Source organism: Patiriisocius marinus (assembly GCF_008974325.1).
Lineage (GTDB): Bacteria > Bacteroidota > Bacteroidia > Flavobacteriales > Flavobacteriaceae > Patiriisocius > Patiriisocius marinus.
The window spans coordinates 288,357-346,027 of the sequence record NZ_BKCG01000002.1 but is presented as its reverse complement, the minus strand read 5'-3'; the positions used below and the strand labels follow the sequence as shown (position 1 = coordinate 346,027).

At 33.0% G+C, this 57,671-nt stretch carries 60 protein-coding genes (1 of these 60 only partly in view); 24 read left to right on the top strand and 36 right to left on the bottom strand.

Going from position 1 to position 57,671, the window contains the following annotated elements; genetic code table 11:
• Window positions 1-2 precede the first annotated feature (2 nt).
• On the top strand, window positions 3-710 hold the full coding sequence (locus tag GBH57_RS06565; RefSeq protein ID WP_151673286.1) for an RluA family pseudouridine synthase: 708 nt from the start codon (window positions 3-5) through the stop codon (window positions 708-710).
• Between the two features lie 145 nt (window positions 711-855).
• Here the strand turns inward: GBH57_RS06565 and GBH57_RS06560 are convergent, their stop codons facing one another.
• The 6 genes from GBH57_RS06560 to rpsF form a co-directional block, all read right to left on the bottom strand.
• A complete protein-coding gene (locus GBH57_RS06560; protein WP_151673283.1) occupies window positions 856-1,710 on the bottom strand; it encodes a 5-oxoprolinase subunit C family protein in 855 nt (284 codons plus the stop codon).
• Complete coding sequence (gene pxpB, locus GBH57_RS06555; protein ID WP_151673281.1) at window positions 1,707-2,426, bottom strand: 5-oxoprolinase subunit PxpB; 720 nt, start codon at window positions 2,424-2,426, stop codon at window positions 1,707-1,709. The genes GBH57_RS06560 and pxpB overlap by 4 nt, the downstream gene beginning before the upstream one ends.
• Window positions 2,423-3,157: a LamB/YcsF family protein gene (locus tag GBH57_RS06550; protein ID WP_161596073.1), complete on the bottom strand. Its 735-nt coding sequence runs from the start codon at window positions 3,155-3,157 to the stop codon at window positions 2,423-2,425. Before GBH57_RS06550 ends, pxpB begins: the two co-directional genes overlap by 4 nt.
• 111 nt (window positions 3,158-3,268) lie before the next feature.
• Window positions 3,269-3,724, bottom strand: coding sequence for a 50S ribosomal protein L9 (rplI, locus tag GBH57_RS06545; protein ID WP_151673277.1), 456 nt, complete (start codon window positions 3,722-3,724; stop codon window positions 3,269-3,271).
• A gap of 15 nt (window positions 3,725-3,739) precedes the next feature.
• On the bottom strand, window positions 3,740-4,036 hold the full coding sequence (rpsR, locus tag GBH57_RS06540) for a 30S ribosomal protein S18 (protein WP_151673275.1): 297 nt from the start codon (window positions 4,034-4,036) through the stop codon (window positions 3,740-3,742).
• Between the two features lie 3 nt (window positions 4,037-4,039).
• Complete coding sequence (gene rpsF, locus GBH57_RS06535) at window positions 4,040-4,381, bottom strand: 30S ribosomal protein S6 (protein WP_151673273.1); 342 nt, start codon at window positions 4,379-4,381, stop codon at window positions 4,040-4,042.
• Window positions 4,382-4,600: 219 nt separating this feature from the next.
• Between rpsF and GBH57_RS06530 the strand changes: the two genes are divergently transcribed.
• On the top strand, window positions 4,601-5,314 hold the full coding sequence (locus GBH57_RS06530; protein WP_174844030.1) for a LytR/AlgR family response regulator transcription factor: 714 nt from the start codon (window positions 4,601-4,603) through the stop codon (window positions 5,312-5,314).
• 111 nt (window positions 5,315-5,425) lie between these two features.
• Here GBH57_RS06530 and priA read toward each other — a convergent pair whose 3' ends face one another.
• The 5 genes from priA to nadC form a co-directional block, all read right to left on the bottom strand.
• Window positions 5,426-7,876 (bottom strand): replication restart helicase PriA, encoded by a 2,451-nt coding sequence (priA, locus tag GBH57_RS06525; RefSeq protein WP_151673271.1) that lies wholly within the window; start codon window positions 7,874-7,876, stop codon window positions 5,426-5,428.
• An 88-nt stretch (window positions 7,877-7,964) separates the two neighbouring features.
• On the bottom strand, window positions 7,965-8,393 hold the full coding sequence (locus GBH57_RS06520) for a DUF2147 domain-containing protein (protein ID WP_151673270.1): 429 nt from the start codon (window positions 8,391-8,393) through the stop codon (window positions 7,965-7,967).
• Window positions 8,394-8,476: 83 nt separating this feature from the next.
• The gene (locus GBH57_RS06515; protein ID WP_151673269.1) at window positions 8,477-9,040 is read right to left on the bottom strand and encodes a chalcone isomerase family protein; all 564 of its coding nucleotides are present in this window, start codon (window positions 9,038-9,040) and stop codon (window positions 8,477-8,479) included.
• Window positions 9,037-10,014 carry a YihY/virulence factor BrkB family protein gene (locus tag GBH57_RS06510; protein WP_151673268.1) on the bottom strand — a complete coding sequence of 326 codons (978 nt, stop codon included), beginning with the start codon at window positions 10,012-10,014 and terminating at the stop codon, window positions 9,037-9,039. Before GBH57_RS06510 ends, GBH57_RS06515 begins: the two co-directional genes overlap by 4 nt.
• Window positions 10,014-10,871, bottom strand: coding sequence for a carboxylating nicotinate-nucleotide diphosphorylase (gene nadC, locus GBH57_RS06505; RefSeq protein WP_151673267.1), 858 nt, complete (start codon window positions 10,869-10,871; stop codon window positions 10,014-10,016). The genes GBH57_RS06510 and nadC overlap by 1 nt, the downstream gene beginning before the upstream one ends.
• 149 nt (window positions 10,872-11,020) lie before the next feature.
• On the opposite strand from nadC, the gene rlmH reads away from it, so the two are divergent.
• Window positions 11,021-11,494 (top strand): 23S rRNA (pseudouridine(1915)-N(3))-methyltransferase RlmH, encoded by a 474-nt coding sequence (gene rlmH / locus GBH57_RS06500; RefSeq protein ID WP_151673266.1) that lies wholly within the window; start codon window positions 11,021-11,023, stop codon window positions 11,492-11,494.
• A 16-nt stretch (window positions 11,495-11,510) separates the two neighbouring features.
• Here rlmH and GBH57_RS06495 read toward each other — a convergent pair whose 3' ends face one another.
• The 8 genes from GBH57_RS06495 to GBH57_RS06460 all read right to left on the bottom strand — a co-directional run bounded on the left by GBH57_RS06495 (window position 11,511) and on the right by GBH57_RS06460 (window position 21,487).
• Window positions 11,511-11,834: a DUF6122 family protein gene (locus tag GBH57_RS06495; RefSeq protein ID WP_151673265.1), complete on the bottom strand. Its 324-nt coding sequence runs from the start codon at window positions 11,832-11,834 to the stop codon at window positions 11,511-11,513.
• 4 nt (window positions 11,835-11,838) lie between these two features.
• On the bottom strand, window positions 11,839-13,200 hold the full coding sequence (locus tag GBH57_RS06490) for an aldehyde dehydrogenase (protein ID WP_151673264.1): 1,362 nt from the start codon (window positions 13,198-13,200) through the stop codon (window positions 11,839-11,841).
• Between the two features lie 56 nt (window positions 13,201-13,256).
• The gene (locus GBH57_RS06485; protein ID WP_151673263.1) at window positions 13,257-14,021 is read right to left on the bottom strand and encodes a carboxypeptidase-like regulatory domain-containing protein; all 765 of its coding nucleotides are present in this window, start codon (window positions 14,019-14,021) and stop codon (window positions 13,257-13,259) included.
• Between the two features lie 175 nt (window positions 14,022-14,196).
• Window positions 14,197-14,934 (bottom strand): T9SS type A sorting domain-containing protein, encoded by a 738-nt coding sequence (locus GBH57_RS06480; protein ID WP_151673262.1) that lies wholly within the window; start codon window positions 14,932-14,934, stop codon window positions 14,197-14,199.
• An 11-nt stretch (window positions 14,935-14,945) separates the two neighbouring features.
• The gene (locus GBH57_RS16340; RefSeq protein ID WP_161596072.1) at window positions 14,946-17,816 is read right to left on the bottom strand and encodes a S8 family serine peptidase; all 2,871 of its coding nucleotides are present in this window, start codon (window positions 17,814-17,816) and stop codon (window positions 14,946-14,948) included.
• Between the two features lie 241 nt (window positions 17,817-18,057).
• The gene (locus GBH57_RS06470) at window positions 18,058-19,959 is read right to left on the bottom strand and encodes a DEAD/DEAH box helicase (protein ID WP_151673260.1); all 1,902 of its coding nucleotides are present in this window, start codon (window positions 19,957-19,959) and stop codon (window positions 18,058-18,060) included.
• Window positions 19,960-20,157: 198 nt separating this feature from the next.
• A complete protein-coding gene (locus GBH57_RS06465; protein ID WP_151673259.1) occupies window positions 20,158-20,745 on the bottom strand; it encodes a non-canonical purine NTP diphosphatase in 588 nt (195 codons plus the stop codon).
• A gap of 46 nt (window positions 20,746-20,791) precedes the next feature.
• Window positions 20,792-21,487 carry a TrmH family RNA methyltransferase gene (locus GBH57_RS06460; protein WP_151673258.1) on the bottom strand — a complete coding sequence of 232 codons (696 nt, stop codon included), beginning with the start codon at window positions 21,485-21,487 and terminating at the stop codon, window positions 20,792-20,794.
• A 37-nt stretch (window positions 21,488-21,524) separates the two neighbouring features.
• On the opposite strand from GBH57_RS06460, the gene GBH57_RS06455 reads away from it, so the two are divergent.
• From GBH57_RS06455 to purB, 3 genes are all read left to right on the top strand, one after another.
• Window positions 21,525-22,199 (top strand): SIR2 family NAD-dependent protein deacylase, encoded by a 675-nt coding sequence (locus GBH57_RS06455; RefSeq protein ID WP_151673257.1) that lies wholly within the window; start codon window positions 21,525-21,527, stop codon window positions 22,197-22,199.
• Window positions 22,200-22,202: 3 nt separating this feature from the next.
• Window positions 22,203-22,781, top strand: a complete 579-nt coding sequence (locus GBH57_RS06450) for a HEAT-like fold family protein (protein WP_151673256.1) — start codon at window positions 22,203-22,205, stop codon at window positions 22,779-22,781.
• Between the two features lie 89 nt (window positions 22,782-22,870).
• Window positions 22,871-24,214: an adenylosuccinate lyase gene (gene purB / locus GBH57_RS06445; protein ID WP_151673255.1), complete on the top strand. Its 1,344-nt coding sequence runs from the start codon at window positions 22,871-22,873 to the stop codon at window positions 24,212-24,214.
• Here the strand turns inward: purB and GBH57_RS06440 are convergent.
• The 5 genes from GBH57_RS06440 to GBH57_RS06420 all read right to left on the bottom strand — a co-directional run bounded on the left by GBH57_RS06440 (window position 24,211) and on the right by GBH57_RS06420 (window position 28,208).
• Window positions 24,211-26,049, bottom strand: coding sequence for a hypothetical protein (locus tag GBH57_RS06440; protein ID WP_151673254.1), 1,839 nt, complete (start codon window positions 26,047-26,049; stop codon window positions 24,211-24,213). The genes purB and GBH57_RS06440 overlap by 4 nt on opposite strands.
• 87 nt (window positions 26,050-26,136) lie before the next feature.
• Window positions 26,137-26,682: a GFO_1091 family lipoprotein gene (locus tag GBH57_RS06435; protein WP_151673253.1), complete on the bottom strand. Its 546-nt coding sequence runs from the start codon at window positions 26,680-26,682 to the stop codon at window positions 26,137-26,139.
• A 38-nt stretch (window positions 26,683-26,720) separates the two neighbouring features.
• Window positions 26,721-27,254, bottom strand: a complete 534-nt coding sequence (locus GBH57_RS06430; RefSeq protein ID WP_151673252.1) for a GFO_1090 family protein — start codon at window positions 27,252-27,254, stop codon at window positions 26,721-26,723.
• A 23-nt stretch (window positions 27,255-27,277) separates the two neighbouring features.
• Window positions 27,278-27,715, bottom strand: coding sequence for a PG0215 family putative anti-sigma factor (locus GBH57_RS06425; protein WP_151673251.1), 438 nt, complete (start codon window positions 27,713-27,715; stop codon window positions 27,278-27,280).
• Entirely contained in the window at window positions 27,702-28,208 is a 507-nt protein-coding gene (locus GBH57_RS06420) for a GFO_1088 family ECF-type sigma factor (RefSeq protein WP_151673250.1), read from the bottom strand. Before GBH57_RS06420 ends, GBH57_RS06425 begins: the two co-directional genes overlap by 14 nt.
• Window positions 28,209-28,458: 250 nt before the next feature.
• On the opposite strand from GBH57_RS06420, the gene GBH57_RS06415 reads away from it, so the two are divergent.
• Window positions 28,459-29,856 carry a GFO_1087 family putative carboxy terminal peptidase gene (locus GBH57_RS06415; RefSeq protein WP_151673249.1) on the top strand — a complete coding sequence of 466 codons (1,398 nt, stop codon included), beginning with the start codon at window positions 28,459-28,461 and terminating at the stop codon, window positions 29,854-29,856.
• Window positions 29,857-29,861: 5 nt separating this feature from the next.
• A complete protein-coding gene (locus GBH57_RS06410) occupies window positions 29,862-30,320 on the top strand; it encodes a DinB family protein (protein ID WP_151673248.1) in 459 nt (152 codons plus the stop codon).
• Between the two features lie 75 nt (window positions 30,321-30,395).
• Here the strand turns inward: GBH57_RS06410 and GBH57_RS06405 are convergent, their stop codons facing one another.
• Window positions 30,396-30,728, bottom strand: coding sequence for a DUF2853 family protein (locus GBH57_RS06405; RefSeq protein WP_151673247.1), 333 nt, complete (start codon window positions 30,726-30,728; stop codon window positions 30,396-30,398).
• Window positions 30,729-31,106: 378 nt separating this feature from the next.
• On the opposite strand from GBH57_RS06405, the gene GBH57_RS06400 reads away from it, so the two are divergent.
• Genes GBH57_RS06400 through GBH57_RS06370 form a run of 7 tightly spaced genes read left to right on the top strand, consistent with a single transcriptional unit; the run spans window position 31,107 to window position 36,294 of the window.
• Complete coding sequence (locus GBH57_RS06400; protein ID WP_151673246.1) at window positions 31,107-32,240, top strand: ABC transporter substrate-binding protein; 1,134 nt, start codon at window positions 31,107-31,109, stop codon at window positions 32,238-32,240.
• Entirely contained in the window at window positions 32,237-33,268 is a 1,032-nt protein-coding gene (locus GBH57_RS06395) for an iron chelate uptake ABC transporter family permease subunit (protein WP_151673245.1), read from the top strand. Before GBH57_RS06400 ends, GBH57_RS06395 begins: the two co-directional genes overlap by 4 nt.
• On the top strand, window positions 33,269-34,063 hold the full coding sequence (locus GBH57_RS06390; RefSeq protein WP_151673244.1) for an ABC transporter ATP-binding protein: 795 nt from the start codon (window positions 33,269-33,271) through the stop codon (window positions 34,061-34,063).
• Between the two features lie 18 nt (window positions 34,064-34,081).
• Window positions 34,082-35,407, top strand: coding sequence for a DNA recombination protein RmuC (locus GBH57_RS06385; RefSeq protein WP_151673243.1), 1,326 nt, complete (start codon window positions 34,082-34,084; stop codon window positions 35,405-35,407).
• Window positions 35,394-35,624 (top strand): hypothetical protein, encoded by a 231-nt coding sequence (locus GBH57_RS06380; protein ID WP_151673242.1) that lies wholly within the window; start codon window positions 35,394-35,396, stop codon window positions 35,622-35,624. The genes GBH57_RS06385 and GBH57_RS06380 overlap by 14 nt, the downstream gene beginning before the upstream one ends.
• Window positions 35,625-35,646: 22 nt before the next feature.
• Entirely contained in the window at window positions 35,647-35,907 is a 261-nt protein-coding gene (locus GBH57_RS06375) for a hypothetical protein (RefSeq protein ID WP_151673241.1), read from the top strand.
• Window positions 35,908-35,925: 18 nt separating this feature from the next.
• Complete coding sequence (locus GBH57_RS06370) at window positions 35,926-36,294, top strand: 6-phosphogluconate dehydrogenase (protein WP_151673240.1); 369 nt, start codon at window positions 35,926-35,928, stop codon at window positions 36,292-36,294.
• A gap of 82 nt (window positions 36,295-36,376) precedes the next feature.
• Here the strand turns inward: GBH57_RS06370 and GBH57_RS06365 are convergent, their stop codons facing one another.
• From GBH57_RS06365 to rpmH, 4 genes are all read right to left on the bottom strand, one after another.
• Window positions 36,377-37,858 carry a T9SS type A sorting domain-containing protein gene (locus tag GBH57_RS06365; protein ID WP_151673239.1) on the bottom strand — a complete coding sequence of 494 codons (1,482 nt, stop codon included), beginning with the start codon at window positions 37,856-37,858 and terminating at the stop codon, window positions 36,377-36,379.
• Window positions 37,859-38,017: 159 nt separating this feature from the next.
• Window positions 38,018-38,605 (bottom strand): T9SS type A sorting domain-containing protein, encoded by a 588-nt coding sequence (locus tag GBH57_RS06360; RefSeq protein ID WP_151673238.1) that lies wholly within the window; start codon window positions 38,603-38,605, stop codon window positions 38,018-38,020.
• Between the two features lie 88 nt (window positions 38,606-38,693).
• Window positions 38,694-41,546, bottom strand: coding sequence for a carbamoyl-phosphate synthase large subunit (gene carB / locus GBH57_RS06355; RefSeq protein ID WP_151673237.1), 2,853 nt, complete (start codon window positions 41,544-41,546; stop codon window positions 38,694-38,696).
• A gap of 106 nt (window positions 41,547-41,652) precedes the next feature.
• Complete coding sequence (gene rpmH / locus GBH57_RS06350; RefSeq protein ID WP_082830860.1) at window positions 41,653-41,814, bottom strand: 50S ribosomal protein L34; 162 nt, start codon at window positions 41,812-41,814, stop codon at window positions 41,653-41,655.
• A 197-nt stretch (window positions 41,815-42,011) separates the two neighbouring features.
• Between rpmH and GBH57_RS06345 the strand changes: the two genes are divergently transcribed.
• Entirely contained in the window at window positions 42,012-42,581 is a 570-nt protein-coding gene (locus GBH57_RS06345) for a tetratricopeptide repeat protein (RefSeq protein WP_151673236.1), read from the top strand.
• A gap of 172 nt (window positions 42,582-42,753) precedes the next feature.
• Window positions 42,754-43,452 (top strand): TlpA family protein disulfide reductase, encoded by a 699-nt coding sequence (locus GBH57_RS06340; RefSeq protein WP_151673235.1) that lies wholly within the window; start codon window positions 42,754-42,756, stop codon window positions 43,450-43,452.
• Between the two features lie 49 nt (window positions 43,453-43,501).
• Here GBH57_RS06340 and GBH57_RS06335 read toward each other — a convergent pair whose 3' ends face one another.
• Genes GBH57_RS06335 through GBH57_RS06325 form a run of 3 tightly spaced genes read right to left on the bottom strand, consistent with a single transcriptional unit; the run spans window position 43,502 to window position 45,620 of the window.
• Window positions 43,502-43,885 (bottom strand): sulfite exporter TauE/SafE family protein, encoded by a 384-nt coding sequence (locus GBH57_RS06335; RefSeq protein WP_151673234.1) that lies wholly within the window; start codon window positions 43,883-43,885, stop codon window positions 43,502-43,504.
• A 56-nt stretch (window positions 43,886-43,941) separates the two neighbouring features.
• Window positions 43,942-44,895, bottom strand: coding sequence for a lytic transglycosylase domain-containing protein (locus tag GBH57_RS06330; protein ID WP_151673233.1), 954 nt, complete (start codon window positions 44,893-44,895; stop codon window positions 43,942-43,944).
• Window positions 44,896-44,954: 59 nt separating this feature from the next.
• Entirely contained in the window at window positions 44,955-45,620 is a 666-nt protein-coding gene (locus GBH57_RS06325; protein ID WP_151673232.1) for an alpha/beta fold hydrolase, read from the bottom strand.
• A gap of 232 nt (window positions 45,621-45,852) precedes the next feature.
• Here GBH57_RS06325 and GBH57_RS06320 point away from each other — a divergent pair, with 232 nt between their 5' ends.
• Entirely contained in the window at window positions 45,853-46,152 is a 300-nt protein-coding gene (locus tag GBH57_RS06320) for a GNAT family N-acetyltransferase (RefSeq protein ID WP_174844029.1), read from the top strand.
• On the opposite strand, the gene mtaB is transcribed toward GBH57_RS06320, so the two are convergent.
• Entirely contained in the window at window positions 46,149-47,504 is a 1,356-nt protein-coding gene (gene mtaB / locus GBH57_RS06315) for a tRNA (N(6)-L-threonylcarbamoyladenosine(37)-C(2))-methylthiotransferase MtaB (protein ID WP_151673231.1), read from the bottom strand. The two genes, GBH57_RS06320 and mtaB, sit on opposite strands and share 4 nt — an antisense overlap.
• A gap of 187 nt (window positions 47,505-47,691) precedes the next feature.
• On the opposite strand from mtaB, the gene GBH57_RS06310 reads away from it, so the two are divergent.
• The gene (locus GBH57_RS06310; RefSeq protein WP_235904656.1) at window positions 47,692-49,275 is read left to right on the top strand and encodes an ABC transporter substrate-binding protein; all 1,584 of its coding nucleotides are present in this window, start codon (window positions 47,692-47,694) and stop codon (window positions 49,273-49,275) included.
• Between the two features lie 110 nt (window positions 49,276-49,385).
• Complete coding sequence (locus GBH57_RS06305; RefSeq protein WP_151673230.1) at window positions 49,386-49,682, top strand: hypothetical protein; 297 nt, start codon at window positions 49,386-49,388, stop codon at window positions 49,680-49,682.
• A 9-nt stretch (window positions 49,683-49,691) separates the two neighbouring features.
• Here GBH57_RS06305 and GBH57_RS06300 read toward each other — a convergent pair whose 3' ends face one another.
• Complete coding sequence (locus GBH57_RS06300) at window positions 49,692-50,873, bottom strand: GlmU family protein (protein WP_151673229.1); 1,182 nt, start codon at window positions 50,871-50,873, stop codon at window positions 49,692-49,694.
• Window positions 50,874-51,050: 177 nt separating this feature from the next.
• Complete coding sequence (locus tag GBH57_RS06295; RefSeq protein ID WP_151673228.1) at window positions 51,051-51,332, bottom strand: type B 50S ribosomal protein L31; 282 nt, start codon at window positions 51,330-51,332, stop codon at window positions 51,051-51,053.
• A 214-nt stretch (window positions 51,333-51,546) separates the two neighbouring features.
• On the opposite strand from GBH57_RS06295, the gene GBH57_RS06290 reads away from it, so the two are divergent.
• The 4 genes from GBH57_RS06290 to GBH57_RS06275 all read left to right on the top strand — a co-directional run bounded on the left by GBH57_RS06290 (window position 51,547) and on the right by GBH57_RS06275 (window position 56,788).
• Window positions 51,547-52,089 (top strand): DUF4199 domain-containing protein, encoded by a 543-nt coding sequence (locus GBH57_RS06290; protein ID WP_151673227.1) that lies wholly within the window; start codon window positions 51,547-51,549, stop codon window positions 52,087-52,089.
• A gap of 3 nt (window positions 52,090-52,092) precedes the next feature.
• Window positions 52,093-53,037: a glycosyltransferase family 2 protein gene (locus GBH57_RS06285; protein ID WP_151673226.1), complete on the top strand. Its 945-nt coding sequence runs from the start codon at window positions 52,093-52,095 to the stop codon at window positions 53,035-53,037.
• Window positions 53,038-53,144: 107 nt separating this feature from the next.
• Complete coding sequence (locus tag GBH57_RS06280; protein ID WP_151673225.1) at window positions 53,145-54,857, top strand: phospho-sugar mutase; 1,713 nt, start codon at window positions 53,145-53,147, stop codon at window positions 54,855-54,857.
• Window positions 54,858-54,964: 107 nt separating this feature from the next.
• On the top strand, window positions 54,965-56,788 hold the full coding sequence (locus GBH57_RS06275; RefSeq protein ID WP_151673224.1) for an ABC transporter ATP-binding protein: 1,824 nt from the start codon (window positions 54,965-54,967) through the stop codon (window positions 56,786-56,788).
• A gap of 419 nt (window positions 56,789-57,207) precedes the next feature.
• Here GBH57_RS06275 and GBH57_RS06270 read toward each other — a convergent pair whose 3' ends face one another.
• A protein-coding gene (locus GBH57_RS06270) for a WD40/YVTN/BNR-like repeat-containing protein (RefSeq protein WP_151673223.1) crosses the window boundary here: on the bottom strand, window positions 57,208-57,671 show its 3' portion. The gene runs 580 nt beyond the window's last position; only the last 464 of its 1,044 coding nucleotides appear in the window; its start codon lies off the right edge, out of view; its stop codon occupies window positions 57,208-57,210.

Genomic DNA, 57,671 nt, shown 5'->3' with positions numbered 1-57,671 from the left:
TCATCAACACAAAAACCATCCACAGCACTAAAGAAAATCTTCAAGTACTTTTTGAAGATAATCACTTACTAATTGTCAACAAACGTCCAGGCGACATTGTTCAAGGCGATAAAACAGGTGATATACCACTTGTAGAGGTTGGTAAAGCATATATTGCTGATAAATATGATAAACCCGGTGCTGTTTACTTAGGAGTTGCTCACAGACTAGATAGACCTACTAGTGGAGTAATTATTTTTGCACGAACTTCTAAAGCATTAACTCGACTCAATAAATTATTTGCAGATAGAGAAACTAAAAAAATCTATTGGGCAGTGGTAAAAAACGATCCTCCAAACAAAAAAGGTACACTCGTTCATTTTCTAAAAAGGAATCCAAAACAGAACAAAAGTTACGCAAATATTAAAGAAGTTCCTGATAGTAAAAGAGCAGTTTTACATTATGAAATTTTAAAAAAACTAGACAATTTTACAGCCCTACAAATAGAATTAGAAACCGGAAGACACCATCAAATTAGAGCACAATTATCATCAATAAATTGTCCAATAAAAGGGGATTTAAAATATGGGTCTGACAGAAGCAATAAAGATGGAAGCATACATCTTCACGCAAGAAAAATCACTTTTGTCCATCCCGTAAAAAAGGAAGAAATTACTATTACCGCACCAGTTCCTAGTGATAATGTCTGGAAATCAATATCTAAACAATAACTTAACATAATCACAGTTAAATAATTAGAAACTAATCTTTTAATGATAATTTTTAGATTAGGCTAAAATATTTTAATATTCTAATTTTTTGACTTTCGCAACTTTTAAATTATTAAAACAATTGTAAGATTAAACATGGTAAGAACTAAATACCATAAGACTTAAGTTTAAAAATAATTTGCTCTTTAGGTCGTTTTTGAGACAGTAAATTTATAGCATTTTCACTACACTGAAATACTCTAGAGTATCCCCCACTCGTTTGTGCATCTCGCATCAAAATTATAAGTTTTCCTGAAGGTGTTAATTGTATAGTTCCTGGTTGAACCGGAGCCGTAATTATATCTAAAATTTTGCCATTTATATTTTCTTCAATTAAAGTCGCCATTCGATAACTTGATGGCGAAATTGTAAATGTAGATTCTAAAAGTTGCCGCTTAACTTCTTGAGACAAAAACTCAAATTCCGGTCCTTTATAAACTTCAACAATATTCAAGTTATAAAAATTGGAGTTATATTTATATTTTTTAAAAACTCGAGAATTAAAATTCTCAAGTTTTAAAGACAATACATCATTCTTTTCAATTTTAAGTCGCTCTGTAATGCCTTTATATTGACTTTGACTATTTAGAGATACCTGAGAATCTATTCCGTTCTTAAAAGCTATATACCCCCTCCATCCGGCCTTAATTGACGAGAATGACAGGATAGCCCCCTTCTCTACCATAATAACTTCACCTCTATTTCGCGAAATCCCATCTAACAATATGGATTGACTAGAACCCGCTATAACAATTTGGGTAGCTACATTAAATCGCAACATTGGAGGGATACCCACAAATTCTAGCGCACACTCATTAATATCATTTCCAACCAAATAATTAGCATATTGAGCACTCGCTCTATCCATAAAGCCCGATAAAGGAACCCCAATAGACCGAAAGCCATAGCGCCCGCCGTCTTGCAAAGTAGTATACAGTCCTGGCTTTAATACCTCAATCATCTAGCAGTATTTTTATAAACCCCATTATTAATATTTCTTTCAATATTTAAATACTCTTCACTACTAATTGATTTAAACTTTATAAAATCTCCTGCAGATAACAAAGCAGGTGAATCGTGAGAGACTTCAAATATCGACAGAGGTGTTTTACCTAAAATATTCCAACCACCTGGTGAATCGAACGTATAAATTCCCGTCTGACAACCTCCTATAGCGACGGATCCTTTTTCGACTAATATTCGTGGTGTAATTTTTCTTGAAACACATAAAGAATTATCTAAGCCACCTAAATAAGGGAAGCCGGGGAGAAATCCTAAAAAATAAACCCTATAGAAAGGAGCTGTATGCCTTCGTATTATCTCTGAAATAGGCAACTCTAAAGCTTGTGACATTTCTTCTAAATCCAATCCAAACACCTGATCATAACAAACCGGAATTTCTATGATCCGTTTTGGCAACGAATCAACAAAATTCACCTCCTTAGCCAACCAATCCTTCACTAGCGAGCCAACCAACTCTATATTAGACATTTTAGATAAATATATAGCAACAGAACAATACGTTGAAGTAACTTCTATAATACCCTTATCATCGCATGAATTTAAAAACTCTACAAGCCCCAAAATACAACTATGCGTATGATCACTTATCACTGAACGCCATTCCACCAGCAAATCTCTATCTCCAAAACGCTGTATCCTAGGTAAGTCCATCATTTTATATGAATTTGTAATCGGGTTAACTCTTCATATATAAGATTTAAAATTTCTAAAGCATTAGGATTATCACTATGCACGCAGAAGGTGTGAGCTTCTAAATCTTTAGTTTTACCGGAAATAGTACGCACTTTTTGCTCAGCGCATATAGACATTAATTGCTCAAAAGCTTGAATAGGAGAACTTATAACTGCATCATTAAGAGTTCGTGAAACCAATTGAAGATCATCAGTATAACGCCTATCCACAAAAGCTTCAAACGCCACAGGCAAATAATCCTTAGCAACACAACTAAGCACTGAGTTTTTGGGTGCATACAAAACAGGCTCTAAACCCGTTTCCATTATTGACGCTACCAATATCTTAGAGGTAGCCTCATCAATCGCAGCAAAATTATACAATGCACCGTGTGGTTTTACATGATTCAAAGAAACCCCTAAACCATTGCAAACTTTAATAAAAGAATTTAATTGAAGACTTAATGTAGATTTTAATTCAGAAGGTGAAAGGCTCATTTTCTTTCTACCAAAATTCACCTTATCAGGAAAAGATGGATGTGCACCTACTTTAACACCATTAGCCATAGCCAGCTTAACAGTTTGCAAAATCGTATATTCAGAACCATAGTGACCACCACAAGCAACACTACACGAACTAATCAATGGCATTATTAAAGCATCATCTCTAGCACCTTCACCCAAGTCTGCATTTATATCTATAGAAGTTATCAAGTATCTTATTTTCTATAAAAATAAGGAATCAACAAGAATAGCAATCCCAATAAACAAAAAATCCTCTTTCATTTCTGAAAGAGGATTTATATAAATTATAGTTGTAGAAAATTATTTCTTTTCTTCTACTACGTCAAATGTAAAGTTTACGATTACATCTCTGTGGAAACGAATACTCGCTTCATACTGACCTGTAGTTTTAACTGAACCACCAGCAATAGAGATATATTTCTTTTCAATTACAACACCTTCTTTAGCAATAGCTTCAGAAAGATCAGCATTAGTAACTGATCCAAATAACTTATTACCTTCACCTGTTTTAGCTGTAATTTTAAACTCAGTTAATGCGTTTAATTTAGCAGCTTCTCCTTGTGCGCTTTCAACTATTTTCTTCTCTTTATAAGCACGTTGCTTTAAAGTTTCAGCAAGCATCTTCTTTTGAGAAGGTGTAGCCAGTACAGCGTGTCCAGTAGGGATCAAAAAGTTTCTTCCGTATCCGTTCTTTACAGTAACTAAGTCATCTGCAAAACCAAGATTCTCAACGTCTTTTTTTAATATAAGTTCCATATTCCTATCTTGTTTTTATTTTAATAAATCGGCTACGTACGGCATTAAAGCTAAGTGACGTGCTCTTTTAACTGCTACAGCAACTTTACGTTGGTATTTTAAAGATGTACCTGTAAGTCTTCTTGGTAAAATTTTACCTTGCTCGTTTACAAATCCTAGTAACCAATCACCATCTTTGTAATCAACATACTTGATACCAGACTTTTTAAAACGGCAATATTTCTTTGCTTTAGAAGTCTCTATATTAAGCGGAGTTAAATATCTAATTTCTCCGTCTTTTTTTCCTTTTGCTTGTTCTTGAATAGTTGCCATGGCTTATGCTGTTTTTTTGTTATCACGGATTCTTCTTTTCTCTGCCCAAGCAATTGCATGCTTGTCAAGAGATACAGTTAAGTAACGCATAACACGCTCATCTCTTCTGAAAGCAATCTCAAGATCGTTAATAGCATCACCTGGTGATGTGTACTCAAATAAGTGGTAGAATCCACTTTTTTTGTTTTGAATTTCGTAAGCTAATTTTTTTAGCCCCCAATTTTCCTTGGATATCATCTTAGCACCTTTAGAAACAAGAAGATCTTCAAATTTCTTTACTGTTTCCTTTATCTGATCTTCAGATAAAACGGGATTTAAGATGAAAACAGTTTCGTAATGATTCATATAAAATCTATTAATAATGATTATTTAACTCTTAGCACTTTGCCAAGAGCGTGCAAAAATACTATATAATTAATAATCTACAACGTATTCTCTAAAAGAATTTCATATCTTTTTTAACTTTTAAAACTAGATTAAAAGTGCAAATTTGCGTTTAAAATTAAGAAATGTTGCATTTCATCGATAAAATACCTATTATTGCTTTAATAAACATACTTAATCGTGGACAAACCGTTACTAAAATGCGCTATCGTTGATGACTCAACACTTCAGCGTCTTTCTATCGTAAAGTTGATAGAAAATCACCCAGCTCTTAACCTTGTTGCTGAATACAACAATGCAATTGAAGCAAAAATGGGTTTAGCGACAACTGAAATAGACCTTATATTTTTAGATATTGAAATGCCTATTCTTTCTGGTTTTGACCTTCTTGATGATTTAACACACAAGCCGCAAATTATCTTCGTAACAGGTAAAACAAAATACGCATTCAAAGCTTTTGATTATGATGCTGTTGATTATTTAAGAAAACCTATTTCTAAAGAACGTTTTCTAAACGCAGTACATAAAGCTGTTACCAACTTCAAATTAAAAAATGACGATGGATTTAATGATGAAGATTTCATATTCGTTAAGAGTAACCTTAAAAAACGTAAAGTATTTTTAAATGAGTTACGCTATATTGAAGCTCTTGGAGATTATGTTAAACTTGTAACTGAACACGACGCTTTAGTTGTTCTTTCAACGATGAAAGCTTTTGAAGCTTTGCTTCCAAAAGATCGTTTTTTAAGAATTTATAAATCGTATATTGTTAATCTAGATAAAGTGGAACGTTATAATAGTAAGGTTATTGAACTTGATAACGAAGAACTACCTTTAAGCAGAAATAGAAAAACAGATCTTGTAGAAGCTCTTGCTGCAACCAGCAGAGGTTAAAAAGATTATCGCATATTATCTAACCGATTAGTTGAAACACTAATCGGTTTTTTTATATATTAATATTTCAGTATTCTATTCTGAAATATTCAACAAAAAACACCTTCCGCTCTAATAATTATCTACATCTATACTTACGCGTATTGAAGAAAATTCCTTTGTAAGGTTAAATGCTCTTTGAACAGAATTAATATACTCCTTGGTTTTCGCTAACGATTGCGGTTTAGGGATTTTAACCAACACGTTACTTATATATTTATTACGAACTCTAGCAACAGGAGGAACTTCAGGTCCTAAAACATTTGCACCTAATTGTTTCTGTAAAGCAAGCGTATACCACAATGCGGCTTGGTCATTTTTAGTTAAATTTTTATCCTTAAAGGTAATTCGGATAGTTCGGTAATAAGGCGGATACTTGTATTGATAGCGCTCCTCTAACTGCTCTTTATACATACCTCTATAATCATTAACACTCACTTGTTTTAAAATAGTGTGATGTGGGTTGTAGGTTTGAATAAGCACTTTCCCTCTTTTTTGAGTACGCCCTGCCCTTCCTGCAACTTGTTGCAAAAGTTGGAAACTGCGTTCGTGAGCTCTAAAATCTGGAAAATTTAATAGGTTATCTGCATTTAGAACACCTACAAGGCCTATGTTTCTAAAATCAAGTCCTTTTGCAATCATTTGAGTACCTACTAAAATATCGATTTCTTCATTTTCTAATCGAGCAATTAATTTAGCATAGGCGTGTTTACCTCTAGTAGTATCTTGATCCATTCGTGCTATTGAATGTTTTGGAAATAAACTAAGCAACTCGGTTTCAATTTGCTCCGTACCAAATCCTTTACTATCTATTGAATCACTTCCACAAGCATTACACTCCACTAACATTGCCATATGATAACCGCAGTAATGACAACGTAATTGGCGCTTATATTGGTGGTAAGTTAAACTCACATCACAATTAGGACATTGTGGTGAAGTTCCACAAGTTTTACATTCTACTATAGGCGAAAAACCTCGTCTATTTTGAAATAGGATAACCTGCTCATTATTATTTAGTGTTTCGTGTATCTCCTCTAACAATCTATCACTAAAATGGCCAGTCATTAATTTTTTCTTGTGCTTTTCTTTTATATCAATTAATTCAATTGATGGCAACAGCACATTTCCGAAGCGCCTTTTCAGCTCTACAAATCCGTATTTATCTAATTCAGCATTATGAAAACTTTCTAGTGAAGGTGTGGCAGAACCTAATAATGTTTTAGCCTTATGCAGTGATGCTAAAACAATAGCACTATCTCTAGCATGATATCTGGGTGATGGATTATACTGTTTAAATGACGGCTCGTGCGCTTCATCTACTATTATTAAACCTAAATTCTGAAATGGTAAGAAGAGTGAAGATCTAGCTCCAATAATAATCTGAGCCTTTTCCTTTTGCGCTAATACATTATTCCAAACCTCTACGCGCTCATGAATTGAGTACTTAGAGTGATACACAGACACTTGAGCTCCAAAATATTGTTGTAATCGTGAAATAAGCTGAGTAGTTAGTGCTATTTCAGGAAGCATATAAAGCACTTGTTTACCCGCTTTAAGCTGCTCCTCAATAAGTCGGACATATACTTCTGTTTTTCCACTTGAAGTTACACCGTGCAATAAGGTTACATCGTGCCGTTTAAATGATGTTATAATTTCTTGTAATGCTGTTTCTTGAGAATCGGAAAGTGTTTTAACTTCAGTAGCATCTTCACCTTCGTAATTAATTCTATCTTTTCTTATATAGTATTCTTCAAGAATGTTTTTAGCCACTAAGGATTTTACACTACTAGCGCTTGCATTACTCTTTGCAAGCAATGCATCAATTCCCACTGGTTTTTTAAGTTGAGCTTGCAACATAAACAACTGCATTAGCACTTCACGCTGCTTAGGAGCTCGAGATAATTGATCTAGCAGCTCTTTTAGGGATTCTTCTTTTTCGTAAGCGGGAGCTAACTTAATATACTTCTTTAACTTTGGGCTATATTGTTCATAAACTTCTTCTTGAACTTCAATTACCCCAATATCAAGTAGGCGCTTTAATACAAGTACTACATTTTTCTTATCTAAAATTGATTTTACATCATCAACATTTAACGGTGAACGATGTTGTAATGCTTCATACACTAGAAAATCTTCGTCTCTCAAAGAAGTATCTTCAACTACTTTATCTTTAACTAAGCTAATAATAGTTTCACTTTCAAGAAGAAATGCGCTGGGCAATGCAGCTTTAACTACTTCACCTAAAGTACACATATAATATGAAGCTATCCACTCCCAATGCTTTATTTGAGACGCTGTAATAATTGCTTCTTCATCCAGTATGTGATCTATTGATTTTGTTTCGTAACCATGAGGAGCAGTATCATGAACTTGATAGACAATCGCTGTATATAATTTTGATTTCCCAAAAGGTACGGCAACACGAAATCCTTGCTTCAAAAAAGCAGCTTCATCTTTATTAACGCTATACGTAAACGTTTGCTTTAGAGGAATAGGAAGTATTACGTCTATAAAATACAATGTAATTGATCTTGATTATTAATAAGTAAAAATAGAAAAGGCTACCCAACTATGAGGCAGCCCATCTTATAATTTATGCACAAATATATTATTGCACTCTATACCAGTATTGAGTTCTCCCAAGAGCCGCAAAACCAAGATATCCTCGTACTTTTAATTTATCATTAGACTGTAATTTAATGTAACAGCTGTATTCTTTTCCACTTTCAGGATCCATAATGGTTCCATCATTCCATTCATTATCGTCTTTTTCTAATGCTTTCATAATCACCAAGCCTTCAATAGGCTTGCCTTTGTTTTCTCCCTCACACTCCTCGCAAACATCATCTTTATGTTCTTTATTTAGTATTTCAAGGACTCTTCCGTATGCTTTACCATCTTTCTCGAAAATTTCCAAAATAGATTTTGCCTCTCCTGTTTTGTCATCAACAGTTTTCCATTTTCCAAAAACATCTTGTGCAAATGCTGATGAAATAGTTAATAAAGACAAAGCTACTATTGTGATAATTGATTTCATAAATCTAAATTGAGTATTAATAAACTAAAAAATGTCTGAAATTGAAGTTTTCAATCCCAGACATTCTTGTATAAATTTTAGGCTTATTTACCTAACATTCCTTTTTTAAGTTTTGAATCGGCTGGATTATCTCCTAACCATATTCCAAATAAAGCTTTCTTGAACTCAAGACCTTTGATAGCTCCTAGCTCTTTATCATTTTTATAACAAACTGCTCCTTTACCTTTTTGATATGTAATATCAAAAGTATCTCCCTCAACTATTTCGTCACTAAAAAAGCTTTTAAATTTTGCTATTTCAGAAGAAATACCACTTGTATTCCCATTAGTTGAGGCAACAAAACCTTCTTCAACTGCATCACTCATAGCTTCGCTAGAAACAAATCCTGAAGTAATAACTAAACGAATTGCTTGGTTTGCATCTGCTGAAACAATTGCTTTTGCGTCTTTACTTTTAGTAGGTAAATATAACGCACCAGAATACAATTTTAAAAACATAGCTTTTTTACGAATTCCACCACCATTCATCGTTAAGTTTTCGCCATTAAATTCAAGAGAATTTGGCATAGTAACTTCTCCAACTTCGGTTTGTGCTGTTGCCATATTAAGCGTAAATACTGCGATGGCTAATAAAAGAAAATTTTTCATTTTGTTTGTTTAAATTTAGATTGACTATTGTTTTGATTACCCCTTAATTTCTGTAACGACAAGTTAAGTTCAAAACCTAAGAGTAATAGATTACTATTTATCCAAATATATAACAACATTATTAAAAGTGCACCAAGTGAACCATATAACTCATTATATGTCGAAAAATTATTAATGTAAATACCAAATAAATAGGTTGTTAGCATAAACATTAATGTCGTGATAATTGCACCCAAAGAAAAGAATTTTGACATTCTACCTTCTTTTATACCAAAATAGTATAATGTGGCTATCACAATGTAAATCATTACTACAAAGACCGAAAGCTGTAAAGCCGAAACCCAAAAAACATCGTCGCTAATAAAGGCTCTTCCTTTTAAATTATTGATCAGATATTCTCCATAAAGGATTACTATAACGGTAATTAACAACAACAATGCCAAAAAAATAGAGACCAATAAAGCAATACCATATTGTTTAAAAAAGTTTCTATTTATGGTTACGTGAAAAGAATACTCAAAAGCACTAAAAATGGCATTTACACCATTTGCTGCTAAAAATATTGATAGAATAATAGCAAAGGATAGCAATCCACCACGAGGATTAACAGCAATATCCGCAATAACCGGGTAAAACAAATCGGCTGTTTGAGGAGGTAAATTATCCTCAATAAATATTAGAAACCTTGTTTGAAATCCCTCAATTGGAATATACGGTATCAAGTTTAAAATAAACAACAAAAACGGAAATAGAGCTACAAAAAAACTATAAGCAATAGAACTTGCTCGAGGTGAAAAAGTTCCCTCTACAATTCCAGCTAAGTATAAGTTGTTGAAATCGTAAAGTGTTAAACCATCAAGTCCTGGCAATCTAATACGCTTACTCAAGCGAACTAGTTGCTTAACTACAGGAATATTAATTTCCTCCCCCTCTGGCTCGGGGCTGTTATTTAAAGGACCTTCGCCGTTTAGCATTAAACAGCTTTTAAACTCAAATCTAAGTTATAGACCGAGTGAGTTAGGGCTCCACTTGAAATATAATCGACACCACATTCAGCATATTGCCTAATGGTATCCAGAGTGATTCCACCGCTAGATTCTGTCAAACAAGTATCCCCTATTAATTCCACAGCCTTACGGGTATCTTCATAATTAAAGTTATCAATCAAAATACGATAAACACCCTTTGTAGTTAGTATCTTTTTAATTTCATCAAGATCACGAGCTTCCACTATAATTTTAATGTCAAGTGACTTTTCTTCTAAATAAGCATTGGTCTGCTCAATTGCCTTAACAACACCACCACAAAAATCAATATGATTATCTTTCAACATAATCATATCATACAAAGCAAAACGGTGATTTTCACCACCACCAATTTTAACAGCCCACTTTTCTAAAGCGCGAATTCCAGGTGTAGTTTTACGAGTATCAAGTATTTTAGTTCCAGTCCCTTCCAGTAATTTTACAAACTTATTTGTTTTAGTTGCAATAGCACTCATTCGTTGCATCGCGTTTAAAACTAAGCGCTCAGCCTTAAGAATAGATTGAGAGTTACCCGAAACATAAAAACATACATCACCGTATTTAACGTGAGATCCATCCTTAATTTTCACATCTATTTCTAGACCCGGATCTACATAATCAAATACTTGCAAAGCAAAATCTATTCCTGCAATTATTCCATCTTCCTTAACTAATAACTTTGCCGTACCAGTCGCATCTTCTGGAATACAAGCAAGCGAACTATGATCACCATCACCCACATCTTCTCTAATCGCATTTGCGATAATAATTCCAATTTCCTTATTAAATTGTTTTTCTGAAATCATCTGAATCTATTTTCTGCTAAGTTAAAAAAACGCAAGCACACCATAATCATACAACACTAATTTTTAACCTAAATTTGAACGATTTAGAAATTGTACTATTTTATTTTACATCTTAAATATCTTACTATTTTTGAATTTTAAAAAATTCTATGAAGGTCACCCTTTTTGCTATAGGAAAAACAGACGACAAAAACATAATCGAACTTACTGATATGTATATAAAACGTCTATCACACTACATCAATTTTACATTTGAAATTATTCCTGATATTAAAAATTCCAAAAACTTAAGTGAATCACAACAAAAAGTTGCTGAGGGTGATGAAATATTAAAAAGAGTAGAAAATAGTGATACTATAATTTTGCTTGATGAAAATGGTAAAACCTATACTTCTGTAGGTTTTTCAAAATTTCTTCAAAAGAAAATGAATAGCGGTTTAAAAAATCTTGTCTTTGTAATTGGCGGCCCATATGGTTTTAGTGAAGAAATTTACAGTAGAGCAAATGGTAAGTTATCGTTATCCTCTATGACATTCTCCCACCAAATGGTGCGCCCTTTCTTTATTGAACAATTATATAGAGGTTTTACAATACTTAGAAATGAACCTTATCACCATCAATAAACCTTAAATAATTACTCTAAAGCAACGGTAAACCCATCCAGTAACAATCTAGCGCATCAGTCAAAATGTGCATTACTAAACCTATACCAATTATTCGGGTCTTCTTAAAAAACAAGAATAAAACATAAAAAGCAAAAGCCCAATAGCTATGTAATAGGTGAAAACCAACACTACATCTATTTGGATCAAAAATTGGTGACGCTAATAGATGGTCTAAATCAATAAACATCGTTGCCCAAAGTATCAATACCACTTTCACCCAATGATTAGGAAAGAAAAAGTAACCTATTGCAATGGGCGCAATAAAATGAAGCGAGTAATGTACTACAGTTTGAAGCATAAATTTAGAAATTCATTAAGCGTTTTAATAGTGATAACTTACCTTTAGAGTATGGACTGTACTTTAATGGAAGTTCTAACCAAGTTGGTTTATCAAGAATGCTTTTATAGTGAGAGAAAGCTTTAAAACCAGCCTCACCATGATAATTCCCTATTCCACTATCACCTACACCTCCAAAAGGTAAATTAGAATTAGAAATATGCATTACAGCGTCATTAATTGCTCCACCACCAAATGAAAACTCATTCATTAAACGTTTTTTAGTTTTAGAACTGCTTGTAAAAATATAACAAGACAATGGCTTTGAAAGCGCTCTTACTTTTGGAAATACGTCGTCTAAATTGTCATAGGCTATGATTGGTAAAATGGGACCAAAAATTTCTTCTTGCATACAAGCATCATTAAACGAGACATTGTTCAATATTGTAGGCTCTATATATCTATCGGCTTTATCAGTTTTTCCACCGTGATAAATTTTAGAAATATCTAGCATTCTTGTCAACCTATCAAAATTAGAATCATTGATAATTTGAAGAAAATTTCCATTATCGAACGAGTAATCAGCCTTTAAAATTTCGGCTTTGCAATATTCCAGAAATTTAGATGCTACGTTATTGTCAACTAAAACATAGTCTGGAGCTATACACGTTTGTCCAGCATTTAAATATTTAGCCCAAATTAATCGCTTTGCCGCCATTTTTAAGTTAGCATCTTTCAAAATAAAAGCAGGGCTCTTACCCCCTAACTCTAACGTTACAGGAGTCAAATACTTGGCTGCAGCTTTGTAGACAATTGTACCAACTTTAGTACTTCCAGTAAAAAATATTTTATCAAATTTTTGTTCTAACAACTCCGTTGTTTCGGGAATTCCTCCTTCAACAACTTTAAAAACCTTAGGATCAAAATTTTCGTTTACAAGCTTTGCAATTATCGCCGAGGTGTTTGAGGGTAATTCGCTAGGTTTTAACACAACTGTATTACCCGCTGCTATTGCTGCTATTACTGGAGCAAATGAAAGTTGATAAGGGTAATTCCAAGCGCCCATTACAAGACAAACCCCTAAAGGTTCAGGAATAATATAACTACTTGCAGGAAAATTAGTAATGTTTGTAGATACCTTTCGTTTTCGAGACCAACGTCTAAGGTTATTTTTAGCATCTTTAATATCGTGGAATAATAAAGCCAACTCGGTTAGATAATTTTCAAAAGCACTCTTTTTAAAATCTTTGAAAATCGCATCATCTAAAGCTGGGATATTATTTTTTAAAATTCGCTCTAACTTTTCAAGTTGCGTTATTCTAAATTTCAAATCCTTAGTAGCTTGTGTATTGAAAAAGGTACGTTGTCTCGCTATTATTTGTTCCATAGCGAAATATAATAAAATCGCATAAGCTAATGCTTAGCGTTATGAAAATTATAAGATTACTTATCGCGATTTAAAACACGATACTCTTCGTAGCATTCGCTTATTGCATCTAAGATTTGAAGATCATTAGCCGTTTTAATAAAATCTGAAGAATAGCTACAATTATTTAATATTTCGTCAATATCTAAACGTTCTAATTGCAAAACAGCCATTAAAGTTTCTCTATCAAACTTACTGTTTAGTAAATTTCTAATTTCGTCATTCTCTTTCATTTGTCGCAGTTTTTTCATCTGCCTTGGTCGTTTACCAAAAACATTATAAAGGAAATCGGCTGGATTAAAAATAGCGCTTAACACTTTATTTACAGCACCTGGTTGTGATGAACCACCTTCATATCCACTTCCTATACCTTCAATACGGTAGCGGTAATTATCATAAATAGGAATAGTACGAGCATCAACTTCTACATAACCTGTAAGCGTAACTGGCTTAATCAACACCTCTTCAAGTGCAATCCCAAGTTCCGTCATTTTCACTTTAACTTCACCGTATGCAACCCAATCATTTGTAACTCTTACACGAATAGATTTAAAACCTAAATACGAGAAAAACAACGTATCATTTACGGCTGCTCTAATTTCAAAATCTCCTTCTTTATCAGTTGTAGCACCCCAAACTTGATTAAGGTTTACAATATTCACATTTTCTAGCACCTTATCATCAGCAGCGTTTTCCACTTTTCCTTTTATAGAAATAATGTCTTGCGCCTGTATGTTTAAAACAGGGATGGTAATTAAAAGTAAAAATAGAAGTTTTTTCATAAGATAGAATTGTAAATATAATTATATAGACGATAATAACGTGCAAAAGTTTCGATGAAGCGATGATTTCTTCGGAAATTTTAATGTGGTTCTAATTTCTGCTGAAATTTTAAGATACAAATTAAGCCCAGACAATTTAAAATTGAATGGGCTTTAGTATTAAAATACTATATTTTTATCTTTTTATGAATTTACGAATACTTTTTTTGGTTCCTTCAGCAACAACTACTAAATACATTCCACCTTCTAATACAGAAACATCAAATTTTAAATTAGTCTCTTGGTTTGAAGTTGTTGACTTAACCAATTTCCCTGTAATATCATAAATCTGCACAGCTCGGTTTTGAGTAGCATTTGGAAATTGTAACTCTAAATTATTTTGTACAGGATTTGTAACTAGTGAAAAAGTAGCTGCCGTATTTTCTAAAGTAAGTAATAACTGATCGCCATACACGGCAATATCTCCATTGCTGTTGGTTAGCGTAAGTTGTTTATTGCCATCGCTATCTGTTAAAATTTCATAGGCTATTGGATTGCTAACTTCGGGTATTTCATGTTGAAAAAAATCATCGAAATAAATATCATGGAAATTCATGTTTTCTGAAATAGGACAACCAACATCAATTAAAAAAGGTAAACCATTTGGCAATGTAAAAAACCCTGAAACAAATAAAACGCCGTCGCTTTCGTGACAATAACAATTACAAGTAAATAATGTTACATCTCCACTATTTAAATCAAAATTTAAATCTGGTGGAGTAAACTCGCTGTTTTCAGGAAATTCTATTGGTGAACCTTCGATAGTCAAACTAGTTAAATACCAAATATTTTCAAACAACTGCGGATCTGGATTTTGAGACACTACCTGCTGTAAAGAGAACAGACTTATCAAAACTAAAAATATATTTTTCATAATAAGAGATTTTATTGTTTAACTAAAATTTTAGATGTTTGAAATTCGCCATTGCATATAAGTGCGACCACGTAAGAACCTATCGTAAATAATGTTGTATCAATTACGTATTCGGTTTCATTAATGTCGAGTATGTAATTATACTCATTACCAGTATTAGTATTAACAACACGTAAATATGCGGAGTTTGCTAGTTCTGCATCATAGGCTATTGTGGCAACATTAGAAACTGGATTAGGCGAAATAGATTCTATCTTATATGGATTTACAACAACCTCAACTTCATCATAATCTTTTAATCCATCTATATCTGAAATAATTTCTAACTTATACTTCTTTGTAATATCTGGAGAAAGTGTAAAATCAGTTCCTGTATATATAAGTGTTCCTTGTGGGTCATACCAATTATATGTAGCATTCTCGTCAATTACTGAGGCTTGCAGTGTTACATTTTCATTTTTTTCAATCTCTTTGTCCGCTCCTGCATTTGCTGTAAAAATTGGTCTTTCATCTTTACGTACTATATAGGTTTCCCCACCTATAATCTCATTTGTTACTGCATCTCTTTGCACCACTTCATAAACAAACTTTTTCTTATCGGTTAATTCTTGAGTAAGAAAATTAAAACTGATATATGCGGTTGTTATTTCACCAGGTGCTAATTGAATATTCTGTAATTGTGCAAGTGATCCATCTACAGTTTTTTTATTTACTAAAAATTGTAGTGATAAATCCTGAGATAAACTACCACCTCCCTGCCAAGCGGCCAATAAATTAGCATCTAAAGTTACCGTAATTTCGGCTTCCTCATGCAATGGTTTCCCTAACTCATCTGCTTTTGGCCTTAATTCTAATATATAAGATTTAGCTACATCAGTATTATTTGCAATAGCAATAACCCCACCCACTGTTGCATCTACCATAGTTCTTAAATCGACTATTGTTGTATTTTTCCAAGCTAAGTTATTATTATTTTTAACATTTAATGTAATAGCATCAGTTTCTGCTATTGCCATAGGGTCATCGTGAGATGTAATTCTTGCAAGTAAACAAAAATGCCAAGGATTAGGATTAATATCTATATAATCCTCTGGATTAGGAATTAACCAAGGAAATTCTAAAATTTTAGATTGTCCAATTTTTAAACTAGGAATTTGCATAGTACCAACAACGCCACCCAATTCTATAGGTGCTCCTCCGTTTGGATTTGGGATTGTAGTAGAACCGTCCCAATTATTTGGCCAGGAAAGTGAGGTGCTTGCTTTTGCCCAATAAAGTGTAACAGTAGTAAATTCATTTTCTTGCGTTTCCCAACAGCTATTATTAGTTACTTCAACATAAGCATAATTAGGTTCCGAAGGATCAAATTCTGGGTTTTGATGAGTTTGTATTAGTTGTCCATCATTTGTATTACGTACCCAAATATCTTCACTTTGCCAAAAAACCTCATCTGTATAAATATCAGGTTCTATAAACATATCATATCTAGAGTTCTGCATTGCCCAATCTTTTTCGGGTGAAGCTACTTCTGAGCATTTAGCTTTTTTTACTGCTCTAAATGCATTAATGCGACCCGTTCCTAATTTTCCATGTAAATCTAAATTTGGATCTACATTCCTGTTTTGTGGAATATGATATATATCATCTGTTGTAGATTCAATAATATCTTTTACTTCAACTGCTGTTAAATTTGGGTTTGCCGCAAAAACTAAAGCAGCTAATCCAGAAACAAAAGGAGCTGCCATTGAAGTTCCTATTCCATATTCATACTTCTCTGTCAAAGGAATGCTAGGTGATTCAATAGAACTTAATTGCACAAAAAGACCCGGAGCACTGACATTTACTTTATCATTATGTGTAAGTGATCCCACTGGTATATTATCTGGATTGTAATAATGACAATCATACCAAGATTTTACTATACCAAAATCCCAATCACCCTGAGGATTTATCAACGGGTTATTTTCTCCAATATCGTACCTATTTCCTACCCCTGTTACAGAAATTACAGCGTCATAAGATGCTGGGTAAGCATATCCATGACCTCCTCCACAACTACCACCATTGGGACCATTTCCTGCTCCGGCAACTACTAATACTCCACTATCTAAAATTTCTTGATATGCTATATCCTCATATGTATCAAAGCTACATCGTCTAATCCAACTACAGTTAATAACTTTTACTCCTGGAATTAATGAAATTTCTTTTACTCTATTGACACTGCCAAAATCATCAGCTGTTACAATGCTTGTATTGTAACCTATTGCTGCCATTCCTAACCCATTATCAGTATTGCCTGCCGCAACAGCAGAGACTTGAGTACCGTGTTTAAGATAATTAAATGCTGTGTTAGAATTACTATTTGGATTTTCATCATCAAGATTGGTAATAACTTTGCCTTGCAATTCCTCGTGTCCAGTCCAAAAATCGCCATCAATAATACCAATATAAATATTTGGGTCTCCTGTGGTTATTGACCAAGCAAGGGGTGCTTTAATTAAATCTAGTGAAGGATTTGGTCTATCTTCTTGTAAATTCTCGATATAATCATTAGGCTCTATGTTTGATAATAAAATAGGCACCTCTTCCTCGTAAGGTACTAATTGTTCTACATCTGTACGTTGAGTAAAAGATGTAATATTATAACTTACAGGAACCTCAATAAGATAAACACGTTGTAACCTAGGTGTTGTAAAGAGCGGGAACGCTTTTTCAAATTTGTATATGGGTTTGCCAGTTATAAATGAATTAAAATTAGCTTTGTCAGTTGTAATGCTTAAGGTATTATCATTATTTACAGAAGTATTAAGTATTTCAACACTTTGATCTTCTTTAAATTCTATTTTATAAAAAACATTATTTTGCGCATAGAGTGACATACTGGCAATGACTAAAAATAACGTGCTAAAAAATGTGCGAAAGGTGTGCGAAAGGTGTGCGAAAGGTGTCCTCATAAAAAAGAATTTAAATTTATTAATTATGGGGAGCCATTATTATTTAATTTAAAACTAATAATTTAAATCCTAACTACCAAATAACTAATAAAAAAAAGCCCAATTAACAAACAAGTTAACTGAGCTTCTTTATTTAAAATTTCAGCATTAAAACTGAAAAAAAAAATTATCCTCTACGACGTCTTCCGCCAGTTCCGCCACTTTCTGGTCTAGAACCTCCACGTCTTTTTCCTGAAAACTTAGGTTTACCACCTTCGCTACGAGATTCGCTGCGTCCTCCGCTACTTCTACCTTCGCTGCTTCCACCTCTTGAGCGTCCGCCACCATCGCTACTGCGAGATTTACCTTTGTAGCCTCCACCGCTACGACCGCCACGTTCACCATCTCTTCCACCACGTGAACGACCTCCGCCGCCTCCGTAACTACGTCCACCTCCGCCGCCACTTCGACCGCGTCCTTTTGAACCTCCACGACCTTTGTCTGTAGATTCTTCAACATTAATTTTACGACCGTCAATTTCGAAGTCAGCAAATACTGATAATACTAAATCTTTATGTTGTTCATCTACATTGAAAAATGAAAAACTGTCTTTTACATCAACTTTATAAACCTCATCTTTACCAAGGTTTAAGACTTCTTTCAACATATCCTTAAGACTCATCCAATCGTAATCATCTTTATTTCCTACATTTAAGAAGAAACGTGTACTACCTGTATCATCGCTATATTCACGATCAGGACCTGCAGATTGGTTAATATCTTTTGCTTTGTTATAGTAGTTATAAAAACGTGTAAACTCAACAGAGAAAAACTTCTTAATTAATTCTTCTTTAGAAAAATCTTCTAAAGCTGCATTAATTTGAGGTAAATATGCATCTATATCATGATTAATTTCAGTCGCTTTTATATTGTTTGCAAGATGCATTAATTGCTTCTCACAAATTTCCATTCCTGAAGGAACATCTTTTTTAGTAAAAGCTTTTTGAAGCTTCTTTTCAAGACCTTTAATTTTACGTACCTCACTTTTAGTTACAATAACCATTGAGATTCCGTTTTTACCTGCACGACCTGTACGTCCACTACGGTGAGTGTATGTCTCGATTTCGTCAGGTAATTGATAATTAATTACGTGAGTAATATCATCAACATCAATTCCACGTGCAGCAACATCAGTTGCTACTAACATTTGGATTTGGCGATTTCTAAATTGCTTCATTACAATATCACGTTGATTTTGACTTAAATCTCCGTGGATTGCTCCTGCGCTATATCCATCTGCAATTAATTGCTCTGCTACTTTTTGTGTATCACGCTTTGTTCTACAGAATACTACTGAAAAGATATCAGGATTTGCATCTGCTAAACGTTTTAATGCAGGATAACGGTCTCTACCTGAAACGATAAAATATTCGTGCTCTACATTTTCAGAACCTACGTTTTTAGAACCTACAGTCACCTCAAGAGGGTCGTGCATAAACTTTTTAGCTATTGTAGAAACTTCTTTTGGCATTGTAGCACTAAACAACCAAGTAGATTTCTCTTCTGGTGAGTGTGATAAAATTTCAGTGATATCTTCATAGAATCCCATGTTTAACATTTCATCTGCTTCATCAAGTACACAGTACTGAATTTTAGAAATATCAATCATACGACGGCTAATCATATCTTTCATACGGCCAGGAGTTGCTACAATTACTTGTGCTCCTTTTTTAATGTTACGTGCTTGGTCTGTAATACTAGCACCACCATAAATAGCGACAACGTTAAGTCCTTTTTTGTACTTACCGTAAGCTTTCATTTCGTTAGTAATCTGCATACACAACTCACGTGTAGGAGATAATATAAGTCCTTGAGTAGTTCTACTTTCAACGTCAATTTTTTGCAACATTGGGAAACCAAAGGCTGCAGTTTTTCCAGTTCCAGTTTGCGCTAGCGCAACAAGATCTCTGTCTTCGTCTAATAATAATGGAATTGCTTCTTCTTGAACTTCTGATGGGGTTTCAAAACCCATGTCTGTAATGGCTTGGAGCAATTGCTCATCAAGACCTAATGCTTTAAATGCGGTCATTTTTTAATTTAAGTATATGTTATATGTGCTATGGGAAGCGATATACATATACCTACGAACTTCACTTTGCACTACCTCTCCCTGAGGAATTTGTGTAGAAATTTCTCTCTACGAAGCTGCAAAAGTACTGCTAATTATTAACACAACACTATTAAATAGTCATTTAAATGATTTTTAATCCTTTCAAAACTTTTTAAATTAAGAAAAATAGGCTATCAACTGGCGCATAGCCTTGCCTCTATGTCCAATTTCACTTTTTTCGCCCAATGTCATTTGAGCAAAAGTTTCATCTTTACCTTCTGGAAGAAAAACAGAATCATATCCAAAACCCTTATCTCCACGTCTATCCTTTGTAATAGAGCCATCACAAATACCTTCAAATAATACGTGGGTTACTCCTAAATGTAGCGCAATAACAGTTTTAAATCTTGCTGATCTGTTCTCTTTGTCTGCTAAATTAGTAAGTAACTTATCTATATTTTGTTCTGATGTAGCATTTTCACCTGCATAACGCGCACTATAAACACCAGGCTCACCATTTAAAACATCTACTATTAATCCTGTATCATCAGCAAAACAATCATAACCATAATGATTAGATATATATGCTACTTTTAATATTGCATTACCCTCTATAGTATCTGCCGTTTCTGGAATATCAACTAAACAGTTAATATCTTTTAAACTTAAAAGTTTAATATGTGATGGTAATAGTAATTGCACCTCTTTTAATTTATTTAAATTATTGGTTGCAAATACTAACGTACGTTCTTGTTTTTTGTTCATTTAGGTTATTATTTGGGTAAAAGATACTTTTAAGTATTCTGAAATTTTAATTATTTGAGTTTTGCTCTTTTTCATTAACCCCTATATCTAAATCTTCATAATATCTATCGATGATTTCTTCAGGGTTTTTAATAGTGTTTTTCATCCATTGTAAAGTAAGTTCTTGTTTTTCGATTTCAGATAATTCCCACTTCACATTGGATTGATGTAGACGAGTTACTACATCTTGTAAAATAATAGCTGCCGAAACTGAAATATTTAAACTTTCAGTAAATCCATACATCGGTATTTTTAGAGCACTATCTGCATTTTCTAATACATATTCACTCAACCCTTCCTTTTCAGTACCAAAGAAAAAAGCACTTTTTTTAGTTACGTCAAAGTCATGTAAATAGGTTGCGTTTTTATGAGGGGTGGTTGCGACAATTTGATATCCTTGAGCTCTCAACGATTCTAGCGAAGCCTTTATACTTGTACTTCGGTTTAAATTAACCCATTTTTGAGCACCCATTGCAATTTCTTTATCAATGCTTTTTCCAAGCTTTTCCTCTACAACGTGTAAATCTTGCACACCAAATACATCGCAAGTTCGCATTACAGCACTTGTGTTATGTAGTTGATACACATCCTCTGTAACAACAGTAAAATGCCTAGTACGTTGTGATAGAATTCGCTCAAATAAATTGAGTCGTCTTTCGGTTAAAAAAGTTTTAAGGTAGTCGTGTAATGCTTGATCCAAAATGGTTATTTTTAGCTAAATTAATCAAAAATATTAAGCTTTGAAGATAGCAGTTTTAACAGGTGCGGGCATTTCAGCAGAAAGTGGTTTGAAAACTTTTAGAGACAGTAACGGCCTCTGGGAAGGTCACGATGTAATGAGCGTTGCTAGCCCTCAAGGGTTTGAAGCAAATCCCGCCCTTGTACTTGACTTTTACAATCAACGACGAAGACAGTTATTAGAGGTTGAACCTAACGAAGCGCACAAGGCTATTGCTACACTTGAACAAACTCATGAAGTTATAGTAATTACACAAAATGTGGATGACCTCCACGAACGTGCTGGTAGTAAAAAAGTAATGCATTTACACGGCGAATTACTTAAAGCTAAAAGTGACAAAGACGAATCGTATTCTATAGAAATTAATAATGATATACTGATAGGTGATCTTTGTCCTAACGGCCATCAAATGCGTCCAGATATTGTTTGGTTTGGAGAGGCTGTACCCCTTATTGAAAACGCTGCTGAAGTTGTAGAAGGTGCTGATGCAATAATAATTATTGGTACGTCAATGCAAGTATATCCAGCCGCTGGACTAATACAGTATGCTAAAGAAAGTGCTCAAACAGTATATATTGACCCAAACCCAGCTATTTCTCCTACAAGTAAAATTCATATTATCGCAGAAAATGCGACTAGCGGAGTAATAAAAGCTATCTCTTTTCTGAAACTTTAAACAATGGAATCTTATTTAACAACATCATTAACCACACTAAAAGCGTACAGGAAGTCTAGGCTAGATTTAGCGCAATGGGTATTAGACAACCCTGGGTCTTTTCCAGAGTTACTTGCACTATGCTTTAATGATTCGAGTAGTATTTCTTATAAAGCAACTTGGATTTTAGAATTTGTTTGTGCCGAACGATTAGCGTTGCTACATCCTCATTTAGATGAATTTTTTACCAAACTACCACTCACAAAAAAAGATCAAGCTCTGAGACCTCTTGCTAAAATTTGCCAAATGCTTGCAATTTCTTATTACAAAGACAAAGATGAAGCACTTATAAACACGATTACCCCAATGCATAAACAACAATGGGTAAACTGCATGTTTGACTGGTTTATTACAGATCAAAAAGTTGCTTGCAAGGTTTATGGAATGACATCTTTAGTCTACCTTGGAACTGAGTTTAAATGGATACATCCAGAATTAAAATCAATAATTTTACAAAATATACACGAGGAGCAACCTGCCTATAAAGCCAGAGGAAAATCGGTTTTAAAACAAATAGAAAAGTTTGAAAAGAAAGGCTTATAAACGGAACACCTAATCACTCTAAAATAGTATCTTTGCATCTTTATTTTCTGAAATATAACGTATCAGAAAAACCACTAAAACAACCAATTATGTCAACCCAAGCTTTAAAAGCCATTTCTCCTATTGACGGACGTTACGCGTCTAAAACCTCAAGCCTTATTCCTTTTTTCTCTGAAGAAGCATTGATTAAATATCGTGTTCAAGTTGAAGTAGAATATTTTATCGCTTTAGTAAATATTCCTTTACCTCAGCTAGCAGAATTTGACACAACATTATTCCCTAAACTTCGTGCTTTATATACAGAGTTTTCAACGGAAGATGCTCAAAAAATTAAGGACACTGAAAAAATTACAAATCACGATGTAAAAGCTGTTGAATATTTCATAAAAGAAAAGTTTGACAATCTTGGTTTACAACAATACAAAGAGTTTATTCATTTTGGATTAACCTCTCAAGACATTAACAATACAGCCATTCCATTATCATTGAAAGATGCTATGAATGATGCATATGTTCCTCAATTTTTTGAAGTTAAAAATAAATTAGAGGAATTAGCAGCTGAATGGGCAGATGTACCTATGTTAGCTCGTACGCACGGACAACCAGCTTCTCCTACTCGTTTAGGAAAAGAAATAAATGTATATGTTGTTAGATTAAAAGAGCAGTTTGATTTGCTTAACGATATTAAAAGCGCAGCAAAATTTGGTGGTGCCACAGGAAATTTCAATGCACACCATGTTGCATATCCACAAATAGATTGGAAAAATTTTGGCGCTACGTTTGTACAGGAAGTTTTAGGTTTACACCACTCTTTCCCTACAACTCAAATTGAACATTACGATCATATGGCAGCATTATTTGATTGCCTAAAACGTATTAACACCATACTTATTGATCTTGATAGAGATATCTGGACGTATGTATCTATGGATTACTTTAAGCAAAAAATTAAGAAAGGTGAAATAGGAAGTAGCGCAATGCCACACAAAGTAAATCCTATTGATTTTGAAAATAGCGAAGGTAATTTAGGAATTGCGAATGCTATTTTCGAACACTTATCTGCGAAACTTCCTATTAGTAGATTACAACGTGATTTAACGGATAGTACAGTGTTAAGAAATATTGGTGTACCAATTGGTCACACATTAATTGCATTTCAATCTACTTTAAAAGGATTGAATAAATTATTATTAAACGAAGCTAAGTTTCACGAAGATTTAGAAAAAAATTGGGCTGTAGTTGCTGAAGCATTACAAACTATCCTTAGAAGAGAAGCATACCCAAATCCTTACGAAGCGTTAAAAGGCTTAACAAGAACTAATGAAGCAATTTCAAAAAAATCTATAGCAGACTTTATCGAAACACTTGATATTTCAGAAGAATTAAAAGCTGAAATGAGAGTTATTACTCCTGCTAACTATACAGGAATCTAATTTATTTTTAAAGTATTTTGATTTTTTAAACTTCCCACTTTTCCTTTGGATATAATTCTAGAGGAAAAGTTTTTGTTTTTTTCTGAACCTTTTACTTTCCATAAAGAATTATGGTTATTTATGTTAAGTAGTTTAGCGTTATCTAAAACTTGAGAATAATTATTATTACTTAAATTAACCTCGCTATAATACTCTTCATATCCTCCTGCTTGAATAGCTACACTACTCCCTGCTAAAGTAGAATTCTTAATCGTCCATTTACCGTTCGCATAAGCGTTAATACTACTTTGTAATCGTTTGTCAAACGTGCAATTGTCAACTGTTATTTCGTTTATCAATATATCGCTTATTTTACTACTTGAGAAAAGCGCATAACCTTTCGGTTTGATAGTAGTTAATTCACTATCAATTATAAACTCGCAATTAGAAAATGTTATAGAATTATTGCTAGAAATATTTCTAAAATAAGTAGCATTTATAGGCTTTACCTTGTTTTCTGAAGCATCATATTTTAATAAAAACTTACAGTTTACAAAATTCCCATTTATACTATTAATGGTATGTGGTGCACTAATAGTACTATTCTCTACTAAAAACTCAACACCATGATTTCTGAAGTTTTTTGTAGTAATATTGTTCATCTTCAAGACATTTACACCCAAACCTTCTATTCCATCTTCTGTATATTCAATAGTATCAATTGAACTGTCTGTCACCTCACAATATCTATTATTTTCTAAAGTTGATTTTTTAGATCTAACTGGCTCCAATTGTACATAGGTTAAATCTACATTTTTTATAACTATATCATCGCTAAAACAACTAATCTCCAGATCGCCTCTTGCCGCATAAAATACTTCATTGGTATTGCTTTTAAATCTTGATTCAGAAATTTTCTCAAGAGTGAAGTGATTTACCCTTGTACCACTTGACGAAAAATTAATCCCTCCTCCTATTTTGTCAACTATCTCAATATTCGAAATATGTATACTATCAATAAATTCTGCACCATTTTTATGCCCAGCCCAAGACCAAGCGTGTGCTTGTTCCCAGGTATAAATACTTTCAGGGTTTTTAGTTAGTGATCGTCCATTTTTATCTAAAGAAAAATCACTCAGCACTATAGCACCTACATTAGGAGAGTCTTTTAAATAATGATAAAATATTTTAGTATACCTACCTTTTCGTTGCGTTTTTCCATCAAGCTCTCTAAAAATAGTTTTGTGTTTACCACTTCCTACAATAACCACATTATCACCAGGATTATTTATTGCTATTTTTATGACTGAAGTTTTTGTGTTTATATTATAATCTCCAATTAAAAATACTCCTGGATCAAATCGTAGTGTTTTTTGTTGCGCGATTGCAGCATCGACTGCTTTCTGAATAAAACGTATATTATCTGTTCCATAACTACCCATTACGTTTAAAACATTTGAAGCTGCTTTATTTGTTAGCAACACTTTATTTGGAGAAATTATTGTTTTAATTGTACTTAACAAATGCTCTCCATTTTCACCAGCATTTGCTATACTAACCGTTTTACCAGTATCTAATGAACTAAAACTAGCTGAACTTGACGTTAGCACATTTCCGCTTAAAGAAAAATCATTTAGCTGCACTCCATCACCTTTACAACCATAAACCGATGCATTAATCTCTTGCATTGTAGATCCCGCTATTGGTACATTTTTAGGTATAGCGGTAGATGGCACTGTTTTAGGAATATTATTCTCATCTGTCTGTACAATACTAGGTACTGCTGATGAGCAATTACTTAAGAATATTAATGAAGTAATTATAAAGAAACGTGACAACAAACTAATTAAATTCATTTGATAAAGATACTAATAGTAGCTTCAATTAAACGACATAAAAAAAGCCCCCTAATATAGGAGGCTTTAATGAGATATGATTTTATTTTACTTTTTATTGAATATATCTTCTAGTCCTGCAAGTTGAGATAAATTCAGATCACCATCTTCAAGATTAGCAGCTAACTTCATCATAGAAGCTGGATTCATTTTGTCTCCTAAAAGTCTAAAGACAGCTAAGCCTTTTTCGTCATCTCTTCCATAAACAATAACTTCATCAATAGCTTCTTCATCACCTAAATACATAAGTTTCATATTTTGGTTATTTGACTTAAATGAACCTAAAACTTTATATTTCTCTTGATTAAAGATAAGATCAAGCTTTGCTTTTTCAACTTTGTAATCTGCATCTGTTCCTTCAGATTTAGGATAAGCTACAACATTCATTTTTTTAACAGTGTTCAATACCTCTTTTTGGTCTGATGGAATTGAATCTAAATTAGCTAATAAACTTGTTGCAAGATCAACTTTCATAAAACGATCGTCCTCTTGTTTATCTACAATATATGATTGCAATGATTTACTTCCATCACAACTTATTAGTGAGATTAGCGCAATTGCTGCTGCTACGGTATATTTTACAATTATTTGCATGTTTTATGGTTTAATGGTTAGTAGTATAAAGCTGGAATTTATTTTTCCTTCTTAATATTTTTAAGCTCTTCGCTTCCTGGTACATTAAGCTGTTCAGCTAATTTCCCTATTTGCTTTAAGTCAATGTTTCCTGAAATACTCATAACCACAGTCATAGGCTTCCCTTCATTTACCCCGTCAACAAACATTAATAATTCACTTACAAAATTTTCATTTTTACCTTCTTTTGAATAAAACTTCACATTTTGCCCATCGCTCTTTACACGCATTAATTCACTTAATGAACCATTAGACTTAATGTAGCTAGCAACAGTACTAGACATTTTTGCAGCGACTGTTGGGTTGTCTGTTGTATATATTTTAATGTCATTTAAGTTATCTACCATATTAAGGTATTCCTTAGCTTCAGGATCATTAGAATCTAAATCCATTTTGCTCAATAATTTGAACATATTCTTTGTAACAACTACAGACGAAACGTCCTTGTCATTTTCAAACGAATCAAATGGGCTTTGTGCCATTGCTACTAAAGGAGCAATCAATAAAACGAGTATTAGTGTTATCTTTTTCATAGTTTTTGTATTTAAGTGTTATATTATTTTAAAAATTTATTCTTGGTTTTACTAAATGTTTCAACAAGCTGTAATTGACTTGTTCCTTTTTGTAAATTATTAGAAAGTAAAAGCATCGCTTCTTTACTTTGTTTTAATGCTGCTAGCGCTTTCTGTTCTTCTTGAGTAAGTGAGTTTTCTGAGAAAACAAACCCTGCAACTCCTAAAACTATTACTATAGATGCTGCTATAGATAACCACCATTTGTTAAATGGTTTTTTTTCGGTTACTGGCACTGTAAAAGTTGTAGTTGATGTTTCGGAAGCTGAAACCGTCATCGCATTAAATAGCGAACTGTATTGTTTCAAACTATCGTCAACTAAATCTGTTGCAAAATAATTTCGCAATATTTGTTCATCGGCAAGAGACGTTGTCCCTTCAAAATACGACTCCAGAAGCTGTTCTATATTATTTAATTCCATAATTGTTTTGTTTGATCAATTGATCTCTTACTTTTTTTCTTGCTCTTGACAATGTAACACGCACTGCTGTTTCATTTAAATCAAGCATTTTAGCTATTTCACTAAAATCTAGTTGTTCTACATCCCGTAGATGTAATATTAATTTTTGTTGTTCGGGTAGTGTATCCATTATCTCAAACACTCGCGCTACTCCGTCCGCTGCTTCTAGTTGTTTTTCAAGATTATTTGAAGCCTCATAATTACTGTGCACTATTTTTAAATTAGACGCCTGTTTAGATTTCAATCTATCAAGACAATAATTTTTTGTCATTGTAATTGCGAAAGCTTCAGCACTACGGTACTGTTTAATTTTTTCTTTTCCTTTCCACAATTTCAAAAATACTTCCTGCACTGCATCATCAGCTTCATCTCTTGACACTAGCAAGCGTTTCGCTATACGAAATAGCTTATCCTTAATAGGAAGCACTGTTTCTAAAAACTCCTGCTGTTTCATTTGTTGGTTTTGGTTAGTGAACAATATAAATTATTATGCCGTTCTATAATGTTGACGAGACACCTTATTTTTTGTTACATCACTATTTCAAAAAAAATTAATATTTCTGAAATTCTAATAAACAAAAACCTGCTAATCCTCATTACAATTAGCAATAACACATAAAATAGCCTAAAAAAGCAACTAACATTTTAATAGAAACTTTAAAGTGAGTAATTTAGAAGTTTCAACATCACTTTATTAAAAAACTATGAAAAAGTACCTTTTCACTGGCCTATTAAGCAGCTTTATTCTATTTACTTCTTGTTTTGAAGATCTTGACGACAATGTTCAGCAAGCATCTAATATCGAAATTCAGGATTTTATTTACCGCGGACTTAATTTTTTCTATCTCTATAAAAGTGATACTCCTGAGTTAGCGAATGATGCTTTTGCAGACGCAGATTCTAAAAACGCTTTTTTAAGTTCATTTGATACGCCTGAAAGTTTATTTGATTTTTTAAAATCTCCTCAAGATCGATTTAGCGTTTTAGTGGACGATTACATCTCTCTAGAAAATGCTTTAAGTGGTGTTACCCTAAATAACGGAATGGAATACGGCCTAGTTTTTTATCCAGATGAAAGTGGAAATGTTTTTGGTTATGTACGTTACGTCCTGCCAAACACAAGCGCTTCAGCAGCTAACTTAGAACGCGGAATGATTTTTAATAGCGTAGATGGCCAGCAACTAACCGAAACTAATTTTAGAGATTTACTCGCACCTGACTCATACTCCATAGGGCTTGCTACTTTTGATGGGGAGAATGTTGAACCTATTACAGACAGTACTATTGTTTTAACAAAAACGGAATACACAGAAAACCCAATACACTTGGAACGCACATTTACTGTAGATGGTGAAAAAGTAGGGTATTTAATGTATAATGCATTTACACGCGATTTTGACCCACAATTAAATGCTGCCTTCGGAAATTTTAAAGCGGAAGCAATTGATCATTTGGTTTTAGATTTGCGCTACAACAGCGGAGGTTCCGTAGAAACTGCAACCGATTTAAGTGCTATGATAACTGGTCAATTTAACAATCAAATTTTCTACACTGAACAATGGAATGACGATAGACAAGAAGAATATTCTAGTCCAGGACTTTTTAACACACAAATAAGTAATGGAGATGCTATTAACAGTTTGAACTTAACTACTGTTTATGTATTAACTTCAAGCCGAACTGCTTCTGCTAGTGAATTAGTAATTAATGGACTTTCTCCTTATATAAATGTGGTCCAAGTAGGTGATACTACAACTGGTAAATTTCAGGCTTCATTTTTATTATATGATGCGCCAGCACCTAATTTTAGTAGATCTGAAGCTAACCAAAGTCATACATACGCAATGTTACCACTAGTATTTAAAACAGCTAATTCAATAGGTAATACAGATTACATTGATGGGCTTTTCCCAGATATCGACCTTAATGAAGATTATGCAAATTTAGGTGTTTTAGGTGACGCAAATGAACCTTTACTTGCCGCTGCTTTAGATGATATATTTACAACAAGAAGTCCTAACTATAATTTTCAAGTACTTTCTGAAGTTGGTGATAGTAATAGTAATAACCCCATTGATGGAGTAATGGTTATTGAAAAATAGAGGCTATGACAACAAGCGAACAATTAGCAATACTATTTAAAAAGTTTTCTCTTGGAGGTAATTATGCAGGTGTTAGTTTAGAACAAGCTCTTGAAGGTGTTTCATGGGAGGATTCTATTGTTCAAATAAAATCTTTAAATTCTATTTCAACATTAGTATTTCATATAGACTATTACATTGCTGCTGTAAAGCAAGTTCTTGAAGGAGGTCCATTAGAGGCAAAAGATTCACTAAGTTTTATTCATCCTCCTGTAACTTCAAAAAAAGACTGGGATACGTTAAAAACTGTATTATTTAATAATATTGAAATTGTTTCTGGATTACTGAAATCAATGGATAGCTCACAATTTGAGAAGCCTTTTGGAACTGGAGCCTACGGAAGTACTTTACGAAACGTAATAGGCTTACTAGAACACTCTCATTATCATTTAGGACAAATAGTTTTACTTAAAAGGTTATTATAATAGAAAAGCATTGAAATAAAAAAAAGACTGTTTAATTAAAAACAGTCTTTTTTTTATTTCAAAACCAAGGTTTTATTATTTAAGCTCGTGAGCTACCATATAATAAAATGCTGGTCGACTTTTTTGCTTGATAGAAGACATTTTTTCTGCTACTGATTGAATAGCTGCCATCCCTTTATCTTTATCATCCACACCACATTTTTTAACTACAAAATTACGGTATACTGTTTCTAATTCAGATTTATCTGTTCCTGAAACTAAAACTGCATCTCTATTATTAACCATCGTTCTTAGACTATTTACATAACCATCTAATTGATCGTGATCAACATTGCTTACGCCACACTCTTTTAATTGTGCAACTGCTGTTTCTTTCATTTTAGCTAATTTGTCTGCTGTTTCGCTCATTGTATTTTAATTTTTAAGATTACTATTTTATTATTACTGCTACTAAATTACAAATTTTATACGTTCCAATAAAGAATCTATTCATTAATTTACAGCGGTTTATGCTCTCTCGATTCGGAATTGATACGGATTTAGTACATTTTCGACAATCAACAAATTGAGTCGCCAAAAAGCTATATCATTTTAAATATTTCAGAAGCAAAAAACCTCGAATTTCACGTCTAAAATTAAAATCTAACGTGCTTACATATTTGCTAATTCATAGTTCTCTTTGAAACTAAAGTTAAAATTCGAAGATTTAAATAATCGGTTTTGAGTTGTAATATCTACCTATTAGTGCATATCTAATTCCTATATTTGTTGCAAAAATTAATTTTAATGCTTCAAAAACTATTATACCTGTTTATAGTAATTACGCTATTTGTAGCTTGTAAAAATGATCAATCTCAAAGTATTGATGTTGCACCTCTAAACACTAGTGTTGATTATGCTAAAGGCTTTACGATAAATCATATTTCTAATTATACTGTTATAAAGGTTACCAACCCTTGGCCAGGAGCAGATAAAGCGTACACATACGCTTTTGCAAAAAACCTTGATCTTATTGAAGATGCAACAATGTACGATGCTGTTGTGGAAGTTCCGGTAAAAAATATGGTAGTTACCTCTACAACACATATTCCTTCATTAGAAATGCTTAACGAAATTGAGACGCTTGTAGGGTTTCCTAATCTAGATTACATATCGAGCGAAGCGGCTCGCCTTAAAATTTCGGAAGGAACCATTAAGGAACTTGGTAAAAATGAAGCTTTAAATACTGAAACACTTATTGACCTCTCCCCTGACGCTGTTGTAAGTTTTGCTGTGGAAGGCGAAGGACAGTCACTTAAAGTTATTAAAAACGCTGGAATCCCTGTGTTTATTAATGCAGATTGGACTGAAACGCATCCTTTAGGAAAAGCCGAATGGATTAAATTTTTTGGCGTTTTATATGACAAAGAAAAAGAAGCAGATAGTATTTTCAATGCTATTTCTAAAGATTATTCAGATGCAAAAAAATTAGCAAAAGGTGCTGCTAAGTCTCCTACAGTTTTAAGCGGTGCGATGTACAAAGATGTTTGGTATATGCCACAAGGCGATAGTTGGGCTGCACAATTTATAACAGATGCTAATGGAACTTATTTATGGAATGACCATAAAGGGACTGGAAGTATCGCATTAAATATTGAGAGTGTATTAGATAAAGGCCAGTTTGCAGAAGTATGGATTGGTCCTGGGCAGTTTAATTCTAAAACACAGTTATTAGAGTCTAATCCAGTATATGGCCAGTTTGATGCTTTTAAAAATAATGCGCTCTACACTTTTACTAGTAAAGTAGGTGCTACTGGTGGTGTTTTATACTATGAACTTGCGCCTAATAGACCTGATATTGTTTTAAAAGATATTATTAAAATTTTACACCCTGAATTAGAACTAGAACACGAACCTTTCTTTTTCACCGCTATTAAATGATCCAAAGAAAACCCAATACTATATTGTTTTTACTACTGGGTTTATGTCTAGTAAGTAGCTTTCTTATTAATTTAAGTTTAGGCTCAGTTACGGTTCCTTTTAAAGAAATTTTTGCAAGCCTAACAGGTGGAGAAGTTATAAAAGATTCTTGGCGTTATATTATTTTAGAGTATCGACTCCCAAAGGCGCTTACGGCAATTATTGCTGGAGGTGGTCTTGCTATTTCGGGATTACTTATGCAAACCTTATTTAGAAACCCTTTAGCTGGGCCATTTGTATTAGGACTTAGTAGCGGTGCAAGTTTAGGTGTCGCTTTGTTAATTTTAGGAGCAGGTGTGTTTGGAGGAACTTTAGGAAGCTTATTAGCAAGCTCTTGGAGTTTAGTACTTGCAAGTGCACTAGGTAGTTTTCTCGTGTTATTGGCAGTACTTGCTGTTACTTTCAAGATAAAAGATACCATGGCCATATTAATTATTGGTCTTATGTTTGGAAGTGTTACAGCAGCTGTAGTCTCAGTACTCTCCTATTTTAGTAATGCTGAAAAGTTACAGCAATTTATATTTTGGTCATTTGGTAGTTTAGGTAATCAATCCTGGAGTGGAATATTAATTTTAGCTACTTGTTTTATTTTAGGAGTAGGTCTAAGCATCTTGAGCGCAAAAGCTTTAAACGCATTGTTATTAGGTGAACAATACGCAAAAAGTATGGGATTGAAACTAAAACAGAAAATGGTATTAATCATTTTAGCAACAAGTATTCTAGCAGGTGGTATTACAGCATTTGCTGGCCCCATTGCATTTGTAGGTTTAGCAGTACCACATTTAACACGTCAATTTGTAAAAACTTCAAATCACTTTATTTTAATACCAGCTGTACTGATGGTGGGAGCTATTTTAATGCTTTTATGCGATAGTATAGCACAAGTACCATTCACAGACTACACATTACCAATAAATGCTATTACTTCATTAGTAGGAGCTCCTGTTGTTATTTGGTTATTAGTTCGAAAACGAAAACTATTTTTCTAAATGCAGCACCATATTTCAGAACATATTATTTCGGCTAAAAACTTAAGCATTGGCTATAGCAATGGCAAAAAGCCTGCTATTATAGTGGCTAAGGATATTGATTTATCTATCACTAAAGGTCAACTAATTGCTATTGTGGGAAGTAATGGTATTGGAAAATCTACGCTATTACGAACTTTAGCAGGGATACAATCACCTCTAAATGGAACTATTGATTTTCTAGACAAACCATCTAAAAGCTATTCTCCTTTAGAACTAGCGTCCTTATTAAGTATTGTATTAACAGAAGCTGCTGTCTCTAAAAACTTGACCGTATTAGAATTAGTTAGCCTTGGTAGACAACCATACACAAACTGGATGGGAAGTTTAAGCAATAATGATAACGCCATAATATTAGAAGCACTAGAGGCAACACAGTTATCTGAAATCCAACATAAAAAATGCTTTGAATTGAGTGACGGCCAGCTTCAACGTGTATATATCGCAAGAGCTTTAGCGCAGGATACTCCTATAATTTTACTTGATGAGCCTACCACCCATTTAGATTTATTTCATAAAGCTTCTATTTTAAAATTGCTTAAAACTATTGCTCACAAAAAGCAGAAAACAATTCTTTTTTCTACTCACGAAATAGACCTTGCAATTCAATTAACCGATACTATGATTATTATGACACCCGAAACAACGGTTCATAACACCCCTTGTAGGTTAATTGAGCAAAATGTTTTTAACACCTTATTCCCAGAAGATTTTATAGTCTTTGATAAAATGACTGGACGTTTTACTATTAAATAATCTTAGCTTTATTACCCAATGAACGAAATCATCATTTTTAGCATCATAGGACTTATTTGTCTTTTAGCTGGAGCCTTTTTAGGGAATCTATTCTCGCGTTTAAAATCTAAAACCGAAATAGGAACGCTTGAAGAAAGGTTACTTCAATCTAAATCACAAAGTGAAAAACTTGAAGAACGATTTGATAGTGCTTTACAACAAAGAGAAAATATTAGAAAAGAAAAGGATTTCCTCAATATGGAATTAACTAAACGAAATACCATCGTTGAAAACCTTGAAACTAAACTTAGGGAACAATCAAATGAACTTGAAAAAATAAATGAAAAATTTACAATAGAATTTGAAAATTTAGCAAACAAGATACTTGATAATAAATCTGAAAAATTTACGAAACAGAACAAAGAAAATATTGATACTATATTAAAACCACTACAGGATAAAATAGACAAATTTGAAAAACGTGTTGATGATACTCACAAAGAAAGTTTAACAAGTCAAGCTTCGTTACGCCAGCAAATACTTGGTTTAAAAGAGTTAAACGAGCAAATGAGTAAAGAGGCTACCAATCTAACCAAAGCCTTAAAGGGAGATAATAAAATACAAGGTAATTGGGGTGAATTGGTTTTAGAACGTGTTTTAGAAAAAAGCGGATTAGAAAAAGAAAGAGAGTATTTTGTTCAGCAAAGTTTTGTGACAGATGATGGTAAAAGGGTATTACCGGATGTTGTAATTCATCTGCCAGATTCTAATAAAATGATTATTGACTCTAAGGTATCTCTAATTGCTTATGAACGATTTGTAAATGAAGATGATGAGTTAATTCGTTCGGGATTTCTTGCAGAACATGTTAGATCACTTAAAAAGCACATTGAACAATTAAGTAGTAAAAATTATCACGAACTTTATAAAATTGAGAGTCCAGACTTTGTTTTATTATTTGTGCCTATAGAACCTGCTTTTGCAGTAGCTGTTAATCACGATGAAAACCTATATGCTTGGGCATTTGAAAAGAATATTGTTATAGTAACTCCCTCTACATTACTTGCTACATTGAGAACCATTGATACTATGTGGAACAATGAAAAACAGCAACAGAATGCCTTAGAGATAGCAACGCAAGCTGGTAGATTATATGATCAATTTGTCAACCTAACTGAAGATTTAATTAAAGTAGGAAACCAACTAAACACTGTAAAAGGTAGTTATGATGGAACTATGAAAAAGCTAACAGGCCAAGGCAACTTAATTAAGAAAGTTGAAAGCATTAAAAAACTAGGTATAAAACAACGAAAACATATTAATGATAAATTGTTAAATAAAGCACTCAATGATGAAGCAGAATAAGGTACCACGCAATTTATTACGCCTTGATTCCATTGTACTAATTGTTTTTGGAATTTTAATGATTGTAGGAGGAATTAGTATGTTTTTTTTAGAAGAAAACCAAAGTACAATTGGAACTCATTTAGAAGACTTAAACCTGTATGTAGGAACATTTATATTAATTTTAGGAATAGCTACTACATATCTAGCGTACGACAGACTTAGAAAAGTAACCTAAATTTTTATTATTTATACGTTTTATGGATTGGGTTAAATTTTTAGAAAAGATTTGGGTAGCGACACAACTAACGCTATATACCGCATATGGTCTTATCCCAGTTATTGGTGGTATTTACGCTATCTATTACTCACAAACAGAATATTTCAGAAAAGATTACTTAGCAACTATGTATCTAAGTATGGGTATAGTATCTTTACTCATTGGAATTTTAGTAGCTTGGGCTTGTTTTGTTAAAGCCGTAGAAATATACCGTGAATATCAAAACTCAAAAAGTGACTAAAAATACATTAAATACATTATGAAAAAAATACTCTTTTTTATCCTTTTCGGATTGTTAGCTATTTATATGGCATATATTGCATTCATATATTTTGTACCATATAGTGAAGGTACTCGCGCAGGCGAACTAATTAAATTTAGTAGTAAAGGCGTCGTAGTTAAAACTTGGGAAGGCGAAATTAGCCAAGGTATTAGCGGCGCACAAATATTTTCATTTTCTGTATTAGATCAAGAAAAAGAAACTATTGCTAAACTTAAAGAGTATCAAGGTCAGTATGTTAAGCTTACTTATGTTGAAAGGTTTGGAACGTTTTTTTGGTGGGGAGATTCTACTTATTTTATTAATGATGTTTCATTAGAGAGTTCACCACATTTCAACAGAAATTAATATTAAAGAGTTAAAATAAATTAGCCCATATAATACTTTATATGGGCTAATTTATTTTTTGATTTTACTGAAATGTTAATCACTATATTTTTATAAACTTTAAAGTAGTAGTCTTATCATTAGAATTTCTTATAAAGAATAATCCTGATTGTAATTGAGAAACATCAATGGTATTTTGATTCGTATCTAAAAATTCATTCTTTACTAATCTACCATTAACATCATAGATAGCAAACTCCCCGTTAGTTTCGTCTGCTGCGTTAATTTGTAATTTCAATACATCGTTTACAGGGTTTTGAAGTATATCAAAACCAACACTTGCTTCTACTTGTATAGAGTTCCCCAAGGTATTTGCAGGTAATTCAGCTACATAACTATCTACTGATATTCCATCTTCGCTTCCACTCCAATCACTCCCAAAAAGCAATCGTGTACCTGAAGGACTAATAATTACGTGGGGCTCTCCCCAATATCCTAATTGATCTCTATCGCTACGGTGGTGAGCAACTCTATATACATCTGCATCATTTTCATTTACTTTAGCTATAAATAATTCTTGATCTAAAAGGTCTACTCCGTTTTGATCATAGCCTACACAAGATACAGCAATCCATCCACCTTCAGTATTTGAATGTGCTAATGAAGAAATATGAGTTCCAGATTGTGGATAACCATAATCACCTGTTGGTGTAACAGAAAAGCAGTTAGCATTTGTAGCGTTGTGAGCAACTAATGTTCCTTGACAATTGCTATCTGGACCTTCTTCAAAAGCTATTGCAAAATAAGCATCATCTCCATTGCTTAATCTTCCTAAACAAGAATGCTCGTTTACTACATCTAAATTTAATGAACGCTCTAATATTCCTGAAGAATTGTACACATTGCCTCTGTGATAAAAAAGATTTCCGCTAGGAAATGGCATAGGAGCATTAAAATCTAAGCTATTAATATCAAACTCAACAAGTGTTTGTGTCGAAATACGATAATAAAATGCGCTTGTGTTACCGCATCTAAAACTTATCACATCACTATCCCAAGACATCATTTGCACATCGTTTCCTCCTGTAATACTTTCTTGACAATCTGATAAATCAACCAGATCTGCTAATACATTTATTGCTTGTGTTGAAACATTATATTCTATTAAATTACCATTGTTATTATCTATATAAAATAATATATCTGGGTTACTAAAGTGCCAGAATACAGCTTCTAAGTCTTCTGGATTAATATCATCCATTGTTCTAATAAAGGAATAATCTACGCCATTTAATAGTTGGTGATTTCCGTTTGAATATAATATCAATCTTGTTTCATCAGCATTCCAAGCTTGAATTGTACTATACATAGGTGCAACAAAACCATCAGTATTTGCTTCTGAAATTCTACGAATTAAAGTTCCGGGAAATGATTGATCTTCAGCAGCAGCTAAATATGCTGGTTTATCCATCGACTGCATAGGGTGCTGATCTAAATCATTTGCAATATATCCAGTGGATAAATCTTGAGCATTTATAGAAATAGTGAATAAAAACACTAAAAATAAAGTAAATATACTTTTCATATAATTGTATTTAAAGCGATAAAAATACAATTCCAAAAACTATTTAGTAGTATAATAAATCACTAATCAATGAAAAACAAAAAGCCCAAAGAAGTGAATTTCTTTGGGCTTTTAAATTTATAATAACTTTAGGTCTATTAATATTGACTCTATTATTTTTTAGTTTTTCATTAATCGAACTATAGTTTGTAGATCTCCCGCATTGACCTTTACAAAATATACACCTGTATTTAAATAAGCAGTATTTAGATTTGTGTAGGTTCCTTCTCCAATTCCTTGTCCTACTTTCTTTCCAAAAACATCATAGATTTCATAAGTATCAATTCGAAACAATGAAGCTATCGTCATTTCGTCACTAACAGGATTAGGATAAAATATAACATTGATTTCAAATTTCTCTTGAACTGATAAAATCTCTTCAACTGTAATTGTACCAAACATACTACTAGGATGCACTGAGCACAAATAATCAATAACAGCAGCTTCTGTAAATGTATACGAATAACTTTGTCCAACTCCTTGGAGAACAGCACTACCAAAATCTGCTGGAGCATCTGTTTCTTCTGGTGTAGGAACTACATCATGTGGCGAAGTATTACTCCAGGTCCACTCAATAGTATCACCTTCTTCAATTGTAAAACTTGCGCTTGCACCATTGACTCCTTGTTGCCAATTAAGTTCGAATGTTTGTTGAGCTGATGCAATTGTAAATGCAAAAAGCATTATAAATAAAGTAATATTTTTCATAATAGTTGGATTTTAACTCCCTCAATATACGACAATTAACCTAATTGAGATTAATTAAGGGCAAATCTAACTAGTACTTATAATTTAATTATTTACTTAAATACATTTTTCTACGTGAATATAAATCGTAAAATTGATCGTCTTTCAAACTATCAATAAACAAAATACTTTCTCCTGTACTTTTCATTTCTGGTCCTAATTGTTTGTTTACATTAGGAAATTTATTAAAACTGAAAACTGGTTGTTTAATTGCATATCCATCTAAATGTGGTTTAAAGTCAAAGTCTTTAACTTTACTATGACCCAACATCACTTTAGTTGCATAATTTACATACGGCTCACCGTATGCTTTTGCAATAAAAGGAACAGTTCTAGATGCTCTTGGGTTTGCTTCGATGATATAAACTTTATCATCTTTAATAGCAAATTGGATATTGATTAATCCTACTGTATTAAGCGCTAGTGCAATTTTCTTTGTGTGGTCTTTAATTTGTTGCATCACAAACTCACCTAAATTAAAAGGAGGTAATGTTGCATTTGAGTCTCCAGAATGAATTCCACAAGGTTCAATATGTTCCATTATACCTATAATATATACATCCTCACCATCACAAATAGCATCTGCTTCTGCTTCAATAGCACCATCAAGATAGTGATCTAATAGTAATTTATTATTAGGAATTTTACGCAACAAGTCTACAACGTGTTCCTCTAATTCTTTTTTATTAATTACAATTTTCATTCCTTGACCACCTAATACATAACTAGGTCTAATCAATAATGGAAAGTCTAAGGTATCTGCTAAAGCTAGTGCTTCTTCAGTTGTTTCAGCTACACCAAATTCAGGATAAGGAATATTTAACTCTTTTAAGATTGTAGAAAAACTTCCTCTGTCTTCAGCTAAATCTAGTGCTTCAAAACTTGTTCCTAATATTTTAACTCCGTAACGTTCTAATTTTTCAGCTAACTTTAAAGCAGTTTGACCACCTAATTGAACAATTACACCTTCTGGTTTTTCGTGACGAATAATATCGTAAATATGTTCCCAAAATACTGGCTCGAAGTATAATTTGTCCGCTACATCAAAATCAGTTGATACTGTTTCTGGATTACAGTTTATCATTATAGTTTCGTAACCTACTTCAGAAGCAGCAAGTACTCCGTGTACACAACAGTAATCAAATTCTATTCCTTGCCCAATTCGGTTTGGTCCTGAACCTAATACTATTATTTTCTTTTTATCGGTTACCACACTATCATTTTCAGCATAGCTTGCTCCATCTGCTAATTCCATATTATTCTCAAATGTTGAATAATAATAAGGTGTTTGAGCAGCAAATTCTGCAGCACAAGTATCAACAAGTTTATAAACTCTTTGAATGTTTAGCTCTTCTCTTTTTTTATACACTTGGCTTTCAAGACATTTTAGCATATGAGCTATTTGTCTATCTCCGTAACCTTTCTGCTTTGCTTCTAATAACAATTCTCTAGGTAGCGTATCTAACGTAAAACTTGAAATCTCTTTTTCAAGAGCATACAACTCTTCGTATTGACGTAAAAACCACATATCAATTTTTGTAATCTCGTGGATACGACTTAAAGGAATTCCCATTTGTATAGCATCATAAATTACAAATACACGATCCCAACTTGCATTTTTAAGCTTGTCTAGAATTTGCTCATAATCTGTATAACTTTTACCATCTGCTCCTAGCCCATTTCTTTTAATTTCTAGAGACTGGGTGGCTTTATGCAATGCTTCTTGGAAACTACGTCCAATTCCCATTACCTCTCCTACACTCTTCATTTGTAACCCTAATGTGCGGTCACTTCCTTCAAATTTATCGAAATTCCAACGTGGAATTTTTACAATTACATAATCTAATGTAGGCTCAAATAAAGCTGAAGTTGATTTTGTAATTTGGTTTTCTAATTCATCTAAGTGATAACCAATAGCTAGTTTACTAGCTATTTTAGCGATAGGATATCCAGTTGCTTTAGAGGCTAATGCAGAAGATCTAGAAACACGAGGGTTAATTTCAATTGCAATAATATCTTCTTTTTCATCTGGACTTACTGCAAACTGTACATTACAACCTCCAGCAAAATCTCCTATACTTCGCATCATATGAATAGCCATATCACGCATACGTTGATATGTACGATCGCTTAATGTCATTGCTGGAGCTACAGTAATAGAATCTCCAGTATGAATCCCCATTGGATCCATATTTTCAATAGCACAAATAATAACTACGTTATCATTTCGGTCACGTAACAATTCTAGCTCATATTCTTTCCACCCCATCATCGCCTTGTCAATCATTACCTCATGTATAGGCGAAACTTCAAGTCCGTGACGTAGTAATTCATCAAAATCTTCTTCTTTATAAACTATTGCAGCACCTGCACCACCAAGAGTGTATGATGATCTAATTACTAAAGGAAACCCATACTCCTGTGCTATTTCTTTTCCTTCTAGATATGACGTAGCGGTAGCTTGAGGCGCCATTGCGACACCTATTTCATCCATTAATAATCTAAATTTTTCTCTATCTTCAGTAACATTGATAGCATCAATATCAACTCCAATTAGTTCTACACCAAAGTCTTTCCAAATTCCTTTTTCATCAGCTTCTATAGCAAGATTCAAAGCTGTCTGTCCCCCCATAGTTGGTAAAACAGCATCAATTTGTGGATGTTCTTTTAGTATTTGTACAATCGATTTTGTGGTTAAAGGCAATAGATAAATATGATCTGCCATAGAAGGGTCAGTCATAATAGTTGCAGGGTTAGAATTGATTAAAACTGTTTCAATTCCATCCTCACGAAGTGAACGTAAGGCTTGTGATCCGGAGTAATCAAACTCACAGGCTTGACCAATAACAATAGGGCCTGAGCCAATAATTAGAATAGATTTAAGTGCTGTGTTTTTAGGCATAATAGAAGTTTATTTTTTTGGCATAACAAAATTACGACTCGATAGGGTATAAAAAAAAGGTGTTGCTTATAAAAAACAACACCTTTTATTATTGACTTATCAACATTTATTTTTTGTGACGAGTTTCAGAAGATACAGAGATCTTCTTTCTACCTTTTGCTCTACGAGCAGCAAGTACTTTTCTTCCGTTTACAGAAGCCATACGCTCTCTAAAACCGTGTTTGTTTCTTCTTTTTCTTTTCGATGGCTGAAATGTTCTTTTGCTCATTTTAGGTTACTTTTATCGTCAAATATTCTTTTAAAATCTCTTTTTTCCAGTGATAACCGGGTTGCTAAACAACACACTAATATAATGTTGTAATCGCGGCTGCAAATATACAATACTTTTTTATACACCCAATACCCAATTAGGAAATATTTTTAATTGTTTTCATTACCTTTGAAGCCTGCAAAAAAACACGGACTATGTTTCATAAAAATATTAAACTAATTATAGCTGCACTCCTTATTGGTACTGCAGTATGGCAATTTACTGATTCTGAAATAGGAAACGGAATAATGCTTATATTACTTTCAGCAATATTCATCTTTCTATATTTTAAAAATGAAATTATTCTTCTAGCCTTCTTAAGACTTAGAAAACAAGATTTTCCAGGAGCTAAGAGTTGGCTTGATAAAATTAAAAACCCAGAAGGTTCACTCGTTAAGAAACAACAAGGGTATTATAACTATCTAAATGGCTTAATGGTTTCGCAAACTAATATGAATGAAGCTGAAAAGTTCTTCAAAAAAGCTATTTCATTAGGGCTTAGTATGGACACAGATATTGCAATGGCTAAATTAAACTTAGCAGGAATTGCAATGACTAAAAACAGAAAGCGTGAAGCAGAAGTTTTATTAAGTGAAGCAAAAAAACTTGATAAGCATAATATGATGGGTGAGCAAATAAAACAAATGAAGCAACAAATGAAGCGTATGGGGCAACCTAAACAACAATTTGGTGGCGGAAGACAATCAAGAGGAGCAAGACGCTAAAACACCTACACCTCTTTTCCAATATTTTAGACTTATTACTTACAGAAAAGCATTTAATCCTACTTAATTGATAGGCCTAAATGCTTTTTTATCGTCAAATAGTATCCATTCGTCTATATTTCAAGGTTTTACGAAAAACATTCCCTATATTTAAGTAACTAACTTATGAAGTATGGGAAGAAAACTACTTTTCATTTTACTTATTGGATTTATTTCAGCTCAAGCTCAAGACCTTGAGCCCACTACTCTATTCTCTGATGCAATAGGAAGGAATATTAAATCTTATAAAGCAAAATCTCAGCGCGCATATGCAGATCAAAATTTTGATTTAGCAGAAAAACTCTACGACTCTTTAATAAAGTATGTGGTTAATGGAAGTACGCTTGACAATTTTCAAGTTCGTAAAATTTCAGGAAGAAAAATCAAACTTCACGACTTTGAAAAACCAGTATTCTTAATGACTTATGCCTCTTGGTGTACTCCAGGTGTGGGTGAAATCCCCGCATTAAACGAAATTGCTAGTAAGTATCATAAAGACATTGATTTTGTAATACTTTTTTGGGACACAAAAAAGCGTGTTAAAAAAATTGCTGGAGAATACAACAGTAAAATTAATGTTGTGTATGTGGATGAGTTAGAAAACAATCATTGCCATACAATTCAAACTATGAAACATAGCCTTGGATTCCCTACCTCATTTTTTATAGATGCAGATAAGAAAATACTTGATGTTCGTCGTGGAGCGCTACATCATTATAACGAGGCCTACGAGGTATCTTACGAACTTAATTACACTTCTTTTTTAAATGGTATTTCCTTATTAAAAACATTACCTAGAAACGCTGAGGGATTAGTAATAGACCATCCCTAGTAGCAACTTGAAGAATTAATATTAATTTAATATTTTCAGAAGCATCAAATTACTTCGAGAAAAACATTTTTATTGCCGCTATAAAAAGAATAACAGCAAAACTCTTTTTCAAAATATTTGCTGGTAATGCAGTTGCAAACTTAGAGCCTATAAATCCACCCACTACAAAGAATGCTGCAATCACAAGACCGTATTTCCAATTAAAGGCAGCCTCCCCTCCCACAGGATTGACGTAATAGGTATAAGCTGCTAAAAAAGTTACAGGAACTGCTAAAACAGCTAGACTCAACCCTTGTGCTTGATGCTGACTATATCCTAAAAGCAAAATAGTAAGAGGAACCATTACCACTCCTCCTCCTACTCCCATAAAACCACTTAATATTCCTGCTAATAATCCTATTAAAATAAGTGATAGAATGATAGTCAAATTCATAGGTCTTTTATTAAAATTCAATTTATGAAATATTTTAAATAAGTATTATCAAAAAATTATTCTGTAACGTAGTATCCTGCTTCAGGTATTTTAATTCTGTATTCTTTTCCAGACGCGTTTTTTAAATAAGTATCTCGCAACCAAGGATTATGAATTTTTAATATTTTGTAATTAATACCATTATCCTTAGCAAATTTAGCAAAGTCATCAACAGGAGTTGTAATTACAACAGTTCTTGTAGGTATTGGTTGGTATTTATCCTGCGCATCAATATAAAAACCATACTTTTCAGGGTTGCTTAAAATTTCTTTAAACGCTAGAATCCTGAACATATATCTACTAGTCTCACTATTCAATAGTAACGCGTAATACCCTTTAGCATCTTGTCGTTCTAGTTGCTTATTAATACCTGCATTACCTGCATTATAAGCACCTGCTGCAGTTGTCCAGCTCCCAAAACGAGCTTTAGATTTAATTAAATATTCCGCAGCTACTTTTGTCGCTAACTCAAGGTTGTAACGTTCATCTACGTAATCATTAATTTCTAAACCGTACTCTTTTCCAGTACCTTTCATAAATTGCCAAAAACCAGCAGCACCTGCAGGAGATCTTACATTATCTAATCCACTTTCTGCAACTGCTAAATATTTAAAATCATCCGGTAAACCAAACTCAGCTAATAAAGGTTCTATTTCAGGAAAGAATCGATTCGCCTTCTTAATCATTAACAACATATTAGATTGCCAATAAGTATTAACGTGAATTTCACGATCTAATCGCTCTCTAACATCTGTATCTTCAAGTGGCACTCTCTCACCTGCAAATGACATAGACTTAGGCAAAGCTATAGACCTAACCTTCATCATTCCATCATTAAAATTACTAGTTTGTGTAGTGGTGTTTGTTTTAGTTTCTGAAATTTGCTTGGTTGGGTCTTGTGCTGCAAAAATAAATAAGCCACAAATAGTTATGGCGATTGCCCCCAATCCTATTTTAGAAAGTACATTCATATCCTCAAATTTTTTATAAATATAATCAATAATCAAACCGTTATTACCTGACGCAATAATTAATTATCTTCAATTATGTCAACAATTTTTTTAGTAACAGCAGTTGCTTTATTTAACAACATGATATGGGTTCCTCCTTCTATTATTTCAGAAGAATTAATATATTTAATTGGAAAAACCATATCTGCATTTCCATGTATATGATGAACCGCTAAATCAACCTCTTCCCTATCCCAACAAACCATATTTTCTATTGCCCAAGGCAAGTAACGTTTATCACGAACGTGAAGATATTCGTCATAAATTTTCAATCGTTTTTTTGATTTTGGTCCAACAGCATATTTAGTCAAATCTTTAGATGAAACAATTAGACTTGTTGGTGCTAGTTTATAAGCTCGAAGTTTTCTTATAATACGCAATCGCTTAGGCAATTCACTTTTGGATTTTACACTAGATATAATTATTAGTTTTCGCAATATAAGATGCAAACTCATTTCCTGAACCATTACACCTCCAAACGAAACACCTATCAACACAGCATTCTCTTCTTTTACAAAAGATGCCATTCGTTTTGCATAATCTGAAATCGGTTCTTTTTCCTCTGGTATTAACCAGTCAATAATGGTTGTTTTATAACGATCTTCAGGCAATTTAATATTTCGGAATATCTCCTTACTCGCTGCAAGACCAGGAACAAAATAAACAGGAATTTTTTCTTTAATCATAGTAATATAAATGAATAGTAAAATGCTTCATTAAAAAAATATGAACATTACAATCGTGTGAATGCCTAAAATAGCAGTAAACGGTAGCTTTTTTTTGTAAATTTACATATTCCGACTTGTTGCACAGTTAACTTCTGAAAATTTCTAAAGAATAAAATGAAGTTATAATAGTGTAATAAGTAGAATTAACTATCACTAAACAACCTATACTTAACACCCAAATAATATAGTTATGATTGAAGATGTAGAGATTACAGATAATGAGTTTCTAAGACAATTTGAATTAGAGATAGGTGATAATATGGCGCGCATTGAATATGCACTGCAAGATCGCAAAATATTTTTAACGAAATATGAAATGCCTGAAGAGCTTGAAGAACAAGGGTTTAGAGACATTTTTATTAAAGCAGTATTTGACGAAGTTAGAGAACGAGGTATTAGCGTAATGCCTACTAGTCCTGAGATTGTAGGATTTTTAAGAAAAAACAGACGAAAATACAGAGACCTACTTCCTGTAGGAATCAATATTTAAGAATTTACTACTTCGGTAGTAACAAACTCAAACCTAACCATCCCGTCGTCATCAATTTTAGTCAAAATTATATTATGTAATGTATTGACTAATTCAGGATTCCAAGGAGTTTTCACTTTCACATAATTTTCTGTAAAACCGTGAATATATCCTTCTTTATTTTCTCCTTCAAAGAGCACTGTTAATGAATTTCCTAATTGACTTTCATAATATGCACGTCTCTTTTTAGCTGAAAGGCCACGCAACATTTTACTTCTTTTAGCACGTGTTTTCTTAGGAACAACACCTTCCATAGAAGCTGCCTCTGTGTTTTCTCTTTCAGAATAGGTAAACACGTGTAAATATGAAATATCTAATTCATTTAAAAAGTTATATGTTTCTAAAAACAACTCTTCCGTTTCTCCTGGAAAACCTACAATAACATCAACACCAATACACGCATTAGGCATCACTGTCTTAATTCTCGATACACGATCAACATAAAGACCACTCATGTACCGACGTTTCATCAACTTTAACAAAGTATCACTACCACTTTGCAATGGTATATGAAAATGTGGAACAAAACTATTAGATTGCGCAACAAAGTCTATCGTTTCGTTTTTAAGTAGATTAGGCTCTATAGATGAAATTCTTAAACGCTCAATTCCCTCAACCGTATCAAGTGCTTGACAAAGTTCAAAAAAAGTGTGTTCGTGTTTTTTATTCCCAAACTCCCCTTTTCCGTAATCACCAATATTGACTCCAGTTAATACAATCTCTTTAATCTCTTTTTTAGATATTTCAGCTGCGTTATAAAGCACATTTTCTAAAGTATCACTTCTAGAAATCCCTCGTGCTAAAGGGATTGTACAATAAGTACATTTATAATCACACCCATCTTGTACTTTTAAAAACGCTCTAGTTCTATCACCTATTGAGTAAGATCCTACATAAAAATCTGCATCTTCAATTTCGCATGAATGTATTTGAGCACCATCCCTTGAGCGCTGCTCAGGATTGTCCAATAAATCATTTATATATGATGTAATATTAAATTTTTCAGTAGCTCCTAATACCAAATCCACTCCATCAACATCAGCAAGTTCTTCAGGTTTTAATTGAGCATAACAACCTATTGCAGCTACAAAGGCATCTTCATTAATCTTTTGAGCTTGCTTTACAATACTTTTAAATCGCTTATCTGCATTTTCTGTTACGGAGCAAGTATTAATAACATAAATATCAGCTTTTTCAGAAAAATCGACGCGCTCAAAACCTTCCGAAGAAAAATCTCTAGCTATGGTAGAAGTTTCGCTAAAATTAAGCTTACACCCTAATGTGTAAAATGCTACTTTTTTTGCAGATGTCATGTGTTATTTTTAGAATGGCAAAGATACTAATTTTAGTAAAGTGCAACTTTCACTTAATTCATACTTTTATTGAAAATAATAGGACAATTATTTTCCTAACTTTGTCTTTAATAAATACAACATCTTGAACAAGCTATTTAAAAACAAATCGAACAAATCAATTATATTCATCATTCATTTTTTTTGTTTGCTTTCAGTTATTTTACTATTCTCAAATTGTAGCGATAATAATAAGAATGATAGTAAAGATCATTTAGTTTTTAGATATAACGAGCATAGCAATATAGCTTCCTTAGATCCTGCATTTTCAAGGAATCCTCAAACAATATGGCCTACAAATCAATTATTTAATGGTTTAGTTCAATTAGACGACTCCTTAAATATCCAACCAGATATTGCCAAATCGTGGACTATTAATGATAGCACATCAACCTACACTTTTACACTTAGAGACGATGTGTATTTCCATAAAAACAAAGTCTTCGGAAATGATAGCACACGGAAAGCTGTGGCATCTGATTTTGTTTATAGCTTTGACAGAATAACTTCTGAAGCACTTGCATCGCCAGGAAGTTGGGTATTAAAAACGGTAGCATCCTACAAAGCCATAAACGACACCATATTAGAAATTCAATTAAAAAAACCATTTCCAGCTTTTTTAGGGTTGTTGTCTATGCGTTATTGCTCGGTTGTTCCAAAGGAAGCAATTGACTTTTATGGATCAGAATTTAGACGAAACCCCGTTGGCACAGGACCATTTCAGTTTAAAATGTGGGAAGAAAATGTAAAACTGATATTCCGAAAAAATCCTATATATTTTGAAACTGACAATCAAGGCACAAAACTTCCCTACTTAGAAGCGGTTGCGATTACATTTTTACCAGATAAGCAAAGTGAGTTTTTACAATTCGCACAAGGTAAAATTGATTTTATGTCAGGTTTAGATAATTCATATAAAGATGAAATAATTACCACAACTGGTCAGTTACAACCTAAATACAAAAAAAACGTAAACCTTATAACGACACCATACCTAAACACAGAATATTTAGGATTTTATATGGATTCTGAAAATGAAGAAATTCAATCTCATTTAATTAGACAAGCTATTAATTATGGCTTTGACAGACAAAAGATGGTCACTTACCTTCGCAACGGAATGGGGATTCCTGCCATAAATGGTTTTATTCCTAAGGGGTTAGCAGGCTTTAACAACATTGAAGGCTATAACTATAATCCAGATAAAGCAAGGTCTCTAATAGCACAATATCAAGAGCTTAATGGCAATAGCGCTCCTAAAGTTACCATTGGTACAAATGCACAATATTTAGATGTTTGCGAATACATACAACGTGAACTTGAAAAACTTGGAATCAACATTATCATTGATGTAATGCCAGCTTCAACCTTACGCCAAATGAAAAGTGGTGGAGAATTACCAATATTTAGAGCTAGTTGGGTTGCAGATTATCCTGATGCAGAAAATTACCTATCCTTATTTTATAGTCCGAATTTCACACCAAACGGTCCAAATTATACGCATTATAAAAATGAACTATTTGACAGCCTATATTTGAATGCCCAGAATATTTCAGATATAGAAATACGAAAAGCGCTATATACTACAATGGACAGTATTGTAATTGCAGACGCACCATTGGTTCCTTTGTATTATGATATGGCTGTTCGTTTTGTTTCTAAAAAAGTTAGTGGTTTAGGAATAAACCCTCAAAATTTTCTCTTTTTAAAACGGGTAAAGAAGGTGAAATAAGGATCCAAGCCCTTGTACATCCTTGACATGATTGGGTTTAATTATAATATAATTGACAGGTACTGTAACAATAAATCGAATATTTACGTACAAATATAAAAGGGAACCGTATGAAATACAGAAACGTAGGTGTTAAAGCAGGACATAAATTATTTATTAGAGAAAAGACAACAGCATTTGATAAGCAAGCAATACCATCTGGTTCATTTCAGGAATTTACTGATCATAAAAAGATGAAAACTTGGGAATATGCCGCGTTTCAAAAAGAACAATTTAAGCAGATTAGAAAACGTAAAAGAACATTTTATATTCTGCTTACCGTTTCTATAGCAGCTTCATTTATATTTTTAATCCTTGGAGGTTTACTATATAATTGGTTTGGAAACTACGGAAATGTAAATTATTAAACTAAATAATTACAAATCCCAACGCCTAAACTCTTTTGTATTTTCGAAAACGTGCTCTAAAATTGCTGCATCTTGTTCTGTAAATTCGATATCTCGTCTTGCCATTACAACTTTAGCCACTTCAAAAGCTTTATTAGTTCTGTAAGTTTCAATATTTGATGCACCTCCCCAACTAAAACTAGGAACAAAATTACGTGGAAACCCTGAACCAAATATATTAGCACAAACTCCAACCACGGTTCCTGTATTAAACATTGTATTAATTGCAGATTTACTGTGATCACCCATCATTAAGCCACAAAATTGTAATCCTGTTTTAGCAAATCGTTGTGTTTCGTAACTCCATAATTTTACTTCTACATAGTTATTTTTAAGGTTTGAATTATTAGTATCTGCTCCTAGATTACACCATTCACCTAATACTGCATTCCCTAAATATCCATCGTGACCTTTATTTGAATAACCAAATAACACACTATTACCAACTTCTCCTCCTACTTTACAATGTGGACCAACGGTTGTACCACCATATATTTTTGCTCCCATTTTAATTGTAGCATTATCGCATAATGCAAAAGGCCCACGAATCATTGCACCTTCCATTATCTCAGCATTTTTACCTATATATATAGGACCATCTGTTGCATTTAAAGAGCATAGAGGAAGCTTTGCTCCTTCTTCTATAAATATATCTTTCTCATTGAAAGCAACTGTATGCTTTGGAATTGACTCTGAAACTCGATCTTCCGTTAATAAATCGAAATCTCTTTGAATTGCTTCAGCATTTTTAGCAAAAATATCCCAAGAGTTTTCAATTCTTAAAACATCATCATACGAGTATTGAATTACTTCAAAAGAATCAAAATCAACCTCTTGACCTTCAGTTGTAAAAAAAGCAAGGGGTTCGTCATTATAAAAAACAGCTTGATTTTCCTGAAGTCCTCTTATCAATCCTGCTAAATTTTCAGAAGGACAAAAAGAAGCGTTAATAAAGATATTAGACTCTAATTCGACTAAAGGGTATTTATCTGCTAAATAATCTTCTGTTACTGTTGTTGTTGAAAAACCTAATAGAAATTCCCATTTTTCGCGAATGGTCATAATACCAATACGTAAATCTGCTACTGGTCTTGTAAATGTAAAAGGTAGTAATTGGTCACGAACAGCGCCGTCAAAAAGGATGTAATTCATAGCATGTGGTATTTCAGATTCAAAGTTACAAAGAAATGTATCGTGATTAAAAAACTTACTAAATTGTTATTTATCAATCACTTTGAATTTATGGTTATACTAAACAAATAAAGCCCTCGATTAAAAATCGAAGGCTCTAATATATGTGATGCCGCTTTAAAAGCGAACTCAAGAAGTTTATTCCTTATCTTCAGCAGGTGCTGCAGCAGGCTTCTTAAATTTAGCATATTTGTTTTTGAACTTGTCAATACGACCAGCCGTATCAATAAGTTTAGATTTCCCTGTGTAGAATGGATGAGAAGTTCTTGAGATTTCCATTTTTACAACTGGATACTCAACACCATCAACTTCAATTGTCTCTTTCGTGTTTGCAGTTGACTTTGTTAAAAATACATCGTCGTTAGACATGTCTTTAAAAGCAACTAATCTATAATTCTCAGGGTGGATACCTTTTTTCATCTTTTTTACTTTTTTAAAATAGCAGAACTGACCTTTCAGAAATGCGTTTGCAAAAATAACTATATTTCATAAAATGACAATACTATTCTATTTTTTTTTTCAGTCTTTTATTTCTGAAATACTATTCAATTGCACCGTTGACAAATCTATCAATTAATTTGTAACATTTTGTTACATTTGTTTACTAACAAAGCGAACCAAAATCATATAAAATATGGAAACTTCAACTGTTTCAACAAAACAAACATCAATACAATACGGATTAGTTTTAGGAGGAATTTTATCATTAATCACAGTATTAATGTACGTTATTAATACAGAGTTATTTACGCAATGGTGGATAGGGATTTTGACACTTGTAATTGTAATTGCTGTGGGTATCATTTCAACTGCTAAAGCTAAATCGCTTTTAGGTGGTTATATGTCATTTAAACAAGCTTTCAGTGCATATTTTATTACTATTGCAGTTGGATTAGCAATTAGCACTGTAGTTGGAATTTTAATTTTTACAGTAGTTGATCCAGATCTAGCTACTTACTTAAATGAGAAAACAATTGAAATGTCAAGAGAGTTTATGGAACGATTTGGAACTCCAGAAGCTGAAATGGAAAAAGCACTTGCTGATCTTGAAGGAGTAAATAACTTTTCTGTAGCTAATCAATTAAAGTCTTATGCTTTTGGAGTTATTTTCCAAGCTGTAATTGGGTTACTAATTGCTTTAATTTTCAAAAGAAAAGACCCTAACGCGATAGAATAATATATGGACATATCTGTTGTCATACCCCTTCTTAACGAAGAGGAATCATTAAATGAATTATACCATTGGATTGCAAAAGTTATGCAATCCAATGGTTTTTTATATGAAATTATTTTTATAGATGATGGTAGTACAGATACCTCTTGGAATATAATAACAACGCTTTCTAAGGAAGATACAAATGTAAAAGGGATAAAATTTCAGCATAACTTTGGGAAATCTCAAGCATTACATGCTGGCTTTGAAATGGCTCAAGGAAACGTTGTTATTACAATGGATGCAGATTTACAAGACAATCCTGATGAAATTCCAGACTTGTATAAAATGGTAACCGAAGATGGTTTCGACCTAGTTTCAGGTTGGAAAAAAGTACGTTACGACTCTAAAATCGCAAAAAACATTCCTTCAAAGTTATTTAACTACGCAGCAAGAAAAACAAGTGGAGTACAATTAAACGATTTTAATTGCGGACTTAAAGCCTACAATAAAAAGGTAATTAAGACAGTAGAAGTTACTGGCGAAATGCATCGATATATTCCTGTGTTAGCTAAAAATGCTGGTTTTTCTAAAATTGGCGAGAAAGTAGTACAACATCAAGCACGTAAATACGGTACAACTAAATTTGGTGCTGAGCGATTTATTCGCGGTTTTTTAGACTTAATAACTATTTGGTTTCTTTCAGGGTTTGGAAAACGCCCTATGCACCTATTTGGAGCTTGGGGAGCAATTATGTTTTTTATAGGTATTTTCTTCTCTATATATTTAGGAGTAGATAAATTGTTTATACACAAAACAGGACGATTAATTACTGATAGGCCACAATTCTATATTGCCCTAACTTCCATGATATTAGGTACGCAACTTTTTTTAGCTGGCTTTTTAGGCGAACTATTTCTACGTTCAAAAAAAGACCGAAAAGATTACAGCATAGCTGAAATTATCAAGTAAAAAGCAGCAATTCTAAATACACATTTGTACCCATAAACGGTATCAAATTGGATTTCGATATAAAATTTGATTTCAACGTAGTATTTTTGCAAACATTAAACAACATTATGATTCACATAGACCCCAACACTTTAGAAAAAGTTAACAACTGGTTAACCCCTACTTTCGACTCAGAAACTCAAGCTAAGATTAAAGAAATGATAGCAAATGATCCTGAAGGATTAGAAGATAGTTTTTATAAAAATCTAGCATTTGGAACTGGTGGAATGAGAGGTGTAATGGGTGTTGGAGATAATCGAATTAATAAATACACACTTGGTAAAAACACACAAGGAATAAGCAATTACCTTAAAAAATCATTCCCAAATGAAAAACTAAAAGTTGCAATTGCTTTTGATTGCCGCCATAACAGTAAAGAACTTGCACAAGTAGTTGCAAATGTATTTTCGGCTAACGATATTGAGGTTTTTCTCTTTTCAGATTTAAGACCAACTCCAGAATTAAGTTTTGCTGTAAAGCACTTAGATTGTCAATGCGGAATTGTACTTACAGCATCGCACAATCCACCAGAATACAACGGTTATAAAGTATATTGGAAAGACGGCGGACAATTAGTTCCACCACAAGATGGTGAAATTATTGCAATTATTAACAACCTTAAATACGAAGAGATTAACTTTAAATCTAACCCTTCATTAATAAGTTTAATTGACGAGGAGGTAGATAAAGCTTTTGAGGTTGCCTCAGTTTTCAACGGAAATTTTAATACGTCAACATTTGCTAAAGAAAATTTAAAAATAGTCTTCACCTCGCTACACGGAACATCAATTACAATGATTCCTCGTGTTTTAAAAGAAGCTGGATACACGAATGTACATATTGTAGAAGAACAAGCTAAACCTGACGGAGATTTCCCAACAGTTAAATCACCAAACCCAGAAGAGCCAGAAGCATTAAAAATGGCTATTGAGTTGGCTGAAAAACTAGATGCAGATATCGTTATAGGTACAGATCCTGATAGTGATAGATTAGGTATTGCAGTAAAAAACACCGCTAACAAGATGACCATAATCAATGGAAATCAAGCAATGGCTATAAAAACGTACTTTCTTTTAGAGCAATGGAAAAAGCAAGGAAAACTCAATGGAAATCAATTTGTAGCTTCTACAATTGTTTCTACTCCTATGATTGCCAAAATCGCATCACATTTTAATGTTGATTATAAAGAAGGTTTAACAGGCTTCAAATGGATTGCTAAAATGGTAAAAGACTTCCCTGAGCAAGAATTTATAGGAGGTGGAGAAGAAAGTTTTGGATTTATGGTTGGCGATTTTGTAAGAGATAAAGATGCAGTTACTGCTACCCTACTCACTTGCGAAATTGCAGCACAACAGAAAGCTGAAAACAAAACACTTTTTAATTACCTAGACGGCATTTATAAGCAAGTAGGCTATTATTTAGAACACCTTATCTCAATAGTCAAGAAAGGTAAAAAAGGAGCTGAAGAAATACAGCAAGTAATGGATACATTACGAAATAAACCATTGAAAACTATTGCTGGAAGCAACGTTACGCGAATTGAAGATTACGCAAACAGCACTGCTATTAATACCGTAAATAACACTACTGAAACGTTAAGAGTTCCAAAAAGCAATGTGCTAATTTATTATACAGAAGACGGAAGTAAAATTGCAGCAAGACCGAGTGGGACTGAACCAAAAATAAAATTTTACATCAGTATTTCTGGAACCCAGAAAATTTCGGAACTACAAATGCAACATAAAATTGCTGGATTAAAAGCAGATTTGCAACTAGGATAACACCTATACATCTACTTTAAGTATATTATTGAGGTATTAACATCTCAAAAATAAAATTCCGAATTCTACTAGAACAGTGTTTCTAATAGAATTAAATATAAAAAGAAATGACATCATTTAGAAAAATACTACGATACGCAGCACCTTACAAAACATATGCTTGGCTAAACGTAGTATCAAATATATTTTACGCTCTTTTTGGGACTTTAGCGATGGTATCGCTATTCCCAATGCTCTCAGTACTATTTGGCGATACTGAAAAACTTTTTGTAGAACCAAAATGGACCGGAATTACAAATGCTAAAGATTATGCTGAACAATATTTAAATTACTTTGTGACACAAAAAGAAATTGAAGGTGTTGATGATGTACTTATTTTTATGGTAATACTTGTAGTTGCTACTTTTTTACTTAAAAACCTTTTTGGTTATTTAGCTATGTTTTTCATCACCTTCCTAAGAAATGGGGTGTTAAAGGATTTACGCAATGACCTTTATGACAAGACAATAGACCTACCTGTTTCATTTTATTCTGAAAAGAGAAAAGGTGATACTATTGCTAGAATAACAAATGATGTACAAGAAATTCAACATTCATTTTTATCTATTTTAGAACTAATTGTACGTGAGCCATTAATGATATTGTTTGCCATTGGCGCAATGTTACTTATTAGTGCCAAGCTTACTTTGTTTGTATTTATTTTTATTCCAGTTTCTGGAATAATAATTTCAGTTATAAGTAAAAGTTTAAAAAAGCACAGTGATAAAGTTCAACAAGAACAAGGTGTATTTCTTTCTATTTTAGAAGAAACCTTAGGAGGATTAAAAATTATCAAAGGTTTTAATGCTGAAAAAATATTTAGCGGAAAATTTAGAGAGTCTACGGGGCGCTTATTTAAATCTGCTAATATTCTATTAAATAGACAAAACTTAGCCTCACCAGCCAGTGAGTTTTTAGGAATTGTTACAATTGCTACATTACTATGGTACGGTGGCCAAATGGTGCTCGTTGAAAAATCGCTAGAACCTGAAGCCTTTTTGGTATATATGGCACTCGCCTACCAGATTTTGACTCCTGCTAAAGCAATAAGTAAAGCAAATTCTAGTATTAAAAGAGGAAACGCAGCTGCGGAACGTGTTCTTGAAATATTAGAAACTGAATCTGCAATTAAAGATGCACCGGATGCCATCACTAAATCTGATTTTAAAGAAGAAATGTTCATCAATAATATTTCGTTTAAATATGAAGATGAATGGGTATTAAAAGATTTTAACTTACAAGTTCCTAAAGGTTCTACCGTAGCACTTGTGGGACAAAGCGGAAGTGGAAAAAGTACTATTGCTAACCTTGTAACGCGTTTTTATGACGTAAATAAAGGAACAATAAGTATTGACGGAATAGACATTAAAAATATGACACAGAAATCACTGCGTGGCTTAATGGGCTTAGTAACACAAGATTCTATTCTATTTAATGACACTATTAAGGAAAACCTTAAAATAGGAAAAATAGATGCAAGCGAAGCCGAAATGATCGATGCATTGAAAATCGCTAATGCTTGGGAATTTGTGAAAGATTTACCTAAAGGAATTGAAACAAATATAGGTGATAGTGGAAATAAATTGAGTGGTGGACAAAAACAACGTTTAAGTATTGCAAGAGCTGTATTGAAAAATCCACCTTTAATGATTTTAGACGAAGCTACTTCTGCCTTAGATACTGAAAGCGAACGCTTAGTTCAAGATGCTTTAGAAAATATGATGAAAAATAGAACTTCTATTGTCATAGCACACCGCCTTTCCACAATACAGTCCGCAGATAGTATTATTGTTTTAAGTAAAGGACAAATTATTGAGCAAGGTACACATGCAGAACTTATTGATAAAAAAGGATCTTACTACAATCTTGTAGAAATGCAGAGTTTAGCGTAAAATTTTATCAGAAAATATTATACAAAAAAAAGAACGGTTGGGACTCCGTTCTTTTTTGGTTTAATGCTATAAACTTAGGGCATTTATAACATTATATACTTTATGTCTATATCAAATATAGCAGCAAATATCAAAACAAGCAAATAAAAATGCTTTTAAACTTTAATTACTACTTTTAATCGACAATATCAGTTAAACAATAGCTAAAATGTATTTTTTTTCTTACAAATAATCTGACTTATTAAAACAAAAAAAATGACGGGATAGCCCCCGCTTAGTCCCGTCATTACTGAATCTTTTAAAATGTTTGAGGCATATATAAAAGTTCAAGAATTAACCTGAAGCAAATATATAAAGAAAATTCCTACAAACAAACAAATCTTACATTTAATCGTATTAAATAACGCTTAATCTATTAATTAACGAAACAAGAGCTTTGAAATCTTATATCTCCCACTAGCAAAAGCAAGTGAATCATTCACAAACGATACTGTGTAAAACCCATCAGTAGAGAGTTCTGTCCACGTGTTACCTTGATCATTACTATATGATATTCCTGGTGAACCCACAGCAATTAATCCCTTACCTTTAGTTCCAGGAATAAACTTAATGCAAGAACGATAGCCTGGTCCACTGCCATTACTTAATAATTGCCAAGTTTTACCACCATCACGTGTTATTGCTTTATTACCCTCATTAAAATCTTGTTTTTCCCAATTTCCTCCTACAATAACTCCTATCTCCTCATTATAAAAATCAACACTATAAATTCCCGTCATAACATCACCTTGAATTATTGGTGTATTAAAAACCTCCCAATTTTCACCTTTATCAGCCGTATAAAAAATTCTAGCACGCTTCCCTCCTGTTGCAATCCAAGCTT

Bases quoted from the DNA above. Each gene is read 5' to 3' on its own strand.
- GBH57_RS06560 (WP_151673283.1), bottom strand. From the start codon at position 1,710: ATGATTGAGGTATTAAAGCCAGGACTGTATACTACTTTGCAAGACGGC.
- pxpB (WP_151673281.1), bottom strand. From the start codon at position 2,426: ATGATGGACTTACCTAGGATACAGCGTTTTGGAGATAGAGATTTGCTG.
- rplI (WP_151673277.1), bottom strand. From the start codon at position 3,724: ATGGAACTTATATTAAAAAAAGACGTTGAGAATCTTGGTTTTGCAGAT.
- rpsR (WP_151673275.1), bottom strand. From the start codon at position 4,036: ATGGCAACTATTCAAGAACAAGCAAAAGGAAAAAAAGACGGAGAAATT.
- rpsF (WP_151673273.1), bottom strand. From the start codon at position 4,381: ATGAATCATTACGAAACTGTTTTCATCTTAAATCCCGTTTTATCTGAA.
- GBH57_RS06520 (WP_151673270.1), bottom strand. From the start codon at position 8,393: ATGAAATCAATTATCACAATAGTAGCTTTGTCTTTATTAACTATTTCA.
- GBH57_RS06515 (WP_151673269.1), bottom strand. From the start codon at position 9,040: ATGAAAAATTTTCTTTTATTAGCCATCGCAGTATTTACGCTTAATATG.
- GBH57_RS06510 (WP_151673268.1), bottom strand. From the start codon at position 10,014: ATGCTAAACGGCGAAGGTCCTTTAAATAACAGCCCCGAGCCAGAGGGG.
- nadC (WP_151673267.1), bottom strand. From the start codon at position 10,871: ATGATTTCAGAAAAACAATTTAATAAGGAAATTGGAATTATTATCGCA.
- rlmH (WP_151673266.1), top strand. From the start codon at position 11,021: ATGAAGGTCACCCTTTTTGCTATAGGAAAAACAGACGACAAAAACATA.
- GBH57_RS06495 (WP_151673265.1), bottom strand. From the start codon at position 11,834: ATGCTTCAAACTGTAGTACATTACTCGCTTCATTTTATTGCGCCCATT.
- GBH57_RS06490 (WP_151673264.1), bottom strand. From the start codon at position 13,200: ATGGAACAAATAATAGCGAGACAACGTACCTTTTTCAATACACAAGCT.
- GBH57_RS06485 (WP_151673263.1), bottom strand. From the start codon at position 14,021: ATGAAAAAACTTCTATTTTTACTTTTAATTACCATCCCTGTTTTAAAC.
- GBH57_RS06480 (WP_151673262.1), bottom strand. From the start codon at position 14,934: ATGAAAAATATATTTTTAGTTTTGATAAGTCTGTTCTCTTTACAGCAG.
- GBH57_RS16340 (WP_161596072.1), bottom strand. From the start codon at position 17,816: ATGTCACTCTATGCGCAAAATAATGTTTTTTATAAAATAGAATTTAAA.
- GBH57_RS06470 (WP_151673260.1), bottom strand. From the start codon at position 19,959: ATGACCGCATTTAAAGCATTAGGTCTTGATGAGCAATTGCTCCAAGCC.
- GBH57_RS06465 (WP_151673259.1), bottom strand. From the start codon at position 20,745: ATGAACAAAAAACAAGAACGTACGTTAGTATTTGCAACCAATAATTTA.
- GBH57_RS06450 (WP_151673256.1), top strand. From the start codon at position 22,203: ATGGAATCTTATTTAACAACATCATTAACCACACTAAAAGCGTACAGG.
- purB (WP_151673255.1), top strand. From the start codon at position 22,871: ATGTCAACCCAAGCTTTAAAAGCCATTTCTCCTATTGACGGACGTTAC.
- GBH57_RS06440 (WP_151673254.1), bottom strand. From the start codon at position 26,049: ATGAATTTAATTAGTTTGTTGTCACGTTTCTTTATAATTACTTCATTA.
- GBH57_RS06435 (WP_151673253.1), bottom strand. From the start codon at position 26,682: ATGCAAATAATTGTAAAATATACCGTAGCAGCAGCAATTGCGCTAATC.
- GBH57_RS06430 (WP_151673252.1), bottom strand. From the start codon at position 27,254: ATGAAAAAGATAACACTAATACTCGTTTTATTGATTGCTCCTTTAGTA.
- GBH57_RS06425 (WP_151673251.1), bottom strand. From the start codon at position 27,715: ATGGAATTAAATAATATAGAACAGCTTCTGGAGTCGTATTTTGAAGGG.
- GBH57_RS06420 (WP_151673250.1), bottom strand. From the start codon at position 28,208: ATGAAACAGCAGGAGTTTTTAGAAACAGTGCTTCCTATTAAGGATAAG.
- GBH57_RS06415 (WP_151673249.1), top strand. From the start codon at position 28,459: ATGAAAAAGTACCTTTTCACTGGCCTATTAAGCAGCTTTATTCTATTT.
- GBH57_RS06410 (WP_151673248.1), top strand. From the start codon at position 29,862: ATGACAACAAGCGAACAATTAGCAATACTATTTAAAAAGTTTTCTCTT.
- GBH57_RS06405 (WP_151673247.1), bottom strand. From the start codon at position 30,728: ATGAGCGAAACAGCAGACAAATTAGCTAAAATGAAAGAAACAGCAGTT.
- GBH57_RS06400 (WP_151673246.1), top strand. From the start codon at position 31,107: ATGCTTCAAAAACTATTATACCTGTTTATAGTAATTACGCTATTTGTA.
- GBH57_RS06395 (WP_151673245.1), top strand. From the start codon at position 32,237: ATGATCCAAAGAAAACCCAATACTATATTGTTTTTACTACTGGGTTTA.
- GBH57_RS06390 (WP_151673244.1), top strand. From the start codon at position 33,269: ATGCAGCACCATATTTCAGAACATATTATTTCGGCTAAAAACTTAAGC.
- GBH57_RS06385 (WP_151673243.1), top strand. From the start codon at position 34,082: ATGAACGAAATCATCATTTTTAGCATCATAGGACTTATTTGTCTTTTA.
- GBH57_RS06380 (WP_151673242.1), top strand. From the start codon at position 35,394: ATGAAGCAGAATAAGGTACCACGCAATTTATTACGCCTTGATTCCATT.
- GBH57_RS06375 (WP_151673241.1), top strand. From the start codon at position 35,647: ATGGATTGGGTTAAATTTTTAGAAAAGATTTGGGTAGCGACACAACTA.
- GBH57_RS06370 (WP_151673240.1), top strand. From the start codon at position 35,926: ATGAAAAAAATACTCTTTTTTATCCTTTTCGGATTGTTAGCTATTTAT.
- GBH57_RS06365 (WP_151673239.1), bottom strand. From the start codon at position 37,858: ATGAAAAGTATATTTACTTTATTTTTAGTGTTTTTATTCACTATTTCT.
- GBH57_RS06360 (WP_151673238.1), bottom strand. From the start codon at position 38,605: ATGAAAAATATTACTTTATTTATAATGCTTTTTGCATTTACAATTGCA.
- carB (WP_151673237.1), bottom strand. From the start codon at position 41,546: ATGCCTAAAAACACAGCACTTAAATCTATTCTAATTATTGGCTCAGGC.
- rpmH (WP_082830860.1), bottom strand. From the start codon at position 41,814: ATGAGCAAAAGAACATTTCAGCCATCGAAAAGAAAAAGAAGAAACAAA.
- GBH57_RS06345 (WP_151673236.1), top strand. From the start codon at position 42,012: ATGTTTCATAAAAATATTAAACTAATTATAGCTGCACTCCTTATTGGT.
- GBH57_RS06340 (WP_151673235.1), top strand. From the start codon at position 42,754: ATGGGAAGAAAACTACTTTTCATTTTACTTATTGGATTTATTTCAGCT.
- GBH57_RS06335 (WP_151673234.1), bottom strand. From the start codon at position 43,885: ATGAATTTGACTATCATTCTATCACTTATTTTAATAGGATTATTAGCA.
- GBH57_RS06330 (WP_151673233.1), bottom strand. From the start codon at position 44,895: ATGAATGTACTTTCTAAAATAGGATTGGGGGCAATCGCCATAACTATT.
- GBH57_RS06325 (WP_151673232.1), bottom strand. From the start codon at position 45,620: ATGATTAAAGAAAAAATTCCTGTTTATTTTGTTCCTGGTCTTGCAGCG.
- GBH57_RS06320 (WP_174844029.1), top strand. From the start codon at position 45,853: ATGATTGAAGATGTAGAGATTACAGATAATGAGTTTCTAAGACAATTT.
- mtaB (WP_151673231.1), bottom strand. From the start codon at position 47,504: ATGACATCTGCAAAAAAAGTAGCATTTTACACATTAGGGTGTAAGCTT.
- GBH57_RS06305 (WP_151673230.1), top strand. From the start codon at position 49,386: ATGAAATACAGAAACGTAGGTGTTAAAGCAGGACATAAATTATTTATT.
- GBH57_RS06300 (WP_151673229.1), bottom strand. From the start codon at position 50,873: ATGAATTACATCCTTTTTGACGGCGCTGTTCGTGACCAATTACTACCT.
- GBH57_RS06295 (WP_151673228.1), bottom strand. From the start codon at position 51,332: ATGAAAAAAGGTATCCACCCTGAGAATTATAGATTAGTTGCTTTTAAA.
- GBH57_RS06290 (WP_151673227.1), top strand. From the start codon at position 51,547: ATGGAAACTTCAACTGTTTCAACAAAACAAACATCAATACAATACGGA.
- GBH57_RS06285 (WP_151673226.1), top strand. From the start codon at position 52,093: ATGGACATATCTGTTGTCATACCCCTTCTTAACGAAGAGGAATCATTA.
- GBH57_RS06280 (WP_151673225.1), top strand. From the start codon at position 53,145: ATGATTCACATAGACCCCAACACTTTAGAAAAAGTTAACAACTGGTTA.
- GBH57_RS06275 (WP_151673224.1), top strand. From the start codon at position 54,965: ATGACATCATTTAGAAAAATACTACGATACGCAGCACCTTACAAAACA.